This window comes from Olivibacter sp. CPCC 100613 (genome assembly GCF_036959255.1).
GTDB lineage: Bacteria > Bacteroidota > Bacteroidia > Sphingobacteriales > Sphingobacteriaceae > Olivibacter.
The window spans coordinates 173,014-230,684 of sequence record NZ_JAWMTI010000006.1; the positions used below are offsets into that span (position 1 = coordinate 173,014).

Below are 57,671 nucleotides of genomic sequence, written 5' to 3' on the forward strand. Positions count from 1 at the left end.
ACAAAATGGCTGTTCAAAAAGAAGGTATCCGCCATTATTTCCAAAACCATAAAAACGCAGCTGAAGGAAGTGCTTGGGGGGCTATTGCGGCTTGGGCATGGGGAACACAACGTATCATTGATTGCCTTCGGGCAGATCGCGAAATCGACCGTCAACGCATCGCTCTTTTTGGTGTATCGCGTCTAGGAAAGACCGTGCTATGGGCCGGTGCTTCTGACCCGCGCATCAAACTGGTGATTGCAAGTTGCTCCGGAGAAGGTGGGGCAGCGCTCAGTCGACGAGACTATGGAGAAAGCATTTCGCACATGACGGACACATCCCGCTATCATTATCAGTTTGCACCAAATCGTCACCGATATGCTAAGAACCCAGCAAGTGCTCCGGTAGACGCCCATGAGCTGATTGCATTGATGGCGCCAAGACCCCTCCTGCTTCAAACGGGAGATAAAGACTATTGGTCGGATCCAAAAGGTGAATATCTCGCCGCTGTTGCCGCTAGTCCGGTTTATCAATTATACAACATGGATCCTAAGCTTAAAGCTTTTCCAATCGGCGGCAGCACGGCATCTACGTTTTCACCACTCGGGTATTATATGCACATCGGCGGACACGGAACCATCGCTTCCGATTGGAAAATTTTCATTGAATACCTTCAAAAATTTCTATAAATCAAATACCAAAAATTATGACGAAACAAGCTTTGTTAATCCTTTTCTTTATTGGGGTGCACATCCACATGGCTTCTGCACAACATCATGAAATAAAGGGCACCCTAAGTGATGTGCGATCGAAAGAAACTCTCCCCGGCGTAACTGTACGTGTTATGGGAGGAAAAGAAAGTACGCAAACCGACGCAATGGGTAATTTTGCTATAAAAACAAATGCGCCCCTACCTATAACGCTACAATTTAATTTCATCGGCTACCAAGAAACGAGCACCGAAGTGCGTTCTTTTTCCACGCCGGTTCTCGTTTCTTTGGAGCCATCTGAAGAAGCATTGGACGAGGTGGTTGTAGTCGGTTATGGCACCGTACGGAAAAGAGACCTAACCGGTGCCGTCACTTCCGTTAAAGCGAAAGACATTACTGCCATTCCCACAACAAATGCACTAAAATCGCTGCAAGGTAAAGTGGCGGGACTCGATGTTACTCAAAGTTCCGGACAACCAGGTGCCAATGTAGGAATCGTGTTACGTGGTAATCGATCGCTTAATGCTGACAATCAACCCTTGGTATTAGTGGATGGAATACAATATGGTTCTTTTGTGGACATCAACCCAAGTGACATTGCCTCCATTGAGGTATTGAAAGACATATCTTCCACGGCCATTTATGGTACCAGAGGAGCCAATGGTGTTATTATCATCACGACCAAAAAAGGCAACGCATCCGGTCGTACCAATGTTTCTTTCAACAGCTATCTATCGGTCAACAACAAACCCTTCTATCCGAAGATGATGGATGGCCCTACTTATGCACAGTTAAAGCGTGAAGCCTATCGTACGACAAATAATGATGAATATATGGCAGATGAAGATATCTTCAATGCAACGGAGCTCGAATATATCCGCTCCGGGCAATTCGTTGATTGGCAGGACTTGCTCTTCCACACTGGTTTATTGCAGAACTATGAAATGAACCTAAATGGGGGCAACGAAAAAACGCAATTTGCAATCTCCTTAGGTTATCAATACGACAAAGGAATGTTCAAAAACGATCATTTTAAACGATACAACGGTCGCTTAAGTGTAGATCATACCTTAAACAAAATTTTCAAAATTGGTTTAAGCATGCAATACACCTTTAAGAACCAGGATAAACGGGACAACCCAATGAACATGGCGAATAAAAATCTACCGATCGCTAAACCCTATAACGATGATGGCAGTGTAAACCTTTACCCTGCACCGGGATATAGTACTTTTATTAGCCCGCTGGCTGATGAACAGCCTGGCGTGTTTAAAAACAATATCAATGATAAACGTTTGTTCGGCTCGGGCTATATCGATATCCATTTGCATAAAGACCTTTTATTTAAAAGTACGATCGGGATCGATGTGCAGGATATACGCAATGGGTACTTCCGAGCCGCTAACACGTTAGCTAACGTAGGTAGAAATTCTTCTTCGGGTGATTCGACCACAACTATGGTAAAATATACCTGGGAAAACACCCTTAACTATCACAAAACAATCGGCGACCATGACTTCAATGCCCTGGCCGGTACGAGTACGATTAAATCAAAATACGAGCTTTTTGAAGGTTATGGCAACAATCAGGCATCCGATCTCACAGGCTTTTACGATATCGGTTCAAATACCTCCGCAAAAGACATTGGAAGCCGTTTAGAGGAAATCGGCCTGGCATCCTTCTTTGGACGACTTAATTATAAATTAAAAGACCGATACCTGTTCCAGGCATCTCTACGGGCAGACGGATCGTCCGTACTTTCCAAAGGGAACAAATGGGGTTATTTCCCGTCTCTTGCAGGAGCCTGGCGTATCATCGATGAACCCTTTATGTCAAAGGAAGGTCTCTTAAATGAATTGAAATTGAGACTCAGTTGGGGGAAGGCGGGAAACAGTGCAATTTCGCCTTATTCAACCCTCGGTGCACTCAGTAAATCTGCATACGCCTTTGGCTCATCTGCAGCCTTCGGTTATTGGCCGAGCGATCTCGTAAACCCCAACCTGACCTGGGAAACAACAGCTACCTGGAATCTGGGAATTGATTTCGGTTTGTTTTCCAATCGAATCAGCGGTGCAATTGAATTATATGACTCGAAGACCGACAATCTATTACTTCCCAGTTTACTACCAACTTCAACAGGCTATGCTACCGTGATGCAAAACGTAGGAAAAACAGCCAATAAGGGGATCGAAATAGCCATCAACACCGTTAATATTCAACAGGAGAATTGGAATTGGCAAACCGACTGGTCTTTTATGCTGAATCGCGAAAAAATTGTTGCCCTGAATGACGGGGTTACCCGGAATATCGCCAATGCCTGGATTGTGGGTGAACCGACTAAAATCTATTACGATTATAAAAAAATAGGCATTTGGCAACTTGGTGAAGAAGAAGCCGCGCAGGCCTTTGGAGGTTATCGCCCGGGTGACATTAAAATCCAGGACAGCAATCCTAATGGGGTAAGTGATCCGGATGACCGGACGGTATTTTCGCAAGTACCGCGCTACTCCTTTGGCGTTAACAACAGTGTTTCTTATAAGAATGTGGACTTGACCGTCTTTGTCTTTGGCCGGATTGGGCAATATATTAATTACGAATATGGGGCCACTTACAAACCCAGTGCATTGGAAAATGGTGCAAACGCGAATTACTGGACACCCGAAAACCCCTCAAACGAATTTCCCCGTCCTAATAGCGGATATTCAACCAGTAGTTATCTATTTCAATCGACTTTACGCTATGTTGATGGATCCTTCGTCAAAATACGGGATATTACATTGGGCTATACCTTGCCAAAGAAATGGCTGGAACGCTTATCCGTTCAGCGAATCAGGCTGTACAGTACCTTGCAGAATTATTTCGTATTTACGAAAGTAAAAGACTATGACCCCGAACGTGGTGGAGACCTCAGTTTTCCCTTACCACGTACCATTGTATTTGGCGTGAATGTCGATTTATAAGTCAATGTGCTTTAAATGCAATAAATAGTGAATCCGTCATGAGAAAAAATAATCTATTCAAACCAGTAATATCGGCACCTGCCCGTGGTAGGCAGGGCCTTATCACCCTTGAAAGCAATTTAATACAGATGAAAAAGATAAAAAAATACAGAACCCTGTTACTGATGCTAACCGGGCTTCTTTTAAGTTCTTGCGAGAAATTTCTGGAGGAAAACAATCAAAGTAGTTTAACAGAAGACCCCTTTTATAACACCGAAGCAGGGATTACCAGTGCTGTAAATGCTTGCTACTCTGGTTTACGTCTATGGTACGGAAAAGAGCATGGCATGGGTTTATCAGAAACGGGCACAGACCTTTTTCTTCGTGGTGGAGATAACAAAGCCAACCAGATATCAGATTATACCGTTGATTTAAACGGGGGACAAACTAATATTAAGGACATGTGGGATATGTATTATCGCGCGCTCAACGTATGTAACACCGCACTCGCCCGCTTGCCGCAATCTCCTCTAACGGAAACGCTTAAGCAACAGTATCTGGGCGAGGTACATTTTTTACGAGCGTTTTACCTTTTCCAGATCGTTCAGATTTGGGGAGGTGTAGTCCTGAATACAAGCCCGACGGAGGGTGTGGTCACTACAGCCAAACGATCAACCGAAGAGGATTTCTACGAAGTAATTAACAGTGATCTAAACACAGCCATTAAGAATTTAAAAGAAGGAAAATCGACCAATGGTCGTATTACGCAAGATGTTGCGAAAGGTTTATTGGCACGTGTATGTCTTACGCAAGGCAGCCAATATCAAAATCAAGCGAAGTACCTTGAGGCTGCTACGCTTGCCAAAGAACTTATTAACAGCGGACGTTACGCACTATTTGAAGACTATAAATCACTTTGGGATATGGGCAATGCGGAAGGGGGCAGCAACAGTGAAGTTGTATTTTATGTAAACTATACCAATGACGATTTGTTAAATGGAGATTTTGAAGCCGTAGCGGGTAAGGGCAACAACAGCCACTTACATTTTATTATGGTATACGACCGGCAAGAAGGTCTGGAAAGGAGTATTGCTTACGGGAGGCCTTTTCAACGCTTTATGCCCTCTCTCCACCTTCTCCAGTTATTTGACCCCGTGAACGATCAACGCTATGATGGAAGTTTCCAAACAGTTTGGTTCGCCAATAAAGCTGGTATGCAAAAAGGTGATAGTCAGGTTTTTCCCGAAATGGCTTTTGGCGACACCGCCGTCTTGACACGCCGAGATCCCGTGACTATTGAACAGGCTAATTGGGCAAAAAGTAGGTATCGCATATATGATCGTAATAATTTATATCGTGCGGATGGTACACCTGCGCTCCGCTCTCAGTTTATCCAACTGTCTAAATTTATGGATCCTACGCGGCTAACCGTCGCTCAGGAATGGAGTGCTAGAGATGTATTTGTAATCCGTCTGGCAGAGCTTTACCTCATCGCTGCTGAAGCAAGCTTGCAAAGCAATCCGACGGAAGCGCTTAATTTGATCAACACCCTTCGACATACGCGAGCAAAAGTGGGTAAAGAACAAGCGATGGAAGTGAAGGCCGCGGATCTGGATATTGATTTTATATTGGAAGAGCGTGCAAGAGAGCTAGCAGGCGAGCAAATCCGCTGGTTTGATTTAAAAAGAACGCATAAACTTATTCCTTATGTGCAGCAATTCAATCCCGACGCAAAGAATAATATCAAAGAGTATCATCAGGTACGGCCGATTCCGCAAAGCCAGTTAGATGCGATTCTCAATAAAGAGGAGTTTAAACAGAATCCGGGTTACAATTAACAAGCTAGAACCTTGTCTGCCAAAGGCAGGCAAGGTTTATTTCATCTATGCATGATCAGCTTTTAATCACGCATCCTTCGTTTTGCCTCCATATACCATAATAATTCGTTCACAAAAGTATGAGCTCTTTTATCCATCTGTACTTCGTCCAAGGGTTCTCCGTTTTCATTGAACGCTTCTTGTACCCTGGCGACAGGAAACATGGCCGGAACGAGTATGGCACCGATTTTCCACAAACTGAATACCAGCGATGTCATCACCTGGGCGCCACCAAAATTACCCGCAGAAGCTGTTGCTAAGGCAATGGGCGTTTTACGCCATTCATCGTATAGCAGATCGATTACATTTTTTAAGCTGGCGGGATAACCTCCGTTATACTCTGGCGTCACGAGCAAAATACCCTCCGCTTCCCTGATTTTTGCTGCAAAATCCAAAATCTTATCGGAAGGATCTTTTAAAAAGCGTAAACGCTCTTCGAAAAGCGGAAAGTCGTAGGCTTCTAGATCTACGATTTCTATCGCTGCCAAGTGATTGCTCTCAATATAATTTTTAAAATATAACGCTACGCGATGACTATTGCGGCCTCGCCTGACGCTTGCAGATAAAACAACAATTTTTGCCATGGCTTTTTTATCAAAACTATATAAATTATTAAATTGGCGCATGCAAGCTTTCGAAAATTACCTCAAACATCATACACCTATAACAGGAGAACAATTTACTGTTTTGAAACAGGAATTGAAAGAAAAAAACTATCCGAAAGGACGAATATTACTTCATGAAGGTGAATCAACAAATGTCAGTTATTTCGTATGCAAGGGATTGTTACGTGCCTATACCCTCGATAACCAGGGGAAGGAACATACCATCCAATTTGCTCCTGAAAATTGGTGGTTAGGTGATCGCAATAGCTTTTATTTTAAAGAACCGGCAGCCTTTAACATCGATGTTCTTGAAGATAGCGAGGTTGTTATCGTCAGCAAAAATTTTCTGGACAGCGCAATGGAACTTTGTCCCGATTTCGGAAAATACAATGTTTACCTTTTACATAATAGCATTCGGTATATGCAGCGCCGCATCAATCAGCTCTTAGCGGCAAGTGCTGAGGAGCGATACCTGGATTTTATACGGCTTTATCCAAAGTTGACCCTGCGTATATCGCAAATTATGATCGCCTCATACCTGGGAATTACGCCCGAGTCTTTAAGTCGTGTGCGCAAAGAATTGGCACGCCGTAACAGCTATTTATAACCGGAATATTTCTTACCATAGGTCAATTTCTATCCGTCCACCGGATCTTACCTTTGTGGAAAAGAAAGGGAAACCATGAAAAAGTTAATAGAAAGCATTGTAGCTAAACCAGTCAAACCTGGCATGGTGGGTGACGGTTTTAGGGTGTTCAATTACATTCCCAGAGGAGGAATCACGCAACGACGTATTAGTCCATTTTTGATGCTCGACTTTAACGCGGCATTTGACTTTGGTCCTTCTGATCATATACGCGGTGTTGACGTTCATCCTCATAAGGGATTTGAAACAGTAACCATTGCCTATCAGGGTAGCGTTGCCCACTACGATAGCGCCGGAAGCAGCGGTGTTATCAATCCAGGTGATGTACAGTGGATGACGGCCGGTAATGGCATCCTTCATAAAGAATTCCATGAAGAATCCTTCTCAAAAAAGGGAGGACTATTTGAGATGGTGCAACTTTGGGTAAACTTACCTAAAAAGGACAAGTCAGTGGCTCCCCATTATCAAGCACTTACTGCCGAAAATATGGGAAAACTGGTGCTGGACAATAATCAAGGCCAGGTGAACATCATTGCCGGTGGCACAGCAGGCGTGAACGGTCCAGCATCAACTTATACACCGATCAATTTATTTGATATCCAGCTGAATAGTGGAGGTACCTTTACTACATCGATACCATCAACGCATAATACGGCACTTTTGATTGTAAATGGCCATATTGAAGTAAATGGAGCGGAAGCAGCTGAGCACAGTTTCGTCTTATTCAAAAACGAAGGTGATGAAATCAGCATACAAGCGAATACAAAGAGCGTTATTTTATTGTTGAGCGGAGAACCTATCAACGAGCCAATCGCGAGTTACGGACCTTTTGTTATGAATACCGACGCAGAGATAAGGGAAGCGATCATCGACTTTAATATGGGGAAATTCGGTTATTTAGAATAAAATATAAATCCATTTTCAAGAAAAGGCGATTAAAAGTCGTCTTTTCTTAACCTAGATTAATCAAGCTATATAAATTATACGCTAGCTTTACCTTTACAAAACACCCGGTTAATAAAATACATCATCACGTATTCATATGGAACAATTAAAAGTCAAATTAGAAAACAATCGAGGAGAAATTCAGCTTTTCGTTGCTGATCGTCAAGCAGGAAAAATGGAAATTTCCATTTATAACGGTCGATTGACCGTGTATCACACCGAGGTAGACCCGGAACATGAAGGTAAAGGTTACGCAAAACTACTATTAAATAAATTAGTGGAGTATGCGCGTGAGAATCACCTGAAAATTGCTCCCCTATGTCCTTACGTACACAGCCAATTTAAACGACATCCAGAACTTTATCAGGATATCTGGTACCAACAGGAAAACAAATAAAGTCTATTTACGACCTGATTATTCCGTTCGCAAACTCCTTACCGGGTTGGTGGTGGCTGCGCGCAAGGCATTTAAGCACACCACCACCAATGCCAAAAGCAGTACAAAGCAACCAACCACAACAAAGGTCCAGACACTGATGCTTACTCTATAATTGTATTTTTCCAACCAATGATGCATCAACCACCAGGTAAGTGGCACCGCTAAGCTTAAAGAAATGAGTACCAACTTCAGAAATTGGCCGGAAATCAACAATAAGACCTGATTAATCGTAGCCCCCAGTACTTTACGAATACCAATTTCCCGAAAGCGTTTCTCAACCGTAAATGAAGCCAAGCCGGCCAATCCGAGACAACAGATAAAGATAGCCAAGCCGGCAAATATATTGGTTATCGTACTGATCAATTCCTCATTTATAAACTTTCTTCCAAACTCTTCATCCGCGAACTGATAAGAAAAAGGGAAGGCAGGGTTATACTTCTTAAATATGGTCTCGATAAAGGGTAAAGCCTTTTGTGGTAACACGCCTTCGCCAAGTCGTAGCGAAATAACGCCAGTTGCACGGGGGTTGTAAAAAGTAAGCATGGGATCAACCGGTTGATAGGGTGATTCCATAATAACATTTTCAGTTACCCCGATCACTTGATACTTTTCATCGCCAAAACGCATCTCCATTCCTATCGGGTTCTTTAGACCCATAGCCTCCACTGCAGCCCGATTGAGTAAAACAGCGGTTGAATCAGCAGGCATCCCCGAGAAGTCCTGTCCTTGCAGTAAATTAATGCCCATCGTCTTCGTAAAATCCACGTCTGTACGAATGCCCGAAATAATCAGACTCAGATCGGCAGGCTTTCCATTCCAATCCGGAGCACCTGATTTCCACCAAATCTGGGTGATGGGAGAACTTGAGCGTGTTACCGCTTGTACTACTCGACTGGCAAGGAGTTCTTCTTTTATCGCGTTAAAATTTTTTTCTGTATCCTCCGTACCGGTTACCATCAGCAAATTGTCCGCTTTATAGCCCATGTTGCGATTTTTCACATATTGTATTTGCTGGTATACGATAATCGTCGCAGAGATTAACAAAATGGAAATCACAAATTGGCCCACAACCAACATATGCCGTGGCAGCGCAGCCTTTTTGCCCGACAAGAATAGACCCTTCAATACGTTGACAGGATTAAATGCTGAGAGATACAAAGCCGGATAACTACCGGCAACCAACCCCGTAAAGAGAATAATAAGGATGGATCCGAGCCAAAAATAAGCCCGATTTAGCTCAAGCGACAGCTCCTTCTCTACCAGTGTATTAAATGCAGGCAACAAGAGAAAAACGAAGCCGATCGATAGCAGAAATGCCCCTAATACCAACAGGGTCGATTCGCTGAAGAACTGTAAAATCAACTGCAATTTCCCACTTCCCAACGTTTTACGGATACCTACTTCTTTCGAACGTTTCTCTGATCTAGCCGTAGACAGGTTCATAAAATTCACGCAGGCAATCAGTAAAATGATGACGGCTATGATTGAAAAAAGCTTCACATATTCAATCATTCCCCCCACATTTTTTCCGTCTTTAAATTCGCTATATAGCCGCCATTTAGCCATCGGAAAGGTGAAGTACGTGCTGATTCGATCACCTGGGTCATGTGTTTTTTTGATGGCGTTGATGGTTTCATCCACTTGTTGAATAGCTGCTCCCGGCACAGTCTGTACATAAACACGCCAGCTCGACCCTACCCAATTGCTCATCATTTGCTTCGTGTATTCATCCGAATAATTGAAAGGACGCACAAAATCAAACTGAAAGCTCGAGTTGCTTGGCGGGTCAGCCACTACGGCGCTCACCTTTACATCACGGTTTTCCTCTACAATACGAATGCTTTGATTCATAGGATCTTGCTCACCAAAAATTGCCCTTGCTGCCGACTGGGTAATCACGATAGCTGATGGGTCCTGAATAGCGGTGGCAGGATTTCCTTCTATAAACTTCCAGGAAAACAGGTCGAAGAAATGCTCACTGACAGTCATACCATTCTTTTGTAGTAAAGCATCCTTATGACGCATTGTAAGGTCATATCCCTGTGTAGTGACTGCGGCATTTTTGATTTGCGGACTGGCCTTTTCTAAAGCGGACGCCAGTGGTAACACCATATTATAATCGGTAAAGACACGATTATTAAAATCGCGATTGGCAATTACGACATGGATATTATCATAATTTACATGGAATTTATCGTAATTAAGTTCATCTCTCACCCATAGCAAGATAAAAATTGTGCAGGTGATCCCTATACTAAGCCCCAGCATGTTGGTCATTGCAAAACCTTTGCTTCTAAGCAAGTTACGCCAGGCGGTTTTGATATAATTCTTGATCATATTCAGATTGATTTACCCTACTTAGCAAACAACAAGTTTGCCAATAGCATAAAACCTGACATCAAGAGATTCAGCGACTTTATTCCAACAGGGGCTGTTCGAAATCGAACAGTTTTTGTACGATTCCGAACGAAATAGCGTTACTTTTAGCAAAGGACCTTCGGGGGATGTGTATATCATTCTTGACATCAAGACCGGTTTTTTATTTCGAGAAGCCAAATTAAATGGTTAAACTTGTATTAAGTTAGTAGTAACCTTTTGTTAAATAACATCATTTATATTGAGTTCACATCGACCATTAAAAAATAAATAGATGAAAATAAGCGATATACAGATTCCGGTTTTTGTGATCCATGAGCTCATCATCCGCTTGCAAGAGATTGACCCTTTGGTCGGAGAATATAAACATCATTATTTTTCCGCGGAGGAAGCTGTTGTAGAAACGTCTCATTTACAGCTGCGATTTCCCATGTACCTACTTCGCCAACAATTTCAAGATCCGGAACTCATCAGCCACGATGAATTACGACAGCAATTACCTTTCTTCTTGAGAGCCTAATGTACTACGGATTTACTCATCTACTCAACATTTCAACCATTTAACTACTCAATCTCTTAACTACTTAACTACTCTCCAAGCCACAATAAACGTTAGAAAAATCAGCTTTCGCCAAATCACTTTTGTGAATAACAAAATAAATCTCCCCCGAATCCCAGAAACAGAATCCCGGCAGGTTATCCGAACTTACCCGCAAGAGCACCATGAAATCTTTCGCATTTCCGCGTAATTGGTTAGCAGCTTCTATTTGTGGCGAATCGTGTTGTTTAAATACATAACTATTTATACTGTGCACCGGCTTCACCGATAAATTATCCTCTAAACGCAACTTCAAGGCTTCGACCCGTTCGTATTCTTCCTCAAGATCCGATAAATTGGCCGCTTCATCCACATAGAGGTCCTCGTCACTATAAAAATTTGGCACACTTGCATATTTACCGATCTTCACAGAACAAGCAGAAAAGATACCATGATCATCATAAATGAAATCCTCTTCTATTGGCAGTTGGGCAGCTGAAACCAATGAATCAGTTTCCGCAGCGTATATTACTTTTGCCTTAAAATCTTCCTGATCTGTGATGAAGAAATAGAGAATGCCATGCCTGGGCATATAATCCTGATACGGTGCAAGTTCAGCACAATTCAATTGCGCGATGAATTGATAGCCCATTAATCGTTTATCATAGGTGGTAAACACAGGATATTCTATCTTCTCCGGTAAATCCGGTAAGCCTCCAAACCGTGTATTTCCTTTCATCGAGTAATCATCCAGGTGCGTTGTTTCCAAAGCAAGCGACCTAAGTGCCAGCGACTTGATTCCCCTTTCATAGGGGGTCCAATATTCATCACGAAGCGCCCGAGTCAGTTTTTCATTCAGATCAGGGTCATGAAGAGCGGTAAATAGTTCCGCTTGAATCGCTATCGTTCCTTTTCCATCCGCCCCCTTATAGATATAATCGAGCAAGCTTTGCTTCTTTTCCAGCTCCAGCGTCAAACTTTCTATCCTTTCCAAACCGTCCGGAAGACGCGTCAGCGGATTCTTTGAAATATCCAAACGACGAAGGTTCGGCAAATCGCAGAGAGTTTCAGGTACCGTCTGGAGTTGATTCCCATCTAATGAAAGGGATTTTAACGATGGTGAGAAACTTTCAGGAAGTTTTTGAAGCCTGTTATTAGACAATGTACCATATTCCAATTGCGGAAGTGCTAACAAATTTTCAGGGATCAATGTTATCTGTGTGCCTGTAATGAACAACAAACGCAAATGGTGCAAGGCACTTATTTCTTCAGGAATTTCCTTTACCTTCCAAAAACCCACCAGTACCAATTCCTTCAAGCTGGTCAAAGCGATCAACTGCTTTGGTATTTCTTCCAACGCCATTCCATCTTGCGCATTTTTATCCAATGTAATGCTCAAGGATTCCAAACCGGTGTAGGTAAATAATTGATCAGGCAATGTAGCAGCATCAACTTTTTTTAGCCGTACATGACGCGGCAAGTTGACCGGTGCCAAGAAGAGCTCCTCCAAGGAGGAAAAATGATAGTGTTCCCAAGAGATTCTTTCGAGCTGGAGTTGCTTCGCAAAAGAAATGGGATAACGGGCGTCTTCCGTGATGGTTTGAAAATAGCCGTTCATCCCGATCCAACCATCTTTTAAGACTAATTGGCCAAAAAGTTCAAGATTGTATTTAAAGCCGCCTTTCCAAAGGTATGCCTCACGCTTAACATCATAATCCTTTTCAAAACTAATTATACCATTTGGGGCATCCGGTTGATAGATATTGTTTACTGAAAAAGTAAAATATACTTCTCCATCTTCATAATCATTTAGTATATGTCCATGCTGCGCATCGTTGTAGTTTTTGATACGCGCCTTCAGTGTTACAACAAGGTCACTTCCCGTGTTGCTATGAGAAGGAATATTCGTTTCGGAGCTGTCTAAATAATCAAAGTCCAAACCATCTACGCTAAAGTAGGCCTCCCCATTTTTCGGTATCTCAAAGGCCATGGGGTCATCGTAAACCAACGAGTCATCTTTCTCCTTTTTATCCAGCGAATCGTATGGAGCAAATAATTCATTAATAGCTTCCTGCTGTGAATCAACCGCTTCCTGTGCATTTCCAATAACGCGTATGCTAAGAAAAGCTTGTTCAAACAAGGCAAATGATTTCTCCCAAAGGGCTGTCTCACAATCACCGATAAAATCAATGCTACAAGCATGATCTATCGCCAACATGCCAAAATAGAAAGAATAGCCTGTTTCTTCATTTATTACTGTGCAGATATTAGCCTCATAACCTCCAATTTCCACGCTCCATTCTTCCAGCAACTTCGCTGCCCCTCTCCGATTCAAACAGAAATTAATAAACTTCTCTTTTAGTGATTTTCCCTCTTGCTTCGTGTAGTAGGAATTTTCGATCGGGCTCACGCCGATTGTTACCAAATCATCTCCCACTTCATATTCGGCACGTACACTTTCGAAGATAATCCGACGATTCTGAAAAAGATCGGAAACTTCCAGCTCAAACAAATTTGTTTTGATCGTTTGCATAAGTTCTTAATTTGTTAATCTCTGCGGATATTTACGATGTATTTTTCTTCCATTAATTTTTCAAGCTCCTCTTTCGATACAAAAACAACGCTTTTTCCATAATCTGCTGCATGATCGCGACGAATAACACTTAATTTTGAAGAGCTGGGCACTTCGTAGTTATTGATTCTGAACCCCAGCGAATCGCCCTTCATCTGACTAACGAGGTACAAGGTATAATAGCCATTTGACTGTTTCATTCCATATACATCACCTACTTGTGGCTGCTGCAAATATTTATCGGTTTGCCTATTTTCATTGACGATCGCGACGATTATAAATAATATCAAAACCGCACCGAGCAGCAATCCACTAAAATATTTCAAAGGTACCCGCGGTTTCTCTTGCAGTATATGCTGCGATTGTTCAGCGGTCATTCCTCTCTTTTCCAGCATTTGTCTGCAATGGGTACAATAGCTAAGGGTTTTCACCTTATAGCTAAACATCGGGATCCAGAAGATATGGAAATAATGTACAAAAAAACGAAGTCCTACCGATTGTATTGAACCACAATGAGCACAGTTGAATGTTGGTTCTCCCGTATGTATAAGACTTTTCCCGGTTCCAAAAATGATCATATTCTGCAAAAATTAAGGTCCATCAATTTCCTTTTGCATCAACCGCTGCATATTGTATCGGAACATTATCGATCGTCAGGTTATCAATATAGATGGAAACCTGCGTAGACGCATAACCATAGCCCTCACCTGACGAAAAGCTCTCCGATGTAGCTCCCACGAGCGCATCTCTGAACGTAATAGTGCGCATGGACTCATTGTTTCCTTTCGTTTCCACGGTGATTACGCCATCTGCCTTATTCATTTGCCCTCCGATCCATTTCAATAAGAATTCGTCGGCATTTTGTTGAAAGTCGACACTTACTATATAGACGTCGTAAGGCGAATATTGGAGCGACTGGTTATCACCTCTAGGCCTTGTACAGGAGTAGGCAAAGGAATTTAATAGATAGTTTTGCGATTTTTTTGTTTTTGGATCTGTGAGTTTCAACGTGATAGTACGGTTACCCTGTTGTGCAAATCCTTGAAATACAAGGAACATACATAGTAATGTATAAAAAAAACGTCGTTTCATTGTTTTTTCTTTTTTTGCGATTATCCCATCGATAGATGTCACGCGCATGATTTAAAAATTAAATTTTCCTTCAAATACCTTTCCGACGAGGGGTACGGGTTTCTTCACTTCATTAATGGCAGTGATAATACCTAATAGCAGTAAAACCAATGGAATTAACAGGATTACATAGCACAGGATTGCCAATCCGGGCAAAAAGGCCAAAATAATGGCAGAAAGGATGCTCAGTACAATATAAAAAATGAAGATACCCAACGATTGGCTTAAATGATAAGCGACCAGGCTGCTTTTTTCTTTAGATTTCTGATAATTTAAATAGGCAATAACCCATCCAACAATGGTCAGATAAGCGATAATTGACATGTTTTTATTCGTCATCATAATACGATCTGTTTAAAAAATGAACAGGACAAAGCTAGTATGGAATCGTTGACGCGCCTAAAATTTGCCACCTATACAACGTCTACATCTCGAATTCCATCTAACTACAAAGCGTCTACAAAAACACTGCAAAAAACTATTAACCAGAACCTTATCACATTAACCCGCTTTTGATAAATGTATCTTTTTTCTATTTTTGACATATGCATTGGCTCAAAAAGTCCTTATTCCTCATCGGTATTTTTCTCTTCGCCTCCCCTTACTTTTCAAGCGGACAAGAAGTATACATTGACTCACTGGAGAATCTTTTAGTGCAACCGAACACCAAACAAGCAGATAAACCACTGATTCTTTGTCTGCTAGCAAAGGCAAATACAGAGAAAGATTTAAAAAAATCGATCAAACAGGCAAAAGAGGCGATTCATATTGGCCGACAAGCAAAAAGTAACGAAGGGGCCGCTCTGGGTTTCGCAACACTCATTTATCTCTATGTACAGGAAAACAATATCAAAGAAGCCTATGCAAGTCTTGACAGTGCACGTTACTACGCTTCGCAAACAAAGAGCCCGATTGCAAAAGGATTTGTCGAATTTCGGGATGGATGGTTAGATCTTGTGAACAGCGAAAACGATCAGGCGATTACCAAACTATTGAAAGCGCTCGATCAATTCAAAGCCGTGAATTTTCACGAGTATGAAACGACAATTTACCATTATCTAGCCAGCATTTATGGTTATGGTAACGATGCAAACAAGCAGATGGCTTATGCCCGCCTCAGTTACGAAAGCGCAATCAAAAGTCGACAAGTAGATGCCTTTAACACGGCTTACTTCACTGTAGGACAGAGCTTCTATGATCGCTATAAACTGGACACCGCTCGACGTGATTTATTAGATTCCGCATTGACATATGATAAAAGATCTATTCGATTATCATCCATTCAACGCGGGCGAATCATTACGCTAAGCAATACAGCTGCTGTAGCGCTTAATATCGCAAATAGCTATTTCAAACATTTTCCCTTCCATTACAAAGACAGCGCAGATAAGTACATCGATTTCGCTATTGATATTGCAAAACGGACAAATCTGCACGAAGTGCTTATGAATTGCTATGGCATTCGAAGTGAGTATGCTTTACAGGAAGGGCGATATGAAGAAGCAGAAAAAACATTGCTCGACGGTTTGGCCGCCATTGAAGGCAGTGTTGTAAAAATGCCCGTGACCAAAGCGCGGATATTTCTCGCTCTATCAAAAATTGCTGAAAAAAAAGGATCGGATAAAGCTGCGCTGCGCTATCTCAAACAACATATCGCATATAACGAAGATGCTTTCAATGAAGAGAAAATAGCCAATATCCAACGAATGGAAGCTCAGTACAGCATGGCCAAAAAAGAACAAGAAATAAGCTACTTAAAAAAGCGAAACTTCTTATACCTCATCATCGGCATATCCGGTATCCTTAGCTTGTTATTCCTGCTCAGCTCCTATAATTATAAACTGAAAGCTTCCATCAGAAAACAAGCACTGATTGACCGAGAAAAAGAAGAAGCACAACTAAAAGCACAGCTAAAAGAAGCAGAGGCCAACAGATTACATGCCGAACAAATCTTGTTAAAAGAACGGGAGGAACGTTTACAGAAGGAGGTCTTAGCAGGAACCCTGCAAATTGAAGAAAAAAACGGCTTACTGGACATGTTATCCAGTAAAATCATGGAAAAGAGTAATCTTTCTGTTGATGAACAGATTAAACGTATTATGCACAAACAAAAACGGATGGATAAAGAGTTTGAAGAGCATAAAACGGATTTTTTCGAAAGCGAGTCCCAATTTTTCGAAAAATTACAGAAGAAAGCCAATCATACCCTTACCCGGTTAGATTTAAAATATTGCTCCTATATGCTCATGGGACTCTCCAACAAAGAAATATCAACACGCTTGAATATTGAACCAAAGAGCATCCGCATGGCCAAGTACCGTCTTAAACAAAAACTGGGTCTCGAAAAAAATGATCAGCTGGATCAGTTTATTCAACAGATGGGACATCGGTCTTAAACAACTGACTAAAAGATGATTACAATTTAAATCCAAATCAAATTTAACCAATAGTTGTATATTTTTCCATAAATTCGTATATTTGCACTCCGATTTGGCTACACGACTACGTAGCCCTGTTTTTCTATCATCTAAAAATCAATTGTTTTGATTGAATTGGGCGTTTTTGGCGGTGGCAGTTGGGCTACTGCTCTAGTGAAAATTTTAACAGACAATAAATTAATAGTTAATTGGTATTTAAGAAGACCCGAGCAAGCGCAAGCAATACAAGAAACGGGGCGTAACCCCGACTATTTAAACTTCGTTACTTTAAATACGGAATATCTACGGTGCAGCTCTCAGAAGTCGGAGGTAGCACAAAAGAGTAACCTTCTTTTATTTGCCGTCCCAAGTGGAGAACTCCCGAAGCTATTAGCCGATTTTGATGCAAATTGGGCTCAGGACAAAGTTATATTGAGTGCCATTAAGGGAACCGTCGGCGATGAACATGAAATACCAAGCATTTTTCTCGCCAAGCAATTAGGCATACCGAATAATCTTCAGGGCATTCTTGCAGGACCTTGTCACGCCGAGGAGATCGGCCATAGAAAAAAAACGTATCTGACGATCGGCGCAATTGATACCGATTTGCAACAGCTCTTACGAGAATGCTTTTCAGGCGATTATCTCGACATTCGTCTAAGCACCGATATCATCGGAATCGAGTGTGCAGCCATTTACAAAAACGTAGTTGGCCTGGTCTGCGGAATGGCGAAGGGGCTCCATTATGGCGATAATTTTCTGGCTGTTCTGGTGTCGAATGCTTTGGCGGAATTAGCGGATGTTCTTCAGCACATGGGCAGCGACGCCGAAATTCTTAATTCCTCCTACGCCGGCGACCTTCTAGTAACGGCCTACTCAGTGCATAGCCGCAACCGCCTTTTTGGCGAAATGATCGGTCGTGGCTACAGCGTCGATAAAGCAAAAGGCTCCATGCACATGGTAGCTGAAGGTTACGGTGCAACACGCGGGCTTTACGAAAACACACGGAATTTTCCGATCGGACTACCTGTTTTACAAACAGCTTACCGCGTATTATTCAGGCACATGCCTGTAGTAACAGAGTTTAAACTATTAGAACAAAAACTAAAATAGTATGATACTAGCAACAGACTTAGATGGGACTTTCTTAGGCGGCGAAATAAACCAGCGAATGGAACTTTATCGCCTTATCAAAGAAGCGAAAGGTTTTACGCTGGTGTTCGTCACCGGTCGCGGACTCGAAACGGTCATTCCGCTACTAAACGATCCGCTAATCCCTACGCCCGATTATATTATCGCCGATGTAGGAGCAACAATAGTAAATGGGCATACCTTAGACAAGATCGAACCTATCCAATCCGAAATAGAACGCAACTGGACAGAAGTCTTTGATTTGCGGCAAGCGCTTGCAGCCATTGAAGGAATTGAGCCTCAGGAAGTACCGCAACAACGACGAAGCTCCTTTTACTATTCAAAAGAGGTTGATTTAGCGAAAGTGATGGATATCGCGGAAAAGAAGAACCTCGATGTTATCACATCGGTTGATAAATACCTGGACTTGCTGCCTAAAGGAGTAAATAAAGGTTCCACACTTCGCAAATTGATCAATATGTTAGCCGTAGCAGATGAAGAAGTATTAGTAGCCGGTGATACATTGAACGATCTCGCCATGTTTCAGATCGGTTGCAAAGGTGTAGCCGTTGGGGCTTCGGAAATTGCTTTGCTCAAGGCTACCCAAGAAAACGAAGAAGTTTATCATGCGCAACAAACAGGTGCCGGAGGTATCCTTGAAGCCATGCAACGACTGGATTCTTTTCGCAAACTATTTACAGCAAGCAAAGTAGCAAAGGTAAAACGAAAAGCTGCCAAAAACCAACTGGTTATTGTTTACCATCGACTACCTTACGAAAAGACGGTAATAAAAGGGCAAACCGTACGCCACGCACCGAAAAGTCCAAATGGCATCATCCCTTCCCTACTCGGACTCTTTGAAAAGGGACGTGCCGGTATTTGGATCGGCGAAGAGGTACAGCAAAAGGATGAAAAAGAAATAAGCAATCAGCTTATTGATGAACAAAAATACCCGAAGCTTTGGAGTTCCACGATCTCACTATCCAAGAAAGACATCGACCAGTTCTATCGTGTGTTCTCCAAAGAAGCCTTTTGGCCAACCATTTTTTCCTTTGTCGATAAAGCAAAATTTAACCACGAAGATTGGAATCACTACCTCCATATCAATAAAATATTTGCCGATCGTATCGCAAGAGAGGCTGATCAGGGTGCTTTTGTTTGGATTCATGAATATAACTTATGGATGGTTCCCGCCTATCTGAAACCCTTGCGACCTGATCTGAAAATAGGTTTTTTCCACCACACCTCATTCCCTGCCGCTGATGTTTTTAACATTCTTCCCTGGCGGAGAGAAATCATTGGCTCCCTATTATTATGCGACTTTATCAGCTTTCATATCCCTCGCTATGTAGAGAATTTTATCGATGTGCTCAGAAGCCATGTACCTTTCCGTGTTGTTAAAACAATTAACGCTGCGAAGCAATTCCTCACTTATAGTTGCGCCTTAGGTGTAGAAAAGATGACGAAGATTATCGAAGTAGAAGGTCGTAAAATTCGTTTAGGGGCCCAACCTGTAGGCGTAAACATGGAAAGTATCAAGCGCGCGCTAACTACGTCAAAGGTAAAACAGCATATCCAAAGCATGCAAGAAAGCAAACACAAAAAAGGTATAAGAACAATTCTTTCCGTAGAGCGTTTGGATTACGTAAAAGGACCATTAGAAAAAATACACGCTTTTGGTGAGTTTCTGAACGATTATCCTGAATACAGGGGCAAAGTAGAGTTGATCAACATCTGCACCCCTCCATCACAAGGAATGAAAATTTACGATCAAATCCGCGATGAATTGAATCAAGCGATCGGTGAGATCAATGGTAAATACGCAACCATGGATTGGCTTCCGATTCAGTATTTTTATCGGTCCTTACCGTTTGACGAGGTTGTCACCTATTACGGAATCAGTGATATCGCTTGGATCACCCCGCTTCGCGACGGATTAAATCTGGTTGCCAAAGAATACATTGCGGCCAAGGGGCTTTTGAATGATGTTAAAGGAGCGCTGGTCTTATCTGAATTTGCCGGTGCTTCCGTCGAATTGCCCTATGCGATTCTAACCAATCCTTACGATCGAAAGAGCATGATCGAATCCCTGCTAAAAGCGCTGATGATGGATGAGCAAGAGCAAGCGATCCGCTTACAACGGTCCTTTGAAGCCGTATCTCATTTTGATGTAGAATATTGGGGTAAGGATTTTGTACAGGAACTAGAGAAATCCTAAGGTATATAAATCAGTAAATCCCCGCAATAGGCGGGGATTTAAACAAGTACCAATTCAATGTTCGGATGCGTTTCGACAACCGATCGAAGCAAGTCAAAGTAAGTTTCCCCACTTCCGCTCTCTAACGCGATCAACTTTTCCCTAAAATAATTGCTATTAAAGGGGGCATCAGGCTTAAGCTTATCCTCATAATAGGTTTTAGTAACCTCATAACCCAACGCTTTTTTCATATTTTCAGCATTTTCCCATATGAACTTCACACTTTCACCGTTTTCCATTGCGCCAAATCCCCCATATAATAGGTCATTGAAAGCATCAAGGCTTTGTCCGATCTTCCAATCTTCGTTCGACATAAAGACACGATTGATTTCCTCATAAAACGAAGCAATGTCATGAATATGCAAACCATTAATGACAATTTCTTTTATCATCAGGGTAAATTAGTGAATTTTTATGGATCCCCACATTATTCGGCATAATTAGCCAAGCCGGCATCCGCTTGTGCACCACCCCCGAGTGCACGATAAAGCGCAATGACCGCCTGCCACTGTTGCAATTGATCGTCTATTCTATTCATCTGTGCATTTAGCAGATTTTGTTCGGAAAGCAAGACATCGGTATAGTTAGTAGCCGAGCTGTACCGTAGCAATTCCTTGGTAAAATCCACTGCTTTCTCGAGCGCGTTTAGCTCTTTCTTTCTACTATGTTCCTTCAGCGAAGCGGCTTCCAATAAGAACAGCGCATCCGAAACCTCCTTCCCGGCAGTCAATAAAGTCTTATTAAAATTGTAAAAGGCTTCCTGCTTTTGAGCTTCCGCCGTTTTCAAACGCGCTTTATTGGCACCTCGATTAAAAATAGGTTGCGTTAAACCACCCATCACATGAGCGAACAAACCCGCATTGGTGAACCATGCTGAAAAATCGAAGCTAGTAAATCCCCCTGCAGCGGTGATGTTCAAGCTGGGATAAAAGGCGGTTTTGGCAACATTAACCTGTTCAAAAGCAGTTCTGAAGGTCAGCTCGGCCTCGGCAACATCTGGACGATAGCGCAATAAATGGGCGGGAACACCGGTAGATAACGCCTCAGGTATTACCTGCTCGGAAAGCCCTGTACGTGCAATGGCCCCCGGAGTTTGGCCAAGCAATAGACATAAAACATTTTCAGTCTCTCTAATTTGCTGTTTAACATCTGGAATAGCTACTTCTACCGCATATTGATTGGCCTCACTCTGTACCACGGCAGCCCCATTAACAACAGCAGACCTTTTCAGTTCACGCATAGTCAGCACATCGTTTTTACGGTTTTCAAGCGTCATCTCCAGCACGTTCAGCCGCTGGTCTAAGGCAAGAAGTGTATAATAATTGGCTGCAATATCTGACACCAGTTTACTTCGTATAGCCTTTTGTGCAGCATCGGTAGCAAGCAAGCTCGCCAGTGCGGCTTTTTTGCTGCTATTAAGCTTTCCCCAAACATCAAGCTCCCAGGCCATCGTAAGGCCAGCATCGTATTGCGTTGCATTATTGATCAAACCATAGCCCTGCGGAAAAGCTAATCTCGACCGTTTTACAGACGCACTGGCATTTATTTCAGGAAGAAAGGCTTGTCGGCTTTGGCGGAAAGCGGCCTGTGCTGCGATAATTCGTTGTAAGCCCATTTTCACATCGAAGTTCTCCTCCAATCCTTTTGCTATTAATTTCCGAAGTGCAGTATCCGTAAAAAAATCCGACCAGTTTTTTGAGGCGATCGTAGGGCTATCAAGTTCTACCTGACCCCTATAACGAGATGCCGTATCCATCCGAGGTTCTTCATATTTTTGGCTTACCTTGCAGGAAGTTACTAGCAATAAAACTACTACCATCGGCCATTTATCTTTGTATTTCATAGTTTTCCTATTATCAATTCACTAAATTTATACGGAAGGCATCTCCATTGCCTCTTGCCAATCTTCTTCTTTTTTCTCCCGGGTAACCCGTCCACTAAAACGCTCCTGCATTGCCTGGAACATGACAAAGAGTGTCGGGATCACAAAAATACCGAACACCGTACCGATCAACATACCGCCAACTGCCGCGGTACCGATTGAGCGATTGCTCAAAGCACCAACACCTGAGGCAAGCATCAAAGGCATGAGTCCAAAAACAAAAGCAAAGGAAGTCATGAGAATCGGGCGTAACCTGGCTGAAGCACCGGATATGGCAGCACGCACCAAACTTAGGCCACTATGACGGCGCTGAACAGAAAACTCCACAATCAAAATGGCATTCTTAGCCAATAGACCAATAAGCATAATTAAACTGATTTGAAGGAAAATATTATTGTCCAATCCCGCTAGGCGGGCAAACAAAAAGGCTCCTGCCAAACCTATCGGAAGCGATAATAATACAGCAAAGGGAAGTAGGTAACTTTTATATTGAGCGCTGAGTAAGAAATAGACGAAAATAAGACAGAGCCCGAAAATCAGCAGCGTCTGATTACCGCTATTGATTTCTTCACGCGTCAATGCGCTATAATCAAAATCAGCCCCTCTTGGCAATGTTTCGCTCGCCACATCTTGCACAGCGCGGATAACATCACCCGAGCTATAGCCAGGATTTGGAGCGCCATTCACGGTAGCCGAAGTGTATAAATTAAAACGGTTAATGAACTCAGGGCCACTGGTACGCTCCAGTGTTACAAAAGTAGCAATTGGTGCCATCTCCCCCGCATCGTTTCTTACATAGATTTTTTCAAGATCCGACTCTTCCGCACGGTAGTCAGGTTTAGATTGGACCAGCACTTTATATTGCTTACCGAAACGATTAAAATCAGACGCATAGATTCCACCCAAGTAGCCCTGTAACGTTCTCAACAGTCCGCCAACATCCACCCCTGCCTCCTTGGCCAAAGGAACATTAACCTTCACCCGATACTGCGGCAAATTAATGTTAAAAGGCGTAGCAGCATACATAATCTCCGGGCGTTTACGGAGACCTGCCATAAATTTATCAACAGCAGCGCCAAAATGCGCATAGGTACCCCCGGTTTTATCTAGCAATTGTATTTCGAAGCCACTATTATTACCGAAACCCTGTAAAGTAGGTGCTGCAAAGAAAATGATATTTGCTCCGCGGATATGACTTGTTTTGGCGAACAGTTTTCCTACCAAGCTATTAATATCCTGGCCTTTGCCTGTCCGTTCTTTCCAGGGTTTAAGGGCGATGAACATAGCGCTATAAGAACCACCCGTCCCACTGATTAAATTCATGCCCACCAGACGAGAGCTCAGCTCCACCTCGGGCATACTTCGTGCAATGCTGTCTACCTCATTGGCTATCCTCGTCGTCTGTTCCAATGTCGATGCGGGCGGCAAGATGATGTCCCCGTAAATGGCGCCCGAATCTTCATTAGGAACAAATCCTGTTGGTGTTGTCTTTAGGAAAAACAACAATAAGGCAGCAAACAACGCAATAGAGCCCAAGGCAAGCCATTTCCGCTTGATGAGTAGCTTTACAATGCGAATATACCGATCACTAAGAGCCGCAAAAGCGGTATTGAACGCTACAAAGAAACGTTGCAAAGCATTCTTTTTTGCATCCTTTGCCGCTAAGTGTTCATGTGGTTTTAAGAAGAGCGCACAGAGTGCAGGACTTAATGTGAGCGCATTCACAGCAGAAATGATAATGGCAACCGCCAGGGTAATACCAAACTGCTTATAAAACACACCGGCAGATCCCTGAATAAAAGTAACCGGTACAAAAACAGCGGCCATAATCAAGGTGATGGAAATAATCGCCGAGCTAATTTCATGCATGGCATGCAAGGTGGCTTTCCGGGCCGACTTCGCACCTTGGCCAATTTTGGCATGAACCGCTTCAACCACCACAATCGCATCATCTACCACAATACCGATGGCCAACACCAGTGCAAATAACGTTAGTAAATTGAGCGTAAAACCGAATATTTTCAAGAAAAAGAAAGTTCCCACGATAGCCACAGGCACGGCGATTGCAGGAATAAGTGTAGAACGAAAATCCTGTAAAAAGATAAAAACAATCAAAAACACCAGAATAAAGGCTTCTACCAATGTTTGAACCAGTTTAGAAATCGAAGCATCCAAAAAGCTATTCACATTAATGAACGTAGTCCACTTAATGCCCGCAGGAAAATCGGCTTCTGCTTTCTTGAGCATTTTAACAATCTGCTCATTGATCTCGTGCGCATTTGCACCGGCCGATTGACTGATAGCCCCACCCGAAGATGGAAATCCATGAGCCGTGAGGTCTGTATTGTAGCTGAAAGCACCCAATTCCACTGTAGCCACATCTTTCAGGCGAAGCAACTGACCATCGCTGTTCGCACGCAATACGATGTCTTCAAACTGTTCAGGAGCTTCTAGCCTCCCCGTATATTTAAGAACATATTCAAAAGTCTTCGCACTGTTTTCCCCTAATTTTCCCGGAGCAGCCTCTACATTCTGTTCGGCAAGAGCCGCTAAAACATCGTCGGGCATCAATCCGTATGAAGCCATAACCTCCGGCTTCAACCAAATGCGCATCGAATAAGTTTGATCGCTCCAGACCTGCACATCCGCCACACCGGATATACGTTTCAGTTCAGGGACAATATTAATACGCATATAATTGTCAAGGAAGTTGACATCATAAGACTTATTCTCACTGTAAATCAAGAAACCGAATATTTCAGCATTTAGCTTTTTGGTTGTCGTAATTCCTGTCTTGATCACCTCCGCCGGCATGACACCTGTAGCCTTTGCCACACGGTTCTGCACATTCACGGCAGCTAAATCGGGATCCGTACCTTGTTCAAAATTAACGGTAATGACGGCAGTTCCATCATTGCTCGCCTTCGATGTCATATAGGTCATATGTTCGACACCATTGATCTGTTCCTCTAATGGAATGATCACACTCTTCATAACTACATCAGCATTAGCTCCCTGATAGGAGGCTGTTACCTGTACAGTTGGGGGTGCAATTTCAGGATATTGAGAAATCGGGAGGCTTGTTAATCCCAAGAGTCCCAGTATAACGATGATAATGGATATGACGGTTGCTAATACCGGGTTATCCACAAATTTCTTTAACATGATTTCAGAATTTAAAGGTAAAGCAGTGGCTTGAGCACTCCCTTTTTGAAGGAATACATTCAGCGGAAAAATGTGATAAAAGATTTATCGTTTAACCCTAATGGCCACCTGATTTTTAGGTTTTATCTTATCGCCGTCTTTGATGGCTCCTACATCTTCGGTTACGACGCGATCACCGCTGCGTAGGCCGCTGTTTACGACAAAAGCATCGCCAACCGGCAAAGCATCCACCGTAATCTCAGCCGAATGCGCGGTATCAAGACTATCAAGGATCATCACAAATTTTTTCCCTTGCACCTCGTAGGTAGCTTTAGCGGGTACAATGAGCGCATCTTTTACCGGATGAGCAATACGCAGCGTAGCACTGCTACCGCTACGAATCGTACCGGCTTTATTGGGAAAAAGTGCACGCATCGTAATGGCACCGGTTCCCGTATTGATCAAACCACCCGTCGTTTCTATATGGCCATTTTCAGCATAAACCTGCCCATTCGCTAAGACCAACTGTGCAGGCGGCAGTCGTTTTAGTGCATTATCCATCGCCCACTCTTTAGGCGCATTCATTAATTCAAGAAACTGCTTTTCAGAAAAGGAGAAATAAACATGGATATTAGAAATATCTGACAAGACGGTCAGCGCTTGTTCACTTGTACTACTCACTAAACTGCCGATTTTGTAAGGGAGTGTTCCGATAACCCCATCGGCCGGACTACGGATAATCGTATAACCAAGATTAGTTTGCGCGTTCTGCAACGCGGCCTTTGCTTGTGCCAGCTCCGCTTGTCTCGCTTCCAGCTCCAAATGGGCAGATTGCAATTCATATTCACTGATGATCTCTTTCTTCACCAGCGGTTCGGTTTTAGCTATCTGCATCTTTGCGGTATTAACACCGGCAACGGCCCGTTTGATCGCCGCTTGAGCGGTCAGTACCTCCTGCTCGTATTGGGGATTATTAATACGGAAAAGCAATTGGTCTTTTTTCACTTTAGCGCCTTCATCTACCAGTATGGTTGCTATGTAACCATCTATTTTCGGCCGAATCTCGATATTCTGCTGACCACGCACAGTGGCAGGATAATCAATATACAATTCGGCATCACGTGGTGTAACAGTCATCACCGTAAATTCCTGTAATGTAGTAGAATGAGTGGATTGGCTGTTCTGCTCACAACCGCTTAGCATGGCAAGTGCTAATCCGACCGAGCCAATATGATAAATGTACCTCATTTTTATTTCATTTTTTCTCCTCATGGTATTTGAATATGCGATCAAAGGTAGAGACAAAAAAATAATAAACAAAGCAATTACTTTGTTTATTATGTAATCCAAAAATCATTTCTATGTTTTTTACTTTATGCTCAACTGGTAGCTAACAAAAAGTGCTTCCATAAATCGTCCATGCGCTGAAACAATTTTCAGTTTCCGGCGTCTACAGAACATACCATCAATCTAAGAATATGAAAAGCCTAAAACATCAAATCTTTCTTATACTAACCTTGACTTGCTTCGTTTTTTCTTTCCAACAGGCCTTTGCTCAAGCGCAAACAAAAGAAATTGAAGCACTTGTACATCAACAAGATAGTCTTTTTTGGGAGGGATACAACCGCTGCGATATCGAACTACAGGGTCAATTGATTAGTGACGATGTTGAATTTTATCACGATAAAGGTGGGATAACACGCGGAAAAGCTGCGCTACTTGCGAGCATCAAAAATAATCTTTGCAGTTCCAATTTCAGGTTACGACGTGAGCCGATCAAGGAAACGATAAAAATCCATCTTTTACGATCCGGTGAGTCGGTTTATGGTGCATTAATAACCGGCGAACACCTCTTCTATGTAAAAGAAGAAAACAAAAATGAACGGCTGGACGGGCATGCCCTCTTTGCCAACTTATGGTTATTAAAAGACGGTAAATGGCTCATGAGTCGCGTCTTAAGTTACGATCACGGGCCGGCCAGCTATAGCAACACACGAAAAGAAATGGTGCTCAACAAGCAAATCCTTCAATCATACACAGGAACCTACAAAGGTCCACAAAGTGGTGATATGCTTGTTACGGTTAAAGACACACATCTTCTGTTAACAATCGGCACAAAAGATTTTGAAATCTACCCGGAAAGCGAACAGGTTTTTTTTATGAAAGAAAGGGATTTAACATTTAGTTTTGTGCAGACGGAGAAATCGGGCAGAAAACTCGTTGTCCGTGAGTTTGGCGATATCGTAGAAGAAGCCACGCAAACATCACATTAACCATCAGGTCGACACAGTTCATTGGAAGGTGCATCGAACTTTTCGCGCAAATGATTGTTATTTGTCAAAACAAAATCGAAAAACCTATTTTTTTAAAAACATAGCATGAAACAATTTTACCTATTTCTGTTTCTATTTACACTCTTCGTTGTTGTTGCCTGTACGGATAACCAACAAACAGCGCAATTAACAAAACGAGAACAGGCTTTACTCGACCGAGAAAGACAATTCGCACGTAAAGAAGCTGAATATCGCTCGTTGCTACGCATGCGCGATAGTTTATTGGCACAAAAAGATACCACAGCACATCCTATCTGGCCCGAAACCGTAGCCGGTACGTGGAGTAGCAAGCTTATTTGCAAAGAGTCCAATTGCACCGAATATGTCGTGGGTGATCAACGAAGCGAATTATGGGACTTTACCGATGATTCTACGGGTATGTATACCAAAGTCATTAACAATAACCAAATCAACCGCATCTTTAATGGAAACTTTCGTAATGAGCTTGTTTCCTTAACTTATAGAAGCGATTCGACTATTCAGAAACACGTGGAAATGCAGGTGACATTAACACCAAGCAGCCCCGATCTAATGAAAGGTACACAACTTATTCAAATCGACAGTGGCTGTACCGCCAACTTTTCCGTCGAACTTGTACGCGTCTCAAACAAATAAGTTATGCCCATATTAAGTATTCAGCACCTCACCTTCCCCATAGAGGATCCTTTATTGAAATTCCTGCTCGAACTCATCATCATACTAAGCGCGCCCCTTTTATTAAATAAAATCAAAGTGCCCCATTTATTGGGGCTTATTATCGCGGGTGCACTGATTGGCCCAAATGGTTTTAACGTACTGGCAAGAGATAGCAGTGTAGTTGTAACAGGTACCACGGGTTTGCTTTATATCATGTTTCTCGCAGGGCTTGAAATCGATATGGGCGATTTTAAAAAGAACAAGTGGAAAAGCATTACCTTCTCTATCTATACCTTCGCAGCGCCTTTTGTTTTGGGATTTGTAGGAGGGTACTATATTTTACAGTTTAACCTGCTAACGGCTATCTTATTTGCCAGCCTTTTCTCTTCGCATACATTGATTGTATATCCCTTGATTAGCAAATTGGGCATATCCAAGAATTTATCCGTCAATATTACGGTAGGCGGTACCATGATTACCGATGTACTTTCGCTCTTAGTATTGGCCGTGGTAGTAGGTATGACACAAGGTGAAGTTGGTAGCAGTTTCTGGGTCCGTCTTTCTATCTCTATGTTACTTTTCGGCCTCATCGTACTGCTGCTTTTCCCGATGATAGGCAGGTGGTTTTTTAAACAGGTAGAAGACAAAATCTCACAATACATCTTTGTACTGGTAATGATTTACCTTGCCGCTCTACTTGCAGAAATCGCCGGTGTTGAAGCTATTATAGGCGCCTTCTTTGCCGGTTTAGCCATGAACAGACTTATTCCGCATGCTTCCTCCCTCATGAATCGGGTGGAATTTGTTGGAAACGCCATCTTTATACCCTTTTTTCTTATCAGTGTTGGAATGTTGATCGATTTCAACGTTTTTTTTAAAAGCTGGGAAACACTCGGGGTTGCCGCCATTATGCTTGTCGCCTCCATCGGTGGCAAATATATCGCAGCCGTCGCCACACAAAAAACCTTTAAATTAAGCAAAGACGAGGGAAATTTAATCTTTGGAATGAGTTCAGCCTCCGCTGCTGCCACGCTTGCATCCGTCATGGTAGGCTATAATATTATCATTTCTGAAACGGCCAATGGGGAACCAATTCGTCTACTGAACGAACACGTTCTCAATGGCAGTATTTTATTAATTCTTATTTCCTGTACCATTTCATCATTTATTTCCATGGCCAGTGCACAACGCATTGCGGAAGCAGATAAAGAAGATACCGTTTCCGGAAATAGTCGTGAAATCGAGCACATTTTGCTCGCTATGAACCATGAAGAAACAGTCGAACGGATGGTAAATTTAGCCCTGCTTATGAAAGCAGATACGAATATGGATCGCGTCTTCGCGCTCAATGTAATTAACGAAGATAAAAACGAATCTTCTGTAAAAAATGCGGAGAAAATTCTTGCGATGGCCGTCGATACCGCTGCTGCAGCCGATGTAAAGATGCAACCCCTGACACGTTACGATAACGATGTGATCTTGGGGATCAATAATGTCATCAAAGAGAAAAAGGTTACGGACCTCCTGATTGGTCTTGAAGATGAAAAAGGCTTTTCACCATCTTTCGTGTACAACCTTTACAACGGTTACTTACAAAACGAACACGTCAATGTGTTGGTATACCATGCAGCCCAACCGATTGCTACCGTGAAACGCCATGTGGTATTAATTCCGAGGAATGCAGAGAAAGAGCCCGGTTTTTTCCATGCTTTGTTACGTATTTGGAATATCGCGCAAAACGCCGGTGCTTTTATCAGTTTTTATGCAAGCGATACAACCATTGAAGTTTTGGAACGTATTTTAAAGAAAGCCAACATCGAAGCCGAGTTACATGCTGTTCAACACTGGAAAGAAGCAGAAAAAGCGGCCATGGATCTGGACGAAGACGAAGGGCTCATTGTGCTGATGGCAAAACGAGGCATGACCTCTTATTTTCCACAGATGCGCTTTATGCCTGAATTCCTCAATCAGCATCTGCACGACAACAACTATCTTTTGATTTATCCTTTTTCTGAAGAAGAAAGTGCCACCATGGAAAAAAGAGCCGTCAGCAACCATCGGGATTTTGCGGAGATCGGTAAAATCATCGGAAAATTATTTAAATAAAATGTGCAAATGGCGTAATTAGGCAAAAAAGAGAGCACAAAAAAAGTCTTCAACCGGGGAGATTGAAGACTTTTAACTAACCAATTATAAACCTAAATTATGATGACACAAAGATAGTGTAAAAAATACACACTTCAAAATATTCCACTAATAAAAATCGACTGTAATAATCGATTCGACATTTGGATGACAAAATTTACACCCTGTCAGGCAATTAAAACCAAAAGGGGTTTGCTCGTTTAAATATTTATTCGCAACTTAATTGAAAATTTCGAGCGTATCTACAGCAGCACGATCTATTTTATTAGCCAATTACAGAAAGAAAATCCACGAGAAACCAAAAACAGCTGTAGCATGTTTGTATGAGTACTTAGGTTATAAATAATTATTTTCTCAACGTAAAATCTCTAACATGGAACCAAAAGACATCAGTAAATGTCCATTTCACGGCGAAAAATTGCTAAAACAACCCATTGGTGGTGGTGGTACCAGAAATCAAGACTGGTGGCCCAATCAATTAAAACTAAGTATCCTCCGCCAGCATTCATCTTTATCCGATCCAATGGATCCGGACTTCAACTATGCCGAAGCATTTAAAAGTTTGGACCTCGAAGCAGTAAAACAAGATCTTCATACTTTGATGACCGACTCACAGGACTGGTGGCCAGCTGATTTTGGCCATTATGGTCCGTTATTTATACGTATGGCCTGGCACAGTGCGGGGACTTATCGCGTGGGTGACGGCCGCGGTGGCGCAGGTGGTGGGCAACAACGCTTCGCACCACTGAATAGCTGGCCCGATAATGTCAGTTTAGACAAGGCCCGTCGATTGCTCTGGCCGATTAAACAAAAATACGGCCGCAACCTCTCTTGGGCAGACCTTTTGGTATTAGCCGGTAATATTGCCTTAGAATCAATGGGTTTTAAAACTTTCGGATTTGCCGGTGGACGCGAAGATATGTGGGAAGCCGAAGAGGATGTGTATTGGGGCGCTGAAACAACCTGGTTGGGCGGAGACGTACGCTATGCTCACGGATCCGAAGGTGTGAAGGAAAATCATGGGGTATTGGTATCAGATGACGACGCGGATGGCGATATCCATTCACGCAATTTAGAGAAACCACTAGCAGCAGTGCAAATGGGGTTAATCTATGTAAACCCTGAGGGACCGGACGGTAATCCAGATCCTATTGCAGCAGCGAAAGATATACGAGACACCTTTGGTCGCATGGCGATGAACGACGAAGAAACCGTTGCGCTTATCGCCGGCGGGCACAGCTTCGGCAAAACGCACGGTGCTGCTCCGGCAAGCCATGTAGGAAAAGAACCGGAAGCGGCAGGACTGGAATTACAGGGATTAGGTTGGAACAATAGCCATGGCAGTGGCAAAGGCCCTGACACCATCACCAGCGGACTCGAGGTGATATGGACAACCACCCCAACGCAATGGAGCAATAATTTTTTTGAAAACTTATTTGGCTTTGAATGGGAATTGACAAAAAGCCCAGCAGGTGCTCATCAATGGGTAGCAAAAGATGCAGGAGATATCATTCCCGATCCTTTTGATCCGACAAAAAAACGGAAGCCGACTATGCTGACTACCGACCTCTCGTTGCGGCTCGACCCCGGTTTTGAAAAGATCTCAAGGCATTTCTTGGAAAACCCGGATGCCTTCGCCGATGCTTTTGCCCGCGCCTGGTTCAAACTAACTCATCGTGATATGGGACCACGCAGCCGGTACCTGGGCGCCGATGCACCTCAAGAAGATTTAATTTGGCAAGATCCTATTCCTGCCGTTGACCACCCACTGGTAGATGCCAATGATATAAATACCTTGAAAGCAAAAATTCTTGATACGGGCTTGCATATCGCGGCATTGGTGTCCACAGCCTGGGCTTCGGCTGCTACTTTCCGTAGTTCGGATAAACGTGGGGGCGCCAACGGTGCACGCATTCGCCTGGCTCCCCAGAAAGATTGGCCGGTCAACAATCCCCCTCAGCTGGATAAGGTATTACATACATTGGAAGGTATTCAACAGGATTTTAACGCCTCGCAATCTGGGGGAAAGAAAATATCCCTGGCGGATCTGATTGTATTAGCGGGAGGCGCCGCCATCGAAAAAGCAGCGAGAGATGCCGGACATACAGTCACAGTCCCGTTCAGCCCTGGCAGAATGGATGCTTCGCAGGAACAGACGGATATCGAGTCCATTGCCTTCCTCGAACCTGTTGCAGACGGTTTCCGTAACTATCGTAAACAAAAATCATCCGTATCCACGGAAGCCCTGCTTATTGACAAGGCACAACTGCTCGGGCTCAGCGCTCCTGAGTTAACCGTTCTGATTGGAGGCCTGCGTGTACTGAACGCAAACTTTGATGGCTCGAACCTAGGTGTTTTCACCAATAACCCGGGTGTATTGACGAACGACTTCTTTGTAAACCTACTCGATATGGGTACCGTATGGGAAGCAGCTTCACAAGATCATGAGCTCTACGAAGGTTACGACAGGACAACACGACAACCTAAATGGACGGCCACACGGGCAGACCTTGTCTTCGGTTCGCATGCAGAACTACGGGCCATTGCCGAAGTGTATGGAAGCTCGGATGGAAAAGATAAGTTTGTCAAAGACTTTGTTGCTGCTTGGAACAAAGTCATGAATGCCGATCGATTCGATCTCAAATAGAGACGACGGCGTAAAAAAGGCGATGAAGAAAATTCATCGCCTTTTTTTTGCAAAGTAGGTTTTACGCGCTACATTATTGTCGCATTCCCCCCTTCATATTGCCAATTCTACACCTCACCCGATATGACAATAGCCTCTAATTTTGTCTTATAAATCAAATCGTAACAATCACGAATTACAAGCAAAACATATGAAAGCGCTAAAAACATCCATTATCCTCACATTTATCTTGATATTTCAAGTCAAGCTGCATGCACAGACAAGCCCGGTCAAAGCCGGTTACGCACCGGTAAATGGCTTAAAGATGTACTATGAAGTGCATGGCGAAGGGGCACCGCTTGTGCTGATACATGGTTCGTTTATGACCATCCCCATGAATTGGGAACAATTGATCCCGCTTTTCAAAAACAGAAAAATTGTAGTAGCTGAAATGCAAGGCCATGGTCGCACAGCTGATATTCCGCGTGCATTCAGTTACGAAAACATGGCCGATGATGTCAGCGAATTATTGAGATACCTAAAAATCGATAGTACCGATGTACTTGGTTATAGCATGGGTGGCGGTGTTGCCTTCCAGATGGGAATTCGCCACCCAAAGCAAGTAAAAAAATTAGTCATTATATCCGGTGCTTATAAAAACGATGGTTGGTGGCCCGAAACGGAAGAATCTTTTGCAACGATGAATGCCGCTATGTTTAAAGGCTCACCCTTAGAAGAAGCCTACAAATCCCTTTCGCCTCACCCCGAGAAATTTGAGGAATTCTTTACCAAAACCATGAGCATCGACTTAAAGCCGTATGATTGGACTGAGGATGTTCGTAAAATGACTATCCCTATCCTGATGCTGATAGGCGACTCGGACGGTATTCGTTATGAACACGCCAATGAGCTGATGCGTATGAAAGGTGGTGCCAAAATGGGTGACTTCGGTGAAATGTCCACATCCAGAATGGCCGTCTTACCTGGCACTACGCACATCGGCATGATGACAAGAGCAAGTTGGTGGATCCCTATGATGGATGAGTTTCTAGACAACAAAAAGGAGCCCAGTATCTTTATGGAATAATTAGTAATTGCAAAAAAAAGTCTTCAACCGGGGAGATTGAAGACTTTTAACTAACCAATTATAAACCTAAATTATGATGATACAAAGATAGTGTAAAAAGTACACACTTCAAAATATTTTTCACTAAAATTTCAGTACAGCAATCGTTTCGACAATTCGGTGACAATAGCAATCAGTTTCAGCCTTCAACATCGAGCTTAAAAGTTATAGGCCACACTCAACCGAAAACTTCTGGGCGGCAAGGAACGCCATCCATAATGGCTATATCCCCAAGCGCCCGGATAATGTCCGGTATAATTATAACGATTGGTTACATTATTCATTAAAACAGAGAACTGATATTTATCCCTTTTATAGGAAGCTCCTAAATCAAGAATAAACAGATTATCCGGTAAGTATTTTTCCACCGTTACCGGCCAGGCAGCCCGTTTATTCTGGAACTCATAGCCCCCCATAAACCCAAGCCCCTGGAGATAGCCTTCTTGAATCGTGTACTTAACCCAAGCATTGGTAATATGTTTTGCCGTTCCATTCAACATCATGCCCACCCGATTGGGATCGTTATCTTCCGTTATCTTCGCATCGGTATATGCATAATTCAACACCACATTCCAAGATCGACCCAAGCGACCATTGATATCCACTTCAATTCCCTTTGACGTCGCTTCGCCTGATTGTTCCACAAAACCGGGATTATCTGCACCCATGGCAGTTGTGATGTTGGTACGTGTGAGATGATAGGCCGTTATTCCGGCCAACAGATTTCCGTCGAACCATGTTTTCTTTAAACCGATCTCCATGTTTTTCCCCCGCGAAGGTTTTACAGGATCACCGGTTAAAAGTGTACCGGTTTGCTCTTGAAAGCTTTGGTCGTAGAGTGCATAAGCCGTTAAGCTAGGTGTTAAAAGTCCCGTTATGCTGAACCTCGGTGTAACCGCTGAATTATCTACACGTTGCCCATTCGATGCACCGCTTGTCCGTGTCGTGGTCGTATAACGGAGGCCGGCACCTAAACGCAAGCGATCATGTAACAGGTGCAGCTCATCCTGTAAATGTACCGAATAGTAGCTGTATTCTGTCAAATACATTGCCCCACGTTCACGCAATGGCTTAGTCCGATCATAAACCGGGATATCATTTGCCGTTAAATTTCCGTACACCGGATTGTATATGTTAAACTGACCGCCGATGGTATCCGGCAAATTTGTCCAATCCGCAACATAGGATTTCGTTCCCATATCCAAACCGGTGAGAACAAAATTGTTCGCCTCTCCTATTTTGAAATTACCCTTTGCAAAAAGCTGTCCCACTACCGAAGTATTGAGAGCATCATTTACGGCCAATCGTCTGTACAAATTTCCCAACGAATCGATGGAATTGAAAAAAGCATACATAGATTCACCCTGCATTCCCGAGTGGATGTATCCCAATTGCCCGGTCAGCATCCAGTTTTCAGAAAGTAAATGGTTGATCGTTGCATAAACATTATGCTCTTTGACAACGGTCGGTTTGATGATCGGATCGTTAAAACTAAACCATTCCGGTACCTCTTTAAAATCATTTAAACCATAAGCATACTTAGAAAAACCACCCGTAAAAGCATTTTGCGAATAAATGTACTCGAAAGTCAAATCTGTCTGATCGGATAAGGTATACCGGAATGACGGATTCAGGACGTATTGTTCATGCCCTACATACAGCACATGCGAACCCTTTTTCGTACCCATTAAATTAAAGCGGCCCAAGAGCTTGCCATCTTTTGATAATTTAGACGTAAAGTCTACTTCACCCCGATACAGACCAAAACTCCCCAAGCTGATACGGGCTGTATTCGGTGCATCGATGCGTGGCTTTTTCGTCACAATATTATAAAAACCACCGGGTTGTGTATTCCCCATCATAAAACCTGCCGGGCCTTTTACAAATTCAATCCGTTCTACAAAGGACATATCTTCACGCAATGGGCCGAAACTACCACTCACATCCATTCCGTTGCGGAGATTAGAAGCAGCATAACCTCGCACGTAGATACCGGCACTGCCCTCTTCCTGATGGTATACAGTCCGTGCGCCACTGACATTCTTCGTAAAACCCTCCGCAGTAGACAAGATCATCTGATCATTTAAGGTATTCTGATCAATAATCTGAATATTCTGAGGGGTAACGAGTAAATTTTTCGAGAGCCTGAGTGTAGAAGAGGGTACTGTTTTCCGGTTTACCGACACGTTCACGGCATCCAGTTGTTGTTCATTCTTTGCTAAAGTGATGTTCAGAACAAGCGCTTCATTTCGCTCCAACACTGCTGATTTTCTTTCTGAAGAACCAAAATAGCTGACAGTAACTGTATAAGTGCCACTAATCAGATCGGTAAACGCATAAAAGCCCTGTTCATTGGTAAGCGTTTTCTGATCACCCCCGTTCAATAATACCGTTGCACCGGTTAAAGCATTTCCTTCATGATCGGAGATAACACCCGAAATTTTGGCTGCATGCTGCGCATAGGCAGCCGAGCAGATCAATAAAAAGCACAAGGCCAATAATAATCTTTGTAGTTTTTCCTTCCTTGAGTAAGTGATTACACCCATGTTCTTGTAAATTGATAAATTGAAAATGTTGACAGGACGCAGCAGTCCTGTTGATTTTTAAGCATATAGCTTCAGTCAGGTATGAATTTCAATCTAAAACTTTTATTTAGACTGAAAATAAATAAATTTGTGCAAAAGTATAGTGAAAGTGAGCTAAGTGTTTATGAGATAGGAAGTACTTTTTATGAATTTAGCACTTTATGATGGACTACAAGCTTGATGTTGGCGATTTAGCCGAAATGTACGCCCTTGGCAAAAGTGAAATTACCGTCTCCAAAGATAGGGCCGACAAGTTTTTCCATTTTTCCAAGGGAAAGGTATCCTTTAAAGAAGAACGGTTGCGGAATGAAGTGATCATGGTACAAGGCGCCTATCATTTTAACGACAATATTGAGTTAACCGGTTCTGGTGACGCACCGTTACTTGAAATGCAATTCAACCTTAGTCCCTCCAGTATCTTCTATGAAAACAAGCTTAGTAAATCACCTTTTGTAGCACCCATGTCGGGTAATATTATGTTCGATGCTGAAAACGGCAAGGCCAAGATCGGCTTTAAAAAGGATATCGCTTACCATACGTTCGATCTACATCTTCCAACGCCCCTGTTACTTCAGTATGAGGGTGAATGCAAAGAGATGGATCATTTTTTAGACGCCATTGATAAAGGAAAGAGCCGGCTCCTTAGCGACCCCCCTATTCGCGTAAGCCCCAAAATATTAAGCGTAATCGATGATATGAGACAATGCCATTATACCGGCATCACACGGAGGATTTACCTGGAGGCCAAAGTATACGAACTGATTGCACTCAGTTTTAATAAGCTCAACAATGCGCACGAAACGCTTACACTTTCTTCTTACGATAAGGAACGAATTCTGTTAGCGGGCCAGCTTATCCGCGAAAATGTCGGTCGCCCCCATACCATTCAGGAGCTGGGCAATCTGGTAGGGATTAACCGAAATAAATTGAAACAAGGTTTTAAAGTTATTTTTGATACGACACCCTTCGCCTACCTTCAAGAAATACGGATGAACCAGGCAAAACAATACCTGCTGGATACCGACTTACCACTGCAAGAAATCAGTATGCTACTGGGGTATAATAACCTCTCCAACTTTAGCGCGGCCTTTAAGAGAATTGTTGGCCATCCGCCTACCAAATTCAGAAAATAAGCCCCTACTGCTCTTCCACAATTTCCGCATCCAGAAGCTGTATTTCCGCCCCCTTTTCGAGATTGGTATTCAGGTATACCTTTCCCCTGATGGTGAATGGATGATCGGAAAACTTCGCTTTTCCGCGCTTCATCGTCACCTGCACTAAAGGAGGGATCCCGTTCTGTCCGCAGAACATGCATTGCATTACCGGCAAAACCGATAGCATAAACACATGATGTTGCTTTCCCAACTCAAACGGAACCATATAGCCCGGCAAGGTCACCTGCGTATTCTCCAATTCTTTCAACACTTTAGGAAAGTGCGGTGTATAAACCGTTGTACCATCCTCTTCTGTCGTGACTTTGTACATCAACTCATCGAAGGCCTCCCAGACCTTATTCATCATCGGCTTATGGTCCGGTAAGTTTTGCGCCTTTGCAGGATGAACCAACAAGCACAAAAGTATCAGGTTCAGCATCTTTTGAAATGACATCTATCAGCGAAGTAAAGTTTGTGAAATCGATGTTGAATAAGCCTTCACGGCCGGTATCAGTGCCGCGATCAATCCGAGCAGTAGACCCGTTAACCCTATAACGACCTCTTCAATACCGAAATGCCAGGCATTAATGAAATCTCCGACACCTTCAGCAGCGATGGCAAAGGCTGCTGCATGTGCCAGTACAATACCCAAAAGAGCGCCTATTACGGTGATGAATATCCCCTCCATCAACATCAGCTTCAATAAAATAACCCTGGGCGCCCCCATGGATCGCATCACCGCCAGTTCGTACTTTCTGTTTTTAAATCCGTTGTAAAGACTAACAAATACACTGGCCGCTGCCATCAGCATCAGTACCCAAGCCAAAATGGCCAAGGCATCCAATCCGATCCCCATTATTGAAAATAAACGCGCACTCTCGATGGCCGGGGAAGCGGCCTGCATGTTCGTTGTTTGGTTCACCATCCGCGGGAATAGCGCGACAGCCGTTGGATTCTTGTAACGGATCAACATGCTGGTAATTTCCTTACCCTGTACATCCATCCTCAATAAATCATGGACTTCCTCCTCTTCGTGTCGATTTTCATCCCCTTCATGCCCCTGTCCGTGATGCACATGCGCATGATCGTGCATATGCCAAACACTCGATAAGTTCGTCAAAACCAAGCGATCGGCTACACTATGACTTTCCGCCAAAACACCCACAACGGTATAAGGATGGTCGTCGTGCAGGTCATTACCGGCCACCAATCCATGCGCACCTACAATTTTATCACCGATGGCGAGTCCCTTGGCCCTCGCCACTTCATAACCAAGTACCGCCTCAAAGTCACCCGTCCCCCATCCCCCGGAAGCAAGCTGTAACGCATAGAGATCCAGAAAGCTGCTGTCGGTTCCCAGAATACGAAATCCCTGGTAGTTGTCTCCCATCGACAGTGGTACTGCCAACTGAACCAGCGGATGTTGCGCAATTTTGCGTGCATCATCCAACAAGATGTTCCCAGTAGGATAATCCACATGAAAGATGCTATTCAAAATCAATTGCAACGGACTCCCTTTGGCACCGATTACCAGATCGATCTGTTTGCTATTCAAATGAACTTGTCTATCGATCTGCGAAGACAGCAGCAGTACCAGACACAAAATAGCTGTCCCCAAAGCCGTCAGAAATATACAGAGTGCAGACGAAGAAAAATTATAAACGATCGTCCTCCAAACAACACGAAATATCTTCATTCTTTACAATACATAGGTGTTAGAAAATTTATCCTTTATCCTTTTGTCGTGCGTAGCGATCAGTAAACTTGCGCCATAAAGTGCCGCTTGCTCCGACAAAAGTGCGATAACGGCCTCAGCATTCCGGTCGTCCAGTGCCGAAGTGGGTTCATCAGCTACCAGCAATCGAGGTCGATTTACTAAAGCCCTGGCAATCGCTGCGCGCTGCAATTGCCCTTGGCTAAGCTCGAGCGGATAGTTTCTTGCTTGATCAGTAAGGTTGAGTCTTTCCAACAGCACCATCAAATCCTTCGCATTTTCTTCTCGCCCGAGCAGCCAACGAGCCATTTTAAGATTCTCCAGCAGGGTTAGACTTTTGATGAGATGCGCCTGCTGAAAAATCAATCCTACCTGTTCACCGCGGAAACGGTCTATCTCTTTCATGGATAACGCATAAATATCCACACCCGCCAGCTTTACAGTACCCGATGCAGGCTTTAACAAACCCGATAGTACATGTAGCAAAGTCGTTTTTCCACTGCCTGAATCACCAAGCACCAAACAATGTGCTCCTCTTTCAAGGGTAAATGACGGAAATGATAAGCGCAACCCGTTCTTAAACCTCACTTCGATACCATCATGCGCGATCAAGGCCTTCATTCTGCTCCTTGTTTATCCTCATTTATGCAGGCAGCACAGTGGTAAGGTCTATTTAGCTTCCAGTTTAAAAAATGAGCGCCCGCAATGGCGAAACCACCCAAGGGCACCAGTACCGGTTCCAACTCATGCAAACCCAACAAATGCGCTCCGAAAATCAGTATAAAACCGATGATAAGCAGTAGCAGTGGCGCTAATTTACGGTGATACTTTACATAAGATGGAATAAGTGATGTCACACCAATCAGTACAGATAAGGCGATTACACTGATTTCCACCCATGGACTGGAAAGAAACTCAAGCCCAATTAGGGGCAATAACGTAATAACAAAAGGCATTAATGCACAGTGAATAGCACATAATACCGATGCTGTGATACCAATTCGATCCATTTTTCCCAACAAACTTACTTTCATGATTTCCCTCGTTTAATTAATGAATAAATGCAATTGTGTTGCAAATTAACAAAGCATTCTTTAGATTTGCAACATAATTGCATTAAAATGATACCACAAGATTTTGAAACCTGGCATGATTGCATTACTAAAAAATGCGGTATAACATTGCGTGTAGATTTTGTAAAAAGTCGGTTGGCCATCTACAGACAGCGCGAACATCCCGAAACAAGCGAATTTATCCGACTATACGGAATGGACCATTACCAGCAAATCGTATCCTGGTTTGAAAGGGTAGAAAAGCAGTTGTAGGTTTTTGAACGAAGGCTTATTCCGAAACATGGAACATAAAAATTTATATATGAACATAAAAAAATTGCCCGTCACGGTGCTGAGTGGCTTTTTGGGTGCTGGCAAAACCACACTGTTAAACCATGTATTGCACAACAAAGAGAACCTAAAAGTTGCTGTGATTGTGAACGACATGAGTGAAGTCAACATTGATGCGCAAATGGTAAGTCGCGAAAACGTATTATCCAGAACAGAGGAAAAACTGGTTGAAATGAGCAATGGTTGTATCTGCTGTACCCTACGAGAAGACCTGGTTATCGAGGTGGAAAAGCTGGCAAGAGAGAATCGCTTCGATTATCTCCTGATCGAGAGCACCGGTATTTCGGAGCCCATACCTGTTGCACAAACCTGGAGCTATATAGATGAGCAGCAAGGAATTGACCTGAGCGCTTTCAGTTACATTGACACCATGGTTACCGTTGTGGACTGTTTTAATTTCTTTAAAGACTTCGGTACTCAGGAAACATTGCTTGATCGTTCGCTCACCGATGATGCCCATGACAGTCGAACAATCGTTAACCTGCTCACCGATCAGTTGGAGTTCGCCAATGTTGTCATGCTCAACAAAACCGATCTTGTCTCAGAAAAAACTGTTGGAACTTTGGAAGCGGCCATCAGGCAATTGAATCCTGGTGCCCGCATTATCCGATCATCTTTTGGCGCTGTTGATCCGATGGCTATTTTAAATACCGGTCTTTTCAATTTTGAAGAAGCCTCCGGTGCTGCGGGTTGGAAAAAAGAGCTGGAGAATGAACACGTACCCGAAACAGAAGAATATGGAATCTCTTCCTTTGTCTTCCGATCGCCAAAACCCTTTCATCCTACCCGCTGGTATAATTATCTTAACCGAGATTATCCAAATTCCATTATTCGGGCGAAAGGGTTATTCTGGTTAGCATCCCGGCCCGATAAAGCCATTAACTTCAGTCAGGCCGGCGGCAGCCTTCGCATTGAAAGTGCCGGTAGCTGGTGGTGCAGTATGCCTTACGAGGAAAGAATTCAGTATGCCTCCTATCACGAATTTAAAGATGAAATAGAGAAAAGGTGGAACAAACATTGGGGTGACCGACAGAACGAACTCGTATTTATCGGGCAATACCTCGATCAGAAAACCTGCCTGGAAGAAATTGAACGCTGCCTACTTACCGATGCCGAAGCGCTCGAATGGAAAGACCGGTTATGGGAGGATGCCTTCCCCCGGAATATATGATATGCTGTTTGTGTTTGGTTTGAATGCCGGGCCCCGGTCCGGCGTTCTTTTATGAATACCTATGTTATCTAACAAGCTGTTTTAACCCTGGGTTGGACTATTCTTGATGCGCTCAGGTTACAAGATCTTTTTACAAACCACGACCAGCTTTCCTTCGTGAAAAACGAGTAAATTTCCGTCTTTATCTACCTCATAGGCATCCTCCGGGCTATCCAAGCTAACGTAATGATTGCCGTTTCGTTTGATTTCCGTGGCATAAGGACTCACCACCGGTTGATCACTTACCTGCAGCTTTTCGCCTTTAAAGGCAACCGGCTGGATAAAAACACGTTGTTGACGTGCAATCACTTGATAAGCAATATTTGCCCCTTCCGGTGATTTAATGGTTTCGTCAAACCACACCCCCAATAAATGCGTGGAATCGGCCGAACTCAACGCTACTTGCCCTGCCGTATCTCGCTGATTCGGTTGAACAATCGGTTTATCTTCCACCGTGGAAGTTTTAGGCGGCTGCTTTTGCGTACAAGATAACATAGCTGAACCGATGGCAATTAACCATAATAACCTATTAAATCCGCGGGTATATTTCATCAATTTTAAACGTTAAGCTCCTTGCGAAGATGAGCGCAACAAAGTTACAAATAATTAGTTGATTCCATTAGTTATGGCGCGATTACATTTAATTATCTGTCCAAATTTCCCGATTAAAAAGTCCGGATCCCCCCCTTTCTTATTCTCGATTGGGTAGTACATTTGTTTAACAGCAAGTGGAAAGACATCGCATGGATTAAATTACATAGCAATCTTTTAATCGAATGCTGTGTAAAAAAATGAAAGGAGAAACAAAATGGCAGACAATAGCGCAAGAAAAATGATCTCAGCAATGCAAGTATCTCTCGACGGCTTCATTGAAGATCTGGATGGTAAAACAGATTGGGTTGAATCGTGGGCCGATGCAATCCAACTGATCGATAACATTGACACGTTTCTTTTGGGAGGAAATATGTATCCCGGCTATGGTGAATATTGGGAATCGATTTACCTGGATCCCCAATGCATCCCACCCAATCCGGAAGTTCCATCACAACAAGGGCGACTTCCTTCGAGCAGTGAGATCGCTTATGCCCGATTTGCAGCGCAGACCCCGCATCTGGTACTCTCTACTACACTTAATACCATAACATGGCCCAAAGCACAAATCGTTCGAAACCTCGCTGAAGTGCGGGCATTCAAAAACACACCGGGGAAAAACACGTATGTTGTTGGCGGAGGAGGCTTGGTGGCCAGCCTTATGAACGCAGACTTAATCGACGAGTTATGGTTGATCGTTCACCCCGTAGTAATTGGTAACGGCAAAGCACTCTTTAAAGGGATAAAAAAGCACTCACTCGAGCTTATACAGGCGCAACCGGGCAAAAACGGGCAGGTAATTCTGACTTATCGAACTTGAATCGATTATTTTTAAAAATTCACCGTCTATATGCCTATTTAGACCGCCGCTTACTAAGGTTGCCCTTTTTCTATCAGATCATTCGCAAGTTTCAGGTGCTTTCTAATAATCGGAATATTTTTATTGGCAAAAGCCTGGAGTTGAACATCCTTGCCGTGCGCACCTATCTGGTCGAACAAAGATACAGCTGTTTTATGGTCTTGGATCATCAACTGTAAAAAAGCCCGATCGAATTCAGCTGTCGGAATAGCTGCGAGGCTATCCATCTTTTGTTGATGACTGTCATCTAACTTCTCAGGGAATTGGATGTCCCGTTGCGAAACGACATCCTTTAAATCTTTAGCCAATTGCTGATGATGCTTTACCAGTATCCTTCCAAAATTTTGTATTGCGGTGTCTTTAGACTTTTCCCCGGCCATTTTTCCGGCCGCAACTTCGAGCATACCCGACAGCGCGATGGACTTCACAAAGTTTTGATCCGCCGACCCCAATTGAGCCGAGTCTAGCTCCTTCTTTTGTTGGATAGAATCCGCTGTACTCAAAGATTCTCCTTTGTATTTATTCCGCTGTTGCTGATTGCAAGCAACAAGGGAAATAAGAAGCGCTATAACGAGTAAATATTTCATTTTCTTTTTATTGGTACATAGACAACGTTACGAGAAAAAGAATGTTTAGATTTTTTCGAAACCGCCATTTTAATTGTATCACGTTATCCTGTTTTGTGCGACTGAAGGAAACAAACGCTAATATTGGTCGCTACTTTCCAATACCAGAAACAAACCCTCCATAACAGTGTTTAATTAAAAGTTAGGGAGAATAGATGTTATTAAATATAGAGCAAAATGGCAAATTTCAAGAATCCACACACGAAATATCCAGTACCACCGTTTCCTAAGCAGCAACAAGAGGTACCTGGAACGGAAAGCAAAATGAAACCCCAGGCGGACCATGGTGAAGAGAGCTATCAAGGCTTTGGAAGATTAAAAGGCGCTAAGGCCATCATTACCGGTGGCGATTCCGGAATTGGCCGCGCCGTTGCCATCGCCTACGCACGGGAAGGAGCCGATGTACTCATTTCGTATGGTTACGACGTAGAAGATAAAGATGCATCGGATACAGCCAAAATTGTAAAGGAAGCAGGTGTCCAGGTTATTTTATCCAAAGGAGATATCCAAGACGAGCGATATTGCAATGAGATCATCAAAACAGCTCTTAACGAATTCGGCCAGATTGATATTTTGGTCAATAACGCTGCCTACCAAATGGCAAACACCTCTTTGGAAGACATAACACAAGCGAACTGGGATCGGACATTTTCTACCAATATTCGGAGTATGTTCTTTTTGAGCAAAGCAGCGGTACCGCACATGAAACCCGGCAGTTCCATTATTAACACCGCTTCCGTAAATTCATACCATCCAAATGCCGTATTACTTGATTATGCAGCCTCCAAAGGTGCCATTCAGAACTTTACGGCAAATTTGGCCCAAATGCTATTGGAGCAAGATAAAGGGATACGTGTTAACGCTGTTGCACCTGGCCCGGTTTGGACACCACTCATTCCTTCAACCATGCCCGAGCCCGAAAAATTTGGTGCGAACAGTCCGATAAAAAGACCCGCTCAGCCCGTTGAAATTGCACCTGCTTACGTCTTTTTAGCATCCGATGAAAGTAGCTATATTGCGGGTGCCACCATTGCCGTAACAGGTGGTAAAATTGCCATTTAAAGGCCGTAGCTACACGTAACAAATAATCATCATTAAGGTAAATATTTATCGGATCAGTCGGATTGAAAGGGAAGGGACCATCGAACAATAAACCAAGCATTTCAAAATGGAGAGAAACTATTGAAAATGCGGTTAGGCAGCTTAGAATTGATCCTTTAGAGCTTCGGAAGACAGGTATTGATCACTTTTTTCATGAATTGCAAGCGTATCTGACGGCGCTTGAGGCGGAAAATGAAAAGTTACATCGCGTTATTGAACAGTTAGAAGAAGAGAAAATACGCTTTGCAGCAACAAAGGAGCATATGGACCTAGCTCTGGAAGCACAAAAGTATGTAACCGCTGCAACGCTTCGTGCAGAGGAAAACGAAAGGAGACGGATCAGCGAGTGGCTGCATGATAGTGTAAGTCAACTCCTATATGCCATCAATGTGAAAGTAGACCGTCTTCATAACGAAAACGGTAAACAAGAAGCAATAAGAAGTATCCAAAAGTTATTAACCCAAGCCATCCGCGAAACGCGTAATATATCTTTCGAACTTGCCCCTTCTATTTTAGCCGATTTTGGACTACCCACGACACTGGAAGACCTGGCTTCTCGATTAAGCTCTACCGAAACACAGATAGACAGTCAGATAATCGGTTTTGACGAACGTTTGGATTTACGCCTGGAAAGCAGCGTTTTCCGAATTGTACAAGAGCTGGTTAATAATTGCATGAAGCATGCAACGGCAAACAAAGTCAGGATTTCTGTTAAAAAAAGCCATTCGATCGAAATCACCGTACGTGATAATGGAAAAGGTTTTAATATTGCGGACCCCGTCATTTTTTCAAAAGGTACCGGATTAAGCAGCATTAGAAATCGCATCAGTTTATACGATGGCACGTTACACATCGATTCGAAGCCGGGGCTTGGAACAACCGTTCGCATTTTTCTTTCCCCGTAGTTAGATACACCGATTAATCCAAATTTCACCTTATCTAGAAAGGCAATACCTTGGGCAAGCAAAAGTAAAAGTCACATCCAATATCATCTTCGCAGGTCAGCCACATCTTCCCCCCATGTCTTTTAATAATTTCATTGGATACATAAAGGCCTATTCCCATGCCTGCAGTTTGATTTTCATGTTCCGGAATCCGAAAGAAACGCCCAAATATCTTTTTGTGGTACTTACGCGGTATTCCTTTCCCTTGGTCTTTTACTTTCACAATAAAAAAACGGGGATCTTCCTTTAATAAGACGGTTATCCTACTTGATTTAGGCGAGTATTTAACGGCATTGGTCAATAAATTGATTACCACTTGCTCGACTCGTATTCGATCAGCATTTATAAGAGATTCCAGGCAATTCGTTTCATACACAATTTCGTGTGAATTAAAAACAATATCCATATGATGGATGCAGTCTAGCAGCAGTGTTTCCAAGTTAAAGATACTCGGCTTAATCAGTAGTTTTTTACTTTTAAGTTTGGCTACGTCCAAAAGCTCTCCCATCAAATCGTACAATTTGTCAATTTGCTGCATCGCACGCTGTTTCATTAATTGACGATGATTTTCATCCTTCTTCGCATCCATACTCTGCATGTACCATTTTAGAACCATCAGCGGAGTTTTGAGCTCATGACTAGCTGTCATCAAAAAATCATCTTTAAACTTATTAAGCGCTTCTAAGCGATGCCTATAAGTTTCCATTTGTTGATTGATTTGCGTCTGCACAGTAATATCTCGCACAATCTTGGAGGCACCCACCACTTGCCCTTGGCTATTGACGATCGGTGAAATAGTCAGCGATACCGGAATCTCAGAACCATTTGCATGTAGCCTGGTGGTTTCAAAAGGGGCAACATGTTCTCCCCTACTAATCTTCTCTAAGATAAGTCGCTGTTCATCGATTCTAGACGCGGGAGTTAATACTCGGATGTTTTGGTCCAGCATATCTTCTTCAGCATAGCCAAACAATTTTTCAGCCGCCTTATTCCAGCTCATAATGCGGCCATCCAAGGTCTTGCTAATAATGGCATCATCAGAAGAATTCACGATAGCTGCAAGTGTTGCCATTTTTAATTCATCTTGATCATGCTTATCCGCAGATGTTCCTAGGAATCCCATTTCAACACTTTTTTTATTATTGTTTACCGCTCGGGATTTATTCTTTTGTGTTTTTTCCGATACAATAGTCTTTAAGTGCTCAAGATTTTTTTCCATGAGATATTCAATGCGCAATTTCACCTGTTTGCAATTGCAAATTTAACATTTGGTGCCTGAAAAAGTTTGTTGCCGTGTGCGGACAATAACGGATTAGCTGCGAAAATATGTGCAATTAATTCGCTGTCTTTTTCCATTGAAATAACCCGGAAACTTTTTGTTGAATGACCATATAAATACAGCCTACTGACCCAAGCTCACCTAGCCCGTTCGGGTACCTCATTACGCACAAAGCAATAAAAAGAAAGATAATTAAGCATGGTAAATATCGTATTGATGGATGATCACCAAGTTGTAAGGCAAGGAATTAAGTTAATATACTGCGGTGCACTTTATAGTCAACACGATGAAAAATTACAAACGCAATTCATCACCGAACAAAAAAAGCAAAGGAACTGTTACCATTGCAATAAGGTTTCATTGAACACCTTGAAAGGAAAATAATTTATGTAGTGATGATCAATATTATTTTAGTAGATGACCACCATATCGTACGTCAAGGAATCACGTCGCTGCTTGAGCTCGAATCGGATTTGACCGTCATTGGGGAAACGGACGAGCAGACCGAAATGAATAAACTATTACAAGACAATCCGATAGACATTGTTATGCTCGACATTAATATGCCAGGGACGGACGGAATTACCTTAACAAAAGATATTAAGCGCCAATTCCCTGCCACAAAAGTCATTATATTAACCATGATGGATCATGAAAAATATGTTGCGCAAGCTTTTGAGGCAGGAGCAAATGCCTATTTGATAAAAAATGTCAGTCGGGACGAATTACTATTTGCCATTCGATTTGTCACCCAAGACGAACAATACATTTGCTCGGAAATTACGATGAAATTATTAAAACAAGCGATTAAAACCTTACCGGTTAGTGCAACCGCCCATGATTTAAATATCAATGCCCGAGAAATGGAGGTTTTAGCACTTACAGCAGATGGTTTCACCAACCAAGAAATTGCTGAACGATTATATACCAGCAAACGTACCGTAGAAGGACACAGACAAAGCCTGATTGAGAAAACCGGGGTAAGGAATACGGCTGCTTTGATCAAATATGCTTTTCAAACAGGTTTACTTAACTAACCATAATTAACGTATTTACCGCAGTAAAAAACACGTATTTATACGTCAGCACGGTAAATTTTAATTCCTAGCTTTGATTTGTCAGGTATTCATGGCAGCTCTGGCTGACCTCTGTAATTAATTGTTAATTAAATAAAGCTCAAAAAAAATGAAAAATAAATTAGCAATTGCTGATAATAATACGATCCGCCGCGATGGAATCCAGGCAATTTTACAACAGGAAGATTTTGAGGTTATTTATGCCCATAGCTGTCACGAAATGTTGCATGAACAGCTAAAAGAAGTTGATATATTAATTTGGGGAGTAGATACCGATCTTCCGATCAAGCAAGAACTGATTCATAAATTGAGCGGTCCATTTCACCATATAAAAATAATTGTTATGGACCATAATTGCAGTTTAAAAGCAGCTATGGGAGCAATTTCCGCAGGTGCAGATGCCTATATTACGGATATGGTGCAAAAAGAGGAATTGCTCTTCGCTATAAAATATGTGCTCCAGGGGAAAAAATATATTGATCCCACCTTTACCATGAATTTATTTACGAAACTGAGCGGCTTTGAAGAGCACATCAGCCAACTGAATACAGATTTGACACTTTCTGAAAGAGAAACAGAAGTCTTGAACATGATGGTTTGCGGATACGGCAATAAAGAAATGGCCTATAAGCTATTTACAACCAAGCGTAACATCGAAGATCTCCGTCAGAATCTGATTACTAAAACGGGCGCCAAAGATAACCTGAGTTTAATTCTTTACCGTTTACATCAAGAATTTATTACAAACTAAACATTTCATACCCTTATCACGTTGAACCCTTGCATGGAAGTGCCAGGGTTCTTTTTATCAATTGCTTATGGATAAGCAATTTTCCCAAGGAAAAAATTAAGGTACATTCCTTGCTTTAATACAAAAAAGATTTAAAGGACGAACAGATGCCCATACTAGCTATCATCATTTCCGGTATCGTTGGAACACTCGTTATGACGGGAATCATCTTTTTTATTTCCCTCGTCAATAACAAAGCCATGAAAGTTCCCCAACTATTAGGAACCCTCATCACCTTCAGTACAACGCCGGATGGAGGGCTATGTCGTACCCCTCGATGCCTTTCAATTGGTACCATGGCGCACTATGGAATGGGTATTTTGTTTATCTTCTGTTACTATCTATTATGGCAGTTAGGCATCGGAAAACCTACCGTACTATATGCGCTCATCTTTGGAGCCTTTCATGGTATCTTAGCCGTCCTTATTTGGTGGTTATTTTTCAAGATACATCCTCATCCTCCAAAGCTTAATTTACCGGATTACCTGCTGAGTATATTGGTCGGTCATCTATTTTTTGCCTTAAGTGGTATCATTTGCTTCAATATGATAAATCAACTGATCAATATCGGCGAAATACAACCCTAGCAAACAACTGTATCTTTTAGGTTGTTTGATAGCTAACAGCAAGTTTCATGTCAGATTCGAATCATAACGAATTAAAAAGAAAAGAGATAAAATATGTCGAATAAAAGTTTTTTCGAGAAATTTTCAGATAAGATAACCAATTGGACCGGAAGCTCCGGCGCGTTCTTCACGGCTGCCGGTATCGTGCTGGTATGGGGTATATCAGGGCCTATTTTCGGCTATTCAGACACTTGGCAATTGGTTATTAATACCGGCACCACCATCGTCACCTTTTTAATGGTTTTTTTAATTCAGAAAAGCCAAAATAAAGACTCGAAAGCGATTCAGCTCAAACTAAATGAATTGGTTGCCGCTAATAAAAAAGCCAGCAACCGAATGGTAGACGTGGAGGATTTCACGGAAGAGGAGCTTGATCTCTTACACAAATTTTATGAAAAGTTAGCTGAAAGGGCAAAGGCAGAGAACGATATTCATCGTTCACATTCCATAGACCATGCCGAGGAACTACATCAATCGAAAAAGACAAAATAGTAGAACCTTATATTACTTATTTCGTTTCGTGAACAGTGCTAATTGCGAAGCCATTGTTTGAGCGGTATCCCCATATTCTTTTTGGTAGATGTTCAACAATGTCGTCTTTGGAGTGTCAGCCTTTTTTGCATGTGCTTCGTTCTGTACACTTAAACTGCTAAAGGGTGGAACAAACATCCCCAGGCCATTGACAAAATTCGAGAGGGAACCGATGATGTGTTGCGAACCGTCGGAATCACCGGTAATGATAATACCGACAGCCTTATTCGCCAAAGGTGACGGCGTTCCGGACATGATGATATCATTTACTTCGTCCAACCGCTCGATTACCTTTTGCGTCTCCGATGAAAAGTTACCCCACCATATTGGCGTCGCAAATATAATTATATCAGCTACTGTAAGTTTTTCATAAATGGATGGCCAATCATCATCTCTATCCATATGGATGTACGTACCGGGTATTATTGTATAGTCAATGGTTTTGATTACTTCAACATCGACTTCTTGTGCTTCCAAATAAGGCGTAAAGAATTCCACGAGCGTTTCCGTATTGGATACTCCGGTTGACTTTAGGGTTGTTAATAAAATAATTGCTTTCATAAGACTTTCATTTTTTAGTGTTCGTAGTCATATCAATATATTGCAGACCTTGACCATAACCATACGAATATGCTGCCAAGGCGAATGGGTAAATCATAGCGTGATTTTAGCGCGAAGGATGACTCAATATGTCCGGTTTATTGGAATCGTTCGTTTACAAAAAAAAACAACACGCCCTATTCGTGATCCATATAACTAGCTACAGCCATCGCTCCAAAAGCTTGGCTTGTTAAACTAGGCCCTAGACCAGCAGCCAGCAATAAGCATAACCGGATAACCTGATGGAGTGCGTTTCTGTATCAACTGTACAAAGATCAGACTTAGTCAAAATTTCCACCGGCTTTGACATTGGTTTACCTTTTATAGAATAGCTTGATGAAGTGCTCGATATATTATGCAATATAATCAACTGTGAATTATGCAATTCGTAGCTGTAGGCAAGAATATTTTTAGTAGCTAACTGTTGAGCCTGAAAATGCCCCTTCGTAAAATAGGAAATGTAATGCGTCCTCAACCTTAGTAGCAATTTCGTCGTCGATAGCAATGATCCCGGTGCAGCTAATTGTTTCTTTACATTGACCTTATCATAAGCAAAGGGGCCTTGATCGATGATCGGATAGTTGAGAGCCCGCGGCATACAAGTCGAAAATCCGCCATGCCGTTCGTTACTCCACTGCATTACCGTGCGGACGCTAAGCCTTTCGGGTAGCGATAAATCCTCTCCCATACCGATCTCATCACCATAGCGAATAACAGGCACCCCGGGGAGTGAACATAAGATACTAGATGTAAGTTCCATGAAAAGATGATTAGCTGAAAACATGGGTGCCGGCCGACGTCGGATACCTCGGTTGTAAATAAGCATCCTTTTTTCAGGTGCAAATTTTTCATATACCTGAAAGCGCTCCTTTTTCGTTAATTGCTCCAAATCCAATTCATCATGATTTCGGATAAAATTCAGAAGACTCCCTAGATGGATAGCCCCCTCAAGCTCATTTAACGCTTTTAGTACCGGTTTCGCTTTTTCAGAAGCGAGTGTTAAAAAAAGATAATTATTGAGATAAAAATTAAAGATCGCATTGAGCTTCAACTTTTCATCTACAAAATATTTGTATTTTCTTGGTTTTACGTCCGTTTCTCCTATTAAGACTTTGTCATCTCCAAACTCCTTCATTATTTCCCTCCATCGGCAAAGTAACTTAAATGGATCATCTTTAAATTTATTATCCCCTTTGTTTTGAAGTACGTGAGGCACAGCATCTATTCGGAAACCGTCGATTCCCTTCGACATCCAAAAGCGAATAATTTGTTCTATGCTATATTGTACTTCCGGATTTGTGGCATTTAAATCGGGTTCGTGATAGTAGAACGTATGGTAATAATAGCGTTGTGCGTGTTTATTCCAACGCCAATTACTGGCTTCCACACCTTCAAACATCACCTCCTTTTTATGTTTAGCCGGTTTTCTTTTACGCCAGATATAATAATTGACATAATTGTTATGTTTACTTTCTGAAGCATGTTGAAACCAAGGGTGTTGGTTACTCGTATGGTTAATAACGAGGTCAATGATTATTCTGAGATCGAGTTTTTTACATTCTTTAATTAAGGCAGCAAAATGATATTCTGTTCCCAATTCGTTTGCGATGGCGTAGTAATCGGCCACATCATAACCCCCATCTCTTTCCGGCGACTTATAAAAAGGGGCTAACCAGATACAAGTTATGCCCAAATCTTTCAGATAACTTAATTTGGAAATCAGTCCGTTTATATCACCGATACCATCGCCATCACTATCTTTAAATGTTCTGATATCCAGCGAATAGAGAATAGCTTCCTTGAGCCAGGTAGGGTTTTCGTTTTCCATGTATTGTGCTTATCGGTACAACTTCAAAAGATCGTTACAACCAATAAACATCATTCAGCCCTCGTTGTTCTATCTTACGTAGCGTTAACGTTAGAACAAACAGAAAGCCTTGGCCAATTTATACAACCGAGCGAAGCGCATAAAAAAGCGCTGATCTATTAATAGATCAGCGCCTCATGAACAATTTAACCTATTGAACTACATTTGCCTCTGACATGGCGATCTCTGTAAGTTTTACATCGGTTTCCTTTTCCTCGTTCAATGTTTGGTTTAATAGCTCTTCTGCCTCCGCATGTTCCATTAGTTTCGCGTAGCTTACCAAACAGCCATAGCTTGCGATTTCATAATGTTCAACTTTCTGGGCAGCGGCAATCAAGGCTGCATCCAATACCTCACCATCTTCAAATTCTTCAATAATTTCATCGGCTTCGTTCAATAAGCCTTCCATTGCTTTACATTTCTTACCGCGTGCCGTTAAGCCAACGGAATCAAAAACTTGTTTTAGACGTTCCACATGCCCTTCCGTCTGGCTAAGATGTTCTTCAAACGCACTTTTCAATGTTTCTTTGTTCGCTTTTCCGGCCATTTTTTTTAAGCCTTTCAACAGTTGTTTTTCGGCGCCCAAAATGTCTCTTAATTCGTCTACGAATAATTCATGCAAATGCGCATTGGGCATATCGCCGTTTGTTTTCTTTTGGTTGTTTGCCATGATCGTTTTTTTTTATTTTATCCAATTACTTCTTATGTCAGAAAGAATATATCCTATTCATATTAGGTCATGATCTATGCCTAAATAGCACAAAGAATTCGTGTAAAATTTATTATAGCTATAAACCCCGCCGGGAGTCGATTCCATCAGATCAAGAATAGAAACAAAAAAACAATCATTTCAATAGCCGCTTTTGGCAAGATTTTTTCTATGTCCGGTTTTGTAGTTATTGATGTAGAAAAGAGAATGCGCTGCTATAGGGCCAAAAGAATGACAGGTCAATAAACATCATCGAGCTTTTGTTGTTCTCTAGTTACATCTTCTGACTTGTTCTGAAAAATTAATTAAAACATCCTATGACAAAACTTAAAAAACATAGCTACCTCTATCGGAATGGTCTATCCATTACTTTTATACTCTTTTTCCTTGGCGCCCTATTAGCGCAAGCCTATTTTGGATGGAAAGAACATAATCAGGAAATCAGCGAATATGGTGCTCCACCGCTTCATCTCACAAATTATCTTAGCAGCGGTCATTTTATTTCTGCCACCTTTGAAAACTTTCAGAGTGAGTTTCTGCAAATGGCTATGTACGTTATATTAACCATCTTCTTAAGGCAAATCGGCTCTGCGGAGTCAAAGGCAATCGATAAAAAAGAAGCAGTAGATCGAGAACCCGTCCCGGCACCCCATGCACCGGGCCCCGTTAACAAGGGAGGATGGCGCTTGGCCATTTACAAACATTCTTTATCCATCGCATTTATACTGCTCTTCCTCTTAAGTTGGTTAGGGCATTTATACGGTAGCTTCAAAGACTATAATATCGAACAACACTTAAAAAAATTGCCGCAGATCACGATAAACGAATTTCTGAAAGAGCCTATTTTTTGGTTCGAGACCTTTCAAAACTGGCAAAGCGAGTTCCTGTCGGTAGCCTCGATCGTTATTCTAACCATCTTTCTACGACAAAAAGGCTCGCCTGAATCGAAGCCGGTGGACACTCCCCATCTGGAGGGGCCCTAACGAACGCACCTCCCCCCTATTTTTCAAACAAATAGCTACCAATACAGGTATCTGAATATATACAGTTCATATGGCAGTAGAGAAAGATCCCCAAAGCGGCAACACCTTACGAGATTTCACACAGAAAGTTTGGATTACCATGGGTATTGTTACTTTACTGGTGCTCCTCATATTTATATTAAAGGCAGCATTCAATGTGTTGTTGATGGTATTTGCCGGTAGCCTAATGGCTATCTACTTTCACGGCCTAGCTAATTTGCTGGCCCGTAAGATAAAACTGAAACATCATTGGTGCTTGCTCATTGGTGTCGTTACCACCTTGTTATTAATTGCGATGCTTTTTTGGTTTCTAGGTGCTAAAATCTCCATGCAAATTGGTGAACTATCGCAAGATATACCTGAAATTTTACAAGACGTAAGAAGCCGGTTACAGAATACCGAGCTGGGCCGTAAGTTATTGTTTTACCTTAGGGATGGGAACAACGAAAAAATGATCAATTCCTTTCAGGATATTTTCCGCACCAGTTTTGGTGTTGTGGGAGATATCTACATTATTCTGTTTATTGGAATCTTTTTCACCGTTAATCCCAAATTATACATAGATGGCATCATTAAATTAATACCACCAAAAGGTAAAGCGCATGCAAGAACTGTCATCAGGCGGCTCGATTACACGTTAAAGGGTTGGCTGAAGGGTATGCTCATTGCCATGCTTCTGATTGCTGTTTTAAGTTTTATTGGTCTGCGTATTATTGGCATACCGATGAGCCTTGCACTGGCCTTCTTTGCCGGCCTGCTAAACTTCGTACCCAATTTCGGTCCCATAATCGCGATGATTCCGGCTGTATTGATCGGGTTTACCGAGAGTACCAACGCCGCCCTGCTCGTTGCTCTTTTATATATTGCTATTCAGGCAATAGAAAGTAATATTGTAACGCCTACCATTCAAAATATGATGATAAAAATCCCACCGGCACTTATAATTATCAGTCAGGTTTTTTTTGGGGCGCTTACGGGAGGTTTGGGCATTTTACTGGCAACACCTTTACTCGTAGTCATTATTGTATTGGTCGATGAGCTCTATATAAAGAAGCAAGCAAGCGTTTAGTTATTTCTCTACTTAAAATAAAATCCCTATGATGCGTAAACTTCAACACTTAGTAAAAAAGCGCTTCAACTAATTGGTTCGATTTTGGTTTTTTTACATTCTAAACATTATTATGTTAAGTTTAGTTGCATTGCGATTGATTCGCTTACTACGCCGATGGTCTGCAGGATCTATTGATAAGTTTTCTGAAGAAATGCATTTGCCTGTCGAAACTTTGCAGGTAGCGGTTTCCGAACTGGCAGCGAAGAATTTTATTCTAACAGAAGACATGCAAGAAAACTGCACCGATCAAAACCAGATGCTCGAAATCACGGAATCCGGGCGGAAATATTTAGAAGATCTAGACGGTAAGATTGAAACTTTTCCCAAGAATGACAAAGCGTAAAGGATCTTATACACTTTTTTCAGGCAATGTATAATTTAATGGATAAGGGCGTTCAGAAAAGAAAACAAAAAGCACGATCATTCTTTATCTATTCATGTACTTAAATAATACGAATGTAATTAACTTATTACAAAATTGCAGGCGTAGCGAGTACGCATGTGATGGCATAAAACTTGCCCTTAATAAAATAGTTATACAAGCAGTATTTCGCTGCAATTATCTATCAGAAAAACATCATGAAAGAAAGCAAAATCAGGAGCATTCAGCTTAGCAGCGTTCGGGAACTACCGGGTGAAGAAATTAGCAAGCTATTTCAACAATCCATGTTACTTGGAAATTTTATGTACGATCTTCAATTAAGATTGGATGATTCGATTGATTTTGCCAAACGGTTGGCCTGGCTCAGTAAAGGTTTTTATTTAATTAAATCTGCACAAGAGCCCAAAAAAATAGCAGGTGCTTGCTTTATTTATAAAAGTAAGAATACCCTTTTTTATGGTGCTGCAATCTTACCGCATCATTACAGCAGGGAACTGTTAAATCAAGCGATCGAACAAATCAGTTCGTTGAGCAGATATTGCTATGGCCTAACGGAAATCAATTTCAAATTAACGCTATTTACCTTCGCGATGAGTCAATTGAGCCTGTCATCAAAACACATGGAAGTTCCCGATAACAGCAAAAGCTACCGTATTTTTGCAGCCTAGCAAGCAGCAAAAATACGACATGGACAAACTACTTAGTGCTTAGCAGGTTTCATTTTCAGCAGGGAACATACCAAATGCTCGATATCACTTAAATCGAAGGGCTTTTTTAGATAGGCATCTGCCTTTGCCTTTTGCGCAATTTCTTCCAGATCATGACCGGCAGAAAAAAGAATAACGGGAATTTTTTTAAACCGCGCGTTTGACTTTAGTACTTTAGTAGCTTCGCTGCCCGCTAACACAGGCATTCGATTATCGATCAAGATAAGGTCCGGCTTGACTTTCGCTACTAGCTCCAAGATATTTTCAGACTTTGAGCTCGATACTACATCAAAATCCAGCGATTCAAAAATTACCGAACAAAAATAGCGT

Annotated in this window: 51 protein-coding genes (2 of these 51 only partly in view); 29 read left to right on the forward strand and 22 right to left on the reverse strand. The window is 42.4% G+C overall.

Features of this window, described 5'->3' with window-relative positions; translation table 11 throughout:
- The 3 genes in view from RYH73_RS18855 to RYH73_RS18865 are tightly spaced (at most 38 nt apart) and all read left to right on the forward strand, a layout consistent with a single transcriptional unit that may run on beyond the window.
- Positions 1-668, forward strand: partial view of a glucuronyl esterase domain-containing protein gene (locus RYH73_RS18855; protein WP_335315025.1) — the 3' portion only. It extends 610 nt beyond the left edge of the window; 668 of the gene's 1,278 nt are visible here — the last part of the coding sequence; its start codon lies off the left edge, out of view; its stop codon occupies positions 666-668.
- A gap of 17 nt (positions 669-685) precedes the next feature.
- The gene (locus RYH73_RS18860) at positions 686-3,649 is read left to right on the forward strand and encodes a SusC/RagA family TonB-linked outer membrane protein (protein WP_335315026.1); all 2,964 of its coding nucleotides are present in this window, start codon (positions 686-688) and stop codon (positions 3,647-3,649) included.
- Between the two features lie 38 nt (positions 3,650-3,687).
- Positions 3,688-5,466 (forward strand): RagB/SusD family nutrient uptake outer membrane protein, encoded by a 1,779-nt coding sequence (locus RYH73_RS18865; RefSeq protein ID WP_335315027.1) that lies wholly within the window; start codon positions 3,688-3,690, stop codon positions 5,464-5,466.
- Between the two features lie 62 nt (positions 5,467-5,528).
- Here the strand turns inward: RYH73_RS18865 and RYH73_RS18870 are convergent, their stop codons facing one another.
- Positions 5,529-6,089 carry an NADPH-dependent FMN reductase gene (locus tag RYH73_RS18870; RefSeq protein ID WP_335315028.1) on the reverse strand — a complete coding sequence of 187 codons (561 nt, stop codon included), beginning with the start codon at positions 6,087-6,089 and terminating at the stop codon, positions 5,529-5,531.
- Between RYH73_RS18870 and RYH73_RS18875 the strand changes: the two genes are divergently transcribed.
- The 3 genes from RYH73_RS18875 (at position 6,088) to RYH73_RS18885 (ending at position 8,098) form a co-directional block, all read left to right on the forward strand.
- Positions 6,088-6,717, forward strand: a complete 630-nt coding sequence (locus RYH73_RS18875; RefSeq protein WP_335315029.1) for a Crp/Fnr family transcriptional regulator — start codon at positions 6,088-6,090, stop codon at positions 6,715-6,717. The two genes, RYH73_RS18870 and RYH73_RS18875, sit on opposite strands and share 2 nt — an antisense overlap.
- Before the next feature lie 75 nt (positions 6,718-6,792).
- On the forward strand, positions 6,793-7,662 hold the full coding sequence (locus RYH73_RS18880; RefSeq protein ID WP_335315030.1) for a pirin family protein: 870 nt from the start codon (positions 6,793-6,795) through the stop codon (positions 7,660-7,662).
- A gap of 136 nt (positions 7,663-7,798) precedes the next feature.
- A complete protein-coding gene (locus RYH73_RS18885) occupies positions 7,799-8,098 on the forward strand; it encodes a GNAT family N-acetyltransferase (RefSeq protein WP_335315031.1) in 300 nt (99 codons plus the stop codon).
- A gap of 18 nt (positions 8,099-8,116) precedes the next feature.
- Here RYH73_RS18885 and RYH73_RS18890 read toward each other — a convergent pair whose 3' ends face one another.
- The gene (locus tag RYH73_RS18890) at positions 8,117-10,477 is read right to left on the reverse strand and encodes an ABC transporter permease (protein ID WP_335315032.1); all 2,361 of its coding nucleotides are present in this window, start codon (positions 10,475-10,477) and stop codon (positions 8,117-8,119) included.
- Between the two features lie 313 nt (positions 10,478-10,790).
- On the opposite strand from RYH73_RS18890, the gene RYH73_RS18895 reads away from it, so the two are divergent.
- Positions 10,791-11,036 (forward strand): hypothetical protein, encoded by a 246-nt coding sequence (locus tag RYH73_RS18895; RefSeq protein ID WP_335315033.1) that lies wholly within the window; start codon positions 10,791-10,793, stop codon positions 11,034-11,036.
- A gap of 64 nt (positions 11,037-11,100) precedes the next feature.
- On the opposite strand, the gene RYH73_RS18900 is transcribed toward RYH73_RS18895, so the two are convergent.
- The 4 genes from RYH73_RS18900 to RYH73_RS18915 form a co-directional block, all read right to left on the reverse strand.
- Positions 11,101-13,587 (reverse strand): DUF1963 domain-containing protein, encoded by a 2,487-nt coding sequence (locus tag RYH73_RS18900; protein WP_335315034.1) that lies wholly within the window; start codon positions 13,585-13,587, stop codon positions 11,101-11,103.
- Between the two features lie 14 nt (positions 13,588-13,601).
- Complete coding sequence (locus tag RYH73_RS18905) at positions 13,602-14,204, reverse strand: hypothetical protein (protein ID WP_335315035.1); 603 nt, start codon at positions 14,202-14,204, stop codon at positions 13,602-13,604.
- A 22-nt stretch (positions 14,205-14,226) separates the two neighbouring features.
- The gene (gene tssD / locus RYH73_RS18910; RefSeq protein ID WP_335315036.1) at positions 14,227-14,685 is read right to left on the reverse strand and encodes a type VI secretion system tube protein TssD; all 459 of its coding nucleotides are present in this window, start codon (positions 14,683-14,685) and stop codon (positions 14,227-14,229) included.
- 84 nt (positions 14,686-14,769) lie between these two features.
- Entirely contained in the window at positions 14,770-15,099 is a 330-nt protein-coding gene (locus RYH73_RS18915; RefSeq protein ID WP_335315037.1) for a DUF4870 domain-containing protein, read from the reverse strand.
- Positions 15,100-15,302: 203 nt separating this feature from the next.
- Between RYH73_RS18915 and RYH73_RS18920 the strand changes: the two genes are divergently transcribed.
- From RYH73_RS18920 to ggpS, 3 genes are all read left to right on the forward strand, one after another.
- The gene (locus tag RYH73_RS18920) at positions 15,303-17,153 is read left to right on the forward strand and encodes a LuxR C-terminal-related transcriptional regulator (protein WP_335315038.1); all 1,851 of its coding nucleotides are present in this window, start codon (positions 15,303-15,305) and stop codon (positions 17,151-17,153) included.
- 147 nt (positions 17,154-17,300) lie between these two features.
- Positions 17,301-18,287: an NAD(P)H-dependent glycerol-3-phosphate dehydrogenase gene (locus RYH73_RS18925; RefSeq protein WP_335315039.1), complete on the forward strand. Its 987-nt coding sequence runs from the start codon at positions 17,301-17,303 to the stop codon at positions 18,285-18,287.
- Position 18,288: 1 nt separating this feature from the next.
- Complete coding sequence (gene ggpS, locus RYH73_RS18930) at positions 18,289-20,523, forward strand: glucosylglycerol-phosphate synthase (RefSeq protein ID WP_335315040.1); 2,235 nt, start codon at positions 18,289-18,291, stop codon at positions 20,521-20,523.
- Between the two features lie 38 nt (positions 20,524-20,561).
- Here ggpS and RYH73_RS18935 read toward each other — a convergent pair whose 3' ends face one another.
- The 4 genes from RYH73_RS18935 to RYH73_RS18950 form a co-directional block, all read right to left on the reverse strand.
- The gene (locus RYH73_RS18935) at positions 20,562-20,954 is read right to left on the reverse strand and encodes a barstar family protein (RefSeq protein WP_335315041.1); all 393 of its coding nucleotides are present in this window, start codon (positions 20,952-20,954) and stop codon (positions 20,562-20,564) included.
- A 35-nt stretch (positions 20,955-20,989) separates the two neighbouring features.
- Positions 20,990-22,405: an efflux transporter outer membrane subunit gene (locus RYH73_RS18940; RefSeq protein WP_335315042.1), complete on the reverse strand. Its 1,416-nt coding sequence runs from the start codon at positions 22,403-22,405 to the stop codon at positions 20,990-20,992.
- A gap of 27 nt (positions 22,406-22,432) precedes the next feature.
- Positions 22,433-25,609, reverse strand: a complete 3,177-nt coding sequence (locus tag RYH73_RS18945; RefSeq protein ID WP_335315043.1) for an efflux RND transporter permease subunit — start codon at positions 25,607-25,609, stop codon at positions 22,433-22,435.
- Positions 25,610-25,693: 84 nt separating this feature from the next.
- On the reverse strand, positions 25,694-26,836 hold the full coding sequence (locus tag RYH73_RS18950) for an efflux RND transporter periplasmic adaptor subunit (RefSeq protein ID WP_335315044.1): 1,143 nt from the start codon (positions 26,834-26,836) through the stop codon (positions 25,694-25,696).
- A 230-nt stretch (positions 26,837-27,066) separates the two neighbouring features.
- On the opposite strand from RYH73_RS18950, the gene RYH73_RS18955 reads away from it, so the two are divergent.
- The 5 genes from RYH73_RS18955 (at position 27,067) to RYH73_RS18975 (ending at position 34,415) form a co-directional block, all read left to right on the forward strand.
- Positions 27,067-27,861: a nuclear transport factor 2 family protein gene (locus tag RYH73_RS18955; RefSeq protein ID WP_335315045.1), complete on the forward strand. Its 795-nt coding sequence runs from the start codon at positions 27,067-27,069 to the stop codon at positions 27,859-27,861.
- Between the two features lie 105 nt (positions 27,862-27,966).
- On the forward strand, positions 27,967-28,536 hold the full coding sequence (locus RYH73_RS18960) for a hypothetical protein (protein WP_335315046.1): 570 nt from the start codon (positions 27,967-27,969) through the stop codon (positions 28,534-28,536).
- Between the two features lie 3 nt (positions 28,537-28,539).
- Positions 28,540-30,663, forward strand: a complete 2,124-nt coding sequence (locus RYH73_RS18965; RefSeq protein ID WP_335315047.1) for a cation:proton antiporter — start codon at positions 28,540-28,542, stop codon at positions 30,661-30,663.
- Positions 30,664-31,075: 412 nt separating this feature from the next.
- Positions 31,076-33,349: a catalase/peroxidase HPI gene (gene katG / locus RYH73_RS18970; protein WP_335315048.1), complete on the forward strand. Its 2,274-nt coding sequence runs from the start codon at positions 31,076-31,078 to the stop codon at positions 33,347-33,349.
- 190 nt (positions 33,350-33,539) lie between these two features.
- Complete coding sequence (locus RYH73_RS18975) at positions 33,540-34,415, forward strand: alpha/beta fold hydrolase (RefSeq protein WP_335315049.1); 876 nt, start codon at positions 33,540-33,542, stop codon at positions 34,413-34,415.
- A 197-nt stretch (positions 34,416-34,612) separates the two neighbouring features.
- On the opposite strand, the gene RYH73_RS18980 is transcribed toward RYH73_RS18975, so the two are convergent.
- The gene (locus RYH73_RS18980) at positions 34,613-37,000 is read right to left on the reverse strand and encodes a TonB-dependent receptor (protein ID WP_335315050.1); all 2,388 of its coding nucleotides are present in this window, start codon (positions 36,998-37,000) and stop codon (positions 34,613-34,615) included.
- A gap of 200 nt (positions 37,001-37,200) precedes the next feature.
- On the opposite strand from RYH73_RS18980, the gene RYH73_RS18985 reads away from it, so the two are divergent.
- A complete protein-coding gene (locus RYH73_RS18985) occupies positions 37,201-38,172 on the forward strand; it encodes a helix-turn-helix transcriptional regulator (RefSeq protein ID WP_335315051.1) in 972 nt (323 codons plus the stop codon).
- Between the two features lie 4 nt (positions 38,173-38,176).
- Here the strand turns inward: RYH73_RS18985 and RYH73_RS18990 are convergent, their stop codons facing one another.
- The 4 genes from RYH73_RS18990 to RYH73_RS19005 are packed head-to-tail and all read right to left on the reverse strand — an operon-like array spanning position 38,177 to position 40,941.
- Positions 38,177-38,647, reverse strand: a complete 471-nt coding sequence (locus RYH73_RS18990) for a DUF3299 domain-containing protein (RefSeq protein WP_335315052.1) — start codon at positions 38,645-38,647, stop codon at positions 38,177-38,179.
- 3 nt (positions 38,648-38,650) lie between these two features.
- Complete coding sequence (locus tag RYH73_RS18995; protein WP_335315053.1) at positions 38,651-39,889, reverse strand: ABC transporter permease; 1,239 nt, start codon at positions 39,887-39,889, stop codon at positions 38,651-38,653.
- Between the two features lie 3 nt (positions 39,890-39,892).
- Positions 39,893-40,528 carry an ABC transporter ATP-binding protein gene (locus RYH73_RS19000; protein ID WP_335315054.1) on the reverse strand — a complete coding sequence of 212 codons (636 nt, stop codon included), beginning with the start codon at positions 40,526-40,528 and terminating at the stop codon, positions 39,893-39,895.
- On the reverse strand, positions 40,525-40,941 hold the full coding sequence (locus RYH73_RS19005; RefSeq protein ID WP_335315055.1) for a MerC domain-containing protein: 417 nt from the start codon (positions 40,939-40,941) through the stop codon (positions 40,525-40,527). Before RYH73_RS19005 ends, RYH73_RS19000 begins: the two co-directional genes overlap by 4 nt.
- Before the next feature lie 87 nt (positions 40,942-41,028).
- Between RYH73_RS19005 and RYH73_RS19010 the strand changes: the two genes are divergently transcribed.
- Positions 41,029-41,232, forward strand: coding sequence for a hypothetical protein (locus tag RYH73_RS19010; RefSeq protein WP_335315056.1), 204 nt, complete (start codon positions 41,029-41,031; stop codon positions 41,230-41,232).
- 49 nt (positions 41,233-41,281) lie between these two features.
- Entirely contained in the window at positions 41,282-42,481 is a 1,200-nt protein-coding gene (locus RYH73_RS19015) for a GTP-binding protein (RefSeq protein ID WP_335315057.1), read from the forward strand.
- A 117-nt stretch (positions 42,482-42,598) separates the two neighbouring features.
- Here the strand turns inward: RYH73_RS19015 and RYH73_RS19020 are convergent, their stop codons facing one another.
- Entirely contained in the window at positions 42,599-43,072 is a 474-nt protein-coding gene (locus tag RYH73_RS19020) for a hypothetical protein (RefSeq protein ID WP_335315058.1), read from the reverse strand.
- Between the two features lie 280 nt (positions 43,073-43,352).
- Here RYH73_RS19020 and RYH73_RS19025 point away from each other — a divergent pair, with 280 nt between their 5' ends.
- A complete protein-coding gene (locus tag RYH73_RS19025; protein ID WP_335315165.1) occupies positions 43,353-43,931 on the forward strand; it encodes a dihydrofolate reductase family protein in 579 nt (192 codons plus the stop codon).
- 53 nt (positions 43,932-43,984) lie between these two features.
- On the opposite strand, the gene RYH73_RS19030 is transcribed toward RYH73_RS19025, so the two are convergent.
- The gene (locus RYH73_RS19030; RefSeq protein WP_335315059.1) at positions 43,985-44,557 is read right to left on the reverse strand and encodes a DUF4142 domain-containing protein; all 573 of its coding nucleotides are present in this window, start codon (positions 44,555-44,557) and stop codon (positions 43,985-43,987) included.
- Between the two features lie 216 nt (positions 44,558-44,773).
- Between RYH73_RS19030 and RYH73_RS19035 the strand changes: the two genes are divergently transcribed.
- Together RYH73_RS19035 and RYH73_RS19040 are read left to right on the forward strand one after the other, a co-directional pair.
- The gene (locus tag RYH73_RS19035; RefSeq protein ID WP_335315060.1) at positions 44,774-45,658 is read left to right on the forward strand and encodes an SDR family oxidoreductase; all 885 of its coding nucleotides are present in this window, start codon (positions 44,774-44,776) and stop codon (positions 45,656-45,658) included.
- A 62-nt stretch (positions 45,659-45,720) separates the two neighbouring features.
- The gene (locus tag RYH73_RS19040) at positions 45,721-46,602 is read left to right on the forward strand and encodes a sensor histidine kinase (protein ID WP_335315061.1); all 882 of its coding nucleotides are present in this window, start codon (positions 45,721-45,723) and stop codon (positions 46,600-46,602) included.
- A 34-nt stretch (positions 46,603-46,636) separates the two neighbouring features.
- Here RYH73_RS19040 and RYH73_RS19045 read toward each other — a convergent pair whose 3' ends face one another.
- On the reverse strand, positions 46,637-47,860 hold the full coding sequence (locus tag RYH73_RS19045; RefSeq protein ID WP_335315062.1) for a PAS domain-containing sensor histidine kinase: 1,224 nt from the start codon (positions 47,858-47,860) through the stop codon (positions 46,637-46,639).
- 455 nt (positions 47,861-48,315) lie between these two features.
- Here RYH73_RS19045 and RYH73_RS19050 point away from each other — a divergent pair, with 455 nt between their 5' ends.
- From RYH73_RS19050 to RYH73_RS19065, 4 genes are all read left to right on the forward strand, one after another.
- Positions 48,316-48,957, forward strand: a complete 642-nt coding sequence (locus RYH73_RS19050; protein ID WP_335315063.1) for a response regulator transcription factor — start codon at positions 48,316-48,318, stop codon at positions 48,955-48,957.
- Between the two features lie 148 nt (positions 48,958-49,105).
- Positions 49,106-49,747: a response regulator transcription factor gene (locus RYH73_RS19055; RefSeq protein WP_335315064.1), complete on the forward strand. Its 642-nt coding sequence runs from the start codon at positions 49,106-49,108 to the stop codon at positions 49,745-49,747.
- A 146-nt stretch (positions 49,748-49,893) separates the two neighbouring features.
- Positions 49,894-50,373, forward strand: coding sequence for a hypothetical protein (locus tag RYH73_RS19060; protein ID WP_335315065.1), 480 nt, complete (start codon positions 49,894-49,896; stop codon positions 50,371-50,373).
- A gap of 93 nt (positions 50,374-50,466) precedes the next feature.
- Entirely contained in the window at positions 50,467-50,904 is a 438-nt protein-coding gene (locus RYH73_RS19065) for a low affinity iron permease family protein (protein WP_335315066.1), read from the forward strand.
- 12 nt (positions 50,905-50,916) lie between these two features.
- On the opposite strand, the gene RYH73_RS19070 is transcribed toward RYH73_RS19065, so the two are convergent.
- The 3 genes from RYH73_RS19070 to RYH73_RS19080 all read right to left on the reverse strand — a co-directional run bounded on the left by RYH73_RS19070 (position 50,917) and on the right by RYH73_RS19080 (position 54,080).
- The gene (locus RYH73_RS19070) at positions 50,917-51,504 is read right to left on the reverse strand and encodes a flavodoxin family protein (protein ID WP_335315067.1); all 588 of its coding nucleotides are present in this window, start codon (positions 51,502-51,504) and stop codon (positions 50,917-50,919) included.
- 241 nt (positions 51,505-51,745) lie between these two features.
- On the reverse strand, positions 51,746-53,371 hold the full coding sequence (locus RYH73_RS19075) for an alpha-amylase family glycosyl hydrolase (RefSeq protein WP_335315068.1): 1,626 nt from the start codon (positions 53,369-53,371) through the stop codon (positions 51,746-51,748).
- Positions 53,372-53,561: 190 nt separating this feature from the next.
- Positions 53,562-54,080 carry a YciE/YciF ferroxidase family protein gene (locus RYH73_RS19080; RefSeq protein WP_335315069.1) on the reverse strand — a complete coding sequence of 173 codons (519 nt, stop codon included), beginning with the start codon at positions 54,078-54,080 and terminating at the stop codon, positions 53,562-53,564.
- A gap of 356 nt (positions 54,081-54,436) precedes the next feature.
- Here RYH73_RS19080 and RYH73_RS19085 point away from each other — a divergent pair, with 356 nt between their 5' ends.
- From RYH73_RS19085 to RYH73_RS19100, 4 genes are all read left to right on the forward strand, one after another.
- Positions 54,437-55,102 carry a DUF6766 family protein gene (locus RYH73_RS19085; RefSeq protein ID WP_335315070.1) on the forward strand — a complete coding sequence of 222 codons (666 nt, stop codon included), beginning with the start codon at positions 54,437-54,439 and terminating at the stop codon, positions 55,100-55,102.
- A 70-nt stretch (positions 55,103-55,172) separates the two neighbouring features.
- Positions 55,173-56,210, forward strand: coding sequence for an AI-2E family transporter (locus tag RYH73_RS19090; protein WP_335315071.1), 1,038 nt, complete (start codon positions 55,173-55,175; stop codon positions 56,208-56,210).
- Between the two features lie 112 nt (positions 56,211-56,322).
- Positions 56,323-56,595 (forward strand): hypothetical protein, encoded by a 273-nt coding sequence (locus RYH73_RS19095; protein ID WP_335315072.1) that lies wholly within the window; start codon positions 56,323-56,325, stop codon positions 56,593-56,595.
- Between the two features lie 236 nt (positions 56,596-56,831).
- Complete coding sequence (locus RYH73_RS19100; RefSeq protein ID WP_335315073.1) at positions 56,832-57,302, forward strand: hypothetical protein; 471 nt, start codon at positions 56,832-56,834, stop codon at positions 57,300-57,302.
- A gap of 32 nt (positions 57,303-57,334) precedes the next feature.
- Here the strand turns inward: RYH73_RS19100 and RYH73_RS19105 are convergent, their stop codons facing one another.
- Positions 57,335-57,671, reverse strand: partial view of a response regulator gene (locus RYH73_RS19105; protein WP_335315074.1) — the 3' portion only. It continues 41 nt past the right edge of the window; 337 of the gene's 378 nt are visible here — the last part of the coding sequence; its start codon lies beyond the right edge, outside the window — the gene reads right to left on this strand; it ends in the stop codon at positions 57,335-57,337.

Bases quoted from the DNA above. Each gene is read 5' to 3' on its own strand.
- RYH73_RS18885 (WP_335315031.1), top strand. From the start codon at position 7,799: ATGGAACAATTAAAAGTCAAATTAGAAAACAATCGAGGAGAAATTCAG.
- RYH73_RS19055 (WP_335315064.1), top strand. From the start codon at position 49,106: ATGAAAAATAAATTAGCAATTGCTGATAATAATACGATCCGCCGCGAT.
- RYH73_RS19015 (WP_335315057.1), top strand. From the start codon at position 41,282: ATGAACATAAAAAAATTGCCCGTCACGGTGCTGAGTGGCTTTTTGGGT.
- RYH73_RS19070 (WP_335315067.1), bottom strand. From the start codon at position 51,504: ATGAAAGCAATTATTTTATTAACAACCCTAAAGTCAACCGGAGTATCC.
- RYH73_RS19035 (WP_335315060.1), top strand. From the start codon at position 44,774: ATGGCAAATTTCAAGAATCCACACACGAAATATCCAGTACCACCGTTT.
- RYH73_RS19085 (WP_335315070.1), top strand. From the start codon at position 54,437: ATGACAAAACTTAAAAAACATAGCTACCTCTATCGGAATGGTCTATCC.
- RYH73_RS19100 (WP_335315073.1), top strand. From the start codon at position 56,832: ATGAAAGAAAGCAAAATCAGGAGCATTCAGCTTAGCAGCGTTCGGGAA.
- RYH73_RS19060 (WP_335315065.1), top strand. From the start codon at position 49,894: ATGCCCATACTAGCTATCATCATTTCCGGTATCGTTGGAACACTCGTT.
- ggpS (WP_335315040.1), top strand. From the start codon at position 18,289: ATGATACTAGCAACAGACTTAGATGGGACTTTCTTAGGCGGCGAAATA.
- RYH73_RS18990 (WP_335315052.1), bottom strand. From the start codon at position 38,647: ATGTCATTTCAAAAGATGCTGAACCTGATACTTTTGTGCTTGTTGGTT.
- RYH73_RS18860 (WP_335315026.1), top strand. From the start codon at position 686: ATGACGAAACAAGCTTTGTTAATCCTTTTCTTTATTGGGGTGCACATC.
- RYH73_RS18895 (WP_335315033.1), top strand. From the start codon at position 10,791: ATGAAAATAAGCGATATACAGATTCCGGTTTTTGTGATCCATGAGCTC.
- RYH73_RS18870 (WP_335315028.1), bottom strand. From the start codon at position 6,089: ATGGCAAAAATTGTTGTTTTATCTGCAAGCGTCAGGCGAGGCCGCAAT.
- RYH73_RS18950 (WP_335315044.1), bottom strand. From the start codon at position 26,836: ATGAGGTACATTTATCATATTGGCTCGGTCGGATTAGCACTTGCCATG.
- tssD (WP_335315036.1), bottom strand. From the start codon at position 14,685: ATGTTCCTTGTATTTCAAGGATTTGCACAACAGGGTAACCGTACTATC.
- RYH73_RS19050 (WP_335315063.1), top strand. From the start codon at position 48,316: ATGATCAATATTATTTTAGTAGATGACCACCATATCGTACGTCAAGGA.
- RYH73_RS18965 (WP_335315047.1), top strand. From the start codon at position 28,540: ATGCCCATATTAAGTATTCAGCACCTCACCTTCCCCATAGAGGATCCT.
- RYH73_RS19080 (WP_335315069.1), bottom strand. From the start codon at position 54,080: ATGGCAAACAACCAAAAGAAAACAAACGGCGATATGCCCAATGCGCAT.
- RYH73_RS18920 (WP_335315038.1), top strand. From the start codon at position 15,303: ATGCATTGGCTCAAAAAGTCCTTATTCCTCATCGGTATTTTTCTCTTC.
- RYH73_RS18900 (WP_335315034.1), bottom strand. From the start codon at position 13,587: ATGCAAACGATCAAAACAAATTTGTTTGAGCTGGAAGTTTCCGATCTT.
- katG (WP_335315048.1), top strand. From the start codon at position 31,076: ATGGAACCAAAAGACATCAGTAAATGTCCATTTCACGGCGAAAAATTG.
- RYH73_RS19075 (WP_335315068.1), bottom strand. From the start codon at position 53,371: ATGGAAAACGAAAACCCTACCTGGCTCAAGGAAGCTATTCTCTATTCG.
- RYH73_RS19010 (WP_335315056.1), top strand. From the start codon at position 41,029: ATGATACCACAAGATTTTGAAACCTGGCATGATTGCATTACTAAAAAA.
- RYH73_RS19030 (WP_335315059.1), bottom strand. From the start codon at position 44,557: ATGAAATATTTACTCGTTATAGCGCTTCTTATTTCCCTTGTTGCTTGC.
- RYH73_RS18995 (WP_335315053.1), bottom strand. From the start codon at position 39,889: ATGAAGATATTTCGTGTTGTTTGGAGGACGATCGTTTATAATTTTTCT.
- RYH73_RS19000 (WP_335315054.1), bottom strand. From the start codon at position 40,528: ATGAAGGCCTTGATCGCGCATGATGGTATCGAAGTGAGGTTTAAGAAC.
- RYH73_RS18865 (WP_335315027.1), top strand. From the start codon at position 3,688: ATGAGAAAAAATAATCTATTCAAACCAGTAATATCGGCACCTGCCCGT.
- RYH73_RS18960 (WP_335315046.1), top strand. From the start codon at position 27,967: ATGAAACAATTTTACCTATTTCTGTTTCTATTTACACTCTTCGTTGTT.
- RYH73_RS18890 (WP_335315032.1), bottom strand. From the start codon at position 10,477: ATGATCAAGAATTATATCAAAACCGCCTGGCGTAACTTGCTTAGAAGC.
- RYH73_RS18880 (WP_335315030.1), top strand. From the start codon at position 6,793: ATGAAAAAGTTAATAGAAAGCATTGTAGCTAAACCAGTCAAACCTGGC.
- RYH73_RS18940 (WP_335315042.1), bottom strand. From the start codon at position 22,405: ATGAAATACAAAGATAAATGGCCGATGGTAGTAGTTTTATTGCTAGTA.
- RYH73_RS19090 (WP_335315071.1), top strand. From the start codon at position 55,173: ATGGCAGTAGAGAAAGATCCCCAAAGCGGCAACACCTTACGAGATTTC.
- RYH73_RS19005 (WP_335315055.1), bottom strand. From the start codon at position 40,941: ATGAAAGTAAGTTTGTTGGGAAAAATGGATCGAATTGGTATCACAGCA.
- RYH73_RS18955 (WP_335315045.1), top strand. From the start codon at position 27,067: ATGAAAAGCCTAAAACATCAAATCTTTCTTATACTAACCTTGACTTGC.
- RYH73_RS19065 (WP_335315066.1), top strand. From the start codon at position 50,467: ATGTCGAATAAAAGTTTTTTCGAGAAATTTTCAGATAAGATAACCAAT.
- RYH73_RS18935 (WP_335315041.1), bottom strand. From the start codon at position 20,954: ATGATAAAAGAAATTGTCATTAATGGTTTGCATATTCATGACATTGCT.
- RYH73_RS18980 (WP_335315050.1), bottom strand. From the start codon at position 37,000: ATGGGTGTAATCACTTACTCAAGGAAGGAAAAACTACAAAGATTATTA.
- RYH73_RS18875 (WP_335315029.1), top strand. From the start codon at position 6,088: ATGGCTTTTTTATCAAAACTATATAAATTATTAAATTGGCGCATGCAA.
- RYH73_RS19095 (WP_335315072.1), top strand. From the start codon at position 56,323: ATGTTAAGTTTAGTTGCATTGCGATTGATTCGCTTACTACGCCGATGG.
- RYH73_RS18905 (WP_335315035.1), bottom strand. From the start codon at position 14,204: ATGATCATTTTTGGAACCGGGAAAAGTCTTATACATACGGGAGAACCA.
- RYH73_RS19020 (WP_335315058.1), bottom strand. From the start codon at position 43,072: ATGAAATATACCCGCGGATTTAATAGGTTATTATGGTTAATTGCCATC.
- RYH73_RS18945 (WP_335315043.1), bottom strand. From the start codon at position 25,609: ATGTTAAAGAAATTTGTGGATAACCCGGTATTAGCAACCGTCATATCC.
- RYH73_RS19025 (WP_335315165.1), top strand. From the start codon at position 43,353: ATGATCTCAGCAATGCAAGTATCTCTCGACGGCTTCATTGAAGATCTG.
- RYH73_RS18975 (WP_335315049.1), top strand. From the start codon at position 33,540: ATGAAAGCGCTAAAAACATCCATTATCCTCACATTTATCTTGATATTT.
- RYH73_RS18915 (WP_335315037.1), bottom strand. From the start codon at position 15,099: ATGATGACGAATAAAAACATGTCAATTATCGCTTATCTGACCATTGTT.
- RYH73_RS18985 (WP_335315051.1), top strand. From the start codon at position 37,201: ATGATGGACTACAAGCTTGATGTTGGCGATTTAGCCGAAATGTACGCC.
- RYH73_RS19045 (WP_335315062.1), bottom strand. From the start codon at position 47,860: ATGGAAAAAAATCTTGAGCACTTAAAGACTATTGTATCGGAAAAAACA.